Here is a 46,923-nt window from a genome sequence, read left to right as displayed (position 1 = left end):
CGCAGGCAGCAGCGGCAGATACGAAACGCGCTGCTCAGCCTCGCGGGCAATGCCCTGCAGCAGCGTCTCGAAATGGCCGAGCAGGCGGGTGATGGTTTCGGCATTGAAGAGATCGGTGTTGTACTCCGCCCAGGCATGCAGGCCGTCCTGACCCTCGGCCATGGTGAGCGTGAGATCATACTTCGCCGTCGTTGCTGCTGTCTCCAGGGGGCTGAGCGTGAGGCCGGGCAGTTCGAGCTTTTGCATCGGCGCATTTTGCAGGATGAAGGCGACCTGAAACAGCGGGGAGCGGCTGAGGTCGCGCACCGGCTGCAGCTCCTCCACCAGTTTCTCGAAGGGCAAATCCTGATGGGCATAAGCGCCGAGGCAGCGCTCGCGCACCTGCCGCAGCAATTCGCGGAAGGTGGGATTGCCGGAGAAGTCGGCGCGCAGCACCAGCGTGTTGACGAAGAAGCCGATGAGATTTTCGGTTTCGGCGCGGGTGCGGTTGGCGATCGGCGAGCCGACGAGAATGTCCGGCTGGCCGGTGTAGCGGTGCAGCAAAGTCTGAAACGCCGCCAGCAGGGTCATGAACAGCGTCACGCCCTCGCGCTGACTGAGTGTCTGCAGGCTGTGCAGCAGCTCCGGCGCGAACGTCACCTTTTCGACGGCACCGTGGAAAGTTTGCAGCGGGGGCCGCGGCCGGTCGGTGGGCAGTTCCAAAACTTCGGTGTGTCCGGCCAACTGTTCCTTCCAGAAGGCCAGTTGCTTTTGTAAAACTTCACCGCTGAGCCACTGCCGCTGCCACGCGGCGTAGTCGGCATACTGAATCGGCAGTTCGGGCAGGCCGGGTTCTTTGCCGGCGAGTGCGGCGGTGTAAGTCTGCGCGACCTCCCGCACCAGCACGCCCATCGACCAGCCGTCGGCGATGATGTGATGCAGGGTGAGCAGCAGCACATGCTCTTCGGCGGCAAGGCGCAGCAGGCGGGCGCGCAGCAGCGGACCGTGAACGAGATCGAAGGGTTGCAGCGCCTCTTCCCGCGACAGGCGCAGCACCTCCGCGGCGCGCGCGCTTTCCGGCCAATTTTCCAAAGCGATCAAGGGCAGACGGAACTGCAGCGTCGGTGCAATCACCTGCACCGGCCGGCCATCGCGGCTGGCAAACGTGGTGCGCAAAGATTCGTGACGCGCAATGACCCGCTGCAGGCTTTTCTCCAGCGCCGCCGTGTCGAGCCGGCCATGCAGACGCAGCGCCACGGGAATGTTGTAGAACGCGGCACCGGGTTGGAGCTGATCCAAAAACCACAGCCGCTGTTGCGCGAAGGAGAGCGGCAGCTCGCCACTGCGCGCAACCGGTTGCAAAGGCGGAGCCGCGACGGTGGCCGCTGCGTCGTTGCGCAAGCGGTCGATTTCCACAGCGAGCGCGGCAAGAGTGCGCAACTCGAAGAGCCGTCGAATCGGCAATTCGACATGAAAGGCCTCGCGGATGCGGGAGACCAGTTGCGTGGCCAGCAGCGAGTGGCCGCCGAGTTCGAAGAAACTGTCATGCCCGCCCACGCGCGGCACACGCAGCAGGCTTTGCCACAGCGTCGCCAGCAATTCCTCCGTGACGGTGCGCGGCGCGAGAAATTCCTTGTCCGAGACCAGACGGCTTCCCTCCGGCGCCGGCAGACGGCGGCGGTCGATCTTGCCGTTGGGCAGCAGCGGCATGCTCTCCAGTGCCACAAAAGCCGCGGGCACCATATAGCCGGGCAGATGGGTTTGCAGGAAATTCTGCAGCTCGCCGGGATGGAGGGCATGGCCGGCCTGCGGCACGAGATAAGCCACCAACTGGCGCTCATTGGGAGCCTCTGCGCGCGCCACCACCACCGCCTCGCGCACCGCCGGATGTTGCTTCAAACACGCCTCGATTTCGCCCGGCTCAATGCGGAAGCCGCGCACTTTCACCTGCTGATCGAGGCGGCCGAGAAATTCGAGCCGGCCGTCGGGCCGCCAGCGCGCGAGATCGCCGGATTTGTAGAGTCGCGCGCCCAGCTCCCGGCTGAAGGGATGGGGAATGAATTTCTCCGCCGTCAAATCCGGACGATTGAGATAGCCGCGCGCCACTCCGGCGCCGCCGATGTGCAGCTCGCCCGGCACGCCGATGGGCACCGGCCGCAAGCGGGCATCCAGCACATAAAGCTGGACATTGGCAAAGGGCCGGCCGATCGGCACGGTGTCGCGGTCTGCTTCCCGGCCCTCGACCAGTTGCCAGCAGGCGGCAATGGTGCCCTCGGTGGGACCATAGGCATTGAACAACTGCCGGCCGGCGGACCAGCGTGCGGCAAGCTCCCAGGTGCAGGGTTCGCCCGCGGAAATCACCGTGCGAAGAGCCGGGAGATTCTCATGGGACAGCATTGCCAGCACCGAGGGCGGCAGCGTGACCGCGCTGAGATGTTGCTCCTGCAGGCAGCGATGCAAATCGGTGAGTGACATCAACGTCTCCTGCCGGGTCACATAGAGCAGACCGCCGCTCAACAAAGCGCAAAAAATTTCCGAAACTGCGGCATCGAAGCTGAGCGAGGCAAATTGCAACACCCGGCTCTTTTCATCGAATCCCCAATCCCGGATTTGGGCCTGCACCAAATTGTGCAAACCGCGATGGTGCAACAACACCCCTTTGGGCCGGCCGGTGGAACCGGAGGTGTAGATCACATAGGCCAAATTCCCGGGATGGGTGGCATTGCTCAAATTCGTTGCCGGCTGCCGGGCGATCTTTTCCCATTCTGCCTCGAGGCCAATCACCTGCGCTGTGGTGGCCGGCAGCTTTTCCGCCAGATGTTTTTGCGTCAGCAACACCGCCGGCCGGGCATCCGCCAGCATGAACTTCACCCGTTCGGCCGGATAGTTGGGATCGATGGGCACGAAGGCGCCACCGGCTTTGAGAATGCCGAGCATGGCGATTACCATCTCCAGCGAACGCTCGAAGCACAAGGCCACCAACGTTTCGGGGCCGACACCGAGCTGGCGCAAATGGCGGGCGAGCTGATTGGCGCGCTGGTTGAGCTCACGATACGTCAGCCGCGCCCCCTCGAATTCCACCGCCACCGCCCCGGGATGTTTTTCGACTTCGCATTCGAACCATTGGTGAATGCATTGGTCAATGCGACTGTCTGCCGCGGTGTCGTTCCATTCGATCAGCAGACGATGCGTTTCCGGTGGCGTGAGCAGCGGCAGGCGGGAGATTGGTTGCCGCGGATCGGCAGCCATGCCGTGCAGCAGCATCTGCACATGCCCCAGCAGGCGCTGAATCGTGTCGCGGTCGAAGCGGCGTGCGTCATAGGCAAGCTCCAGTGCCATCGGCCGCCGCGGACCGGAGACAAAGGTGAGCGGGTAGTTGGTGCGCTCGAAGGAACGGATGTCCTGAATCGCCAGGCCGCCGTCTTCGCGCCGGCGGGCGAGCGCGGTGTCGGCGGGATAATTTTCGAAGACCAAAATACTGTCGAACAGCGGGGTGCCGGCCGGCACCTCGCTCCAGCTTTGCACCTGCACCAGCGGGCTGTATTCGAATTGCCGCATTTCCGCGGCGTGATGTTGAATCTGCCCGAGCAGCGCCAGCACCGGGGGATCGGAAGCCAGTCGCACGCGCAGCGGCAGGGTATTGATGAAGAGCCCCACCATGTTTTCCACGCCGGCGATCTCTGTCGGCCGGCCGGAAACCGTCGTGCCGAAGACGATGTCGGCTTCACCGCTGTAACGATGCAACACCAGCGCCCACGCGGCCTGCAGCAGAGTGTTCAGCGTGAGCTGATGCTGCCGGGCGAGCGCCTGCAGTTGCCGGGAAAGCTCGTCGGACAGCAACAAGCTCTCCTTGCGATAGTCGCTCTCCCCGTTCATGGCAGCGGTCGGGCGGGCACGATCCACCACCAGCGGGGTGGGCGCGGTGAAGCCCTGCAGGGTGTGACGCCAGAATTTCCCGGCCGCGGACAAATCCTGTTGATTGAGCCAGGTGATGTAGTCACGAAAGGGCCGCGCCGGTGGCAAGATGGCGGTGCGACCGCTTCGCAGCGCCTCGTAAAAAGTGAGCACCTCTTTGAAAAGAATCGGCATCGACCAGCCGTCGAACAGGAGATGGTGGTGCGTCCACACCAGTTTGTAGACTTCGGTGTCGAGGCGCAGCAGCGTGAGGCGCATCAGGGGCGCGCGGGCGAGATCGAACCCGCGGCCGCGATCGGCCTGCAAAAAAGCTTCGAACTGCGCGCTTTGTTGCGCGGCCGGCAGGTCGCGCCAGTCAAGCTGGGTGAAGGGCACGGGCAGGCGGCGATGCACGACTTGCATCGGCTTTTCCGTGCTTTTCCAGGCAAAGGCGGTGCGCAAAACCGGCTGGCGATCCATCACCTGTTGCCACGCCTGCACGAAGGCGGTGGGGTGCAGATCGCCGAGCAGGGTGCAACTCAACTGTTCGATGTACACCCCGCTCTCCGGCGCATACAGGCTGTGAAACAGCATGCCGTGCTGCATCGGGGAGAGAGGATAAACGGCTTCAAGATCCAGCTTGCTCATGAGGGGGTCGCTGATTTTTGCAAATTAAAAAGCTTGCCACTCGAATCCCACTGCCGGTGACCGGCTCAGGCCGGTTGCAAGGTAAAATGATCGGCATGTTTCTTATATTTCTTTTCAAATGCCGCCTGCTGCGCGGGCGTCAACAGGTCTTTCCAGGCCATTTTCTGTCCCTTGCGAAGGAAACTGCCCGGCATCATGCCATTCTCCCACAGCAGCTCCACCGCGTGATCGAATTTGATTTCGTGCTGCTTCATGAAGGCAAAGCTGCAGCGTTCGAGGATCCCCGGCCATCTTTCCGGGGCGATGGTCAAACCGCAAAAGTCGGCAATCCTGCGCAGGTTGCCCTCCAAATCGGCGAGCAGATCTTCATATCGCAGCCAGAGCACGTTGGGCTGGTGTTTCTGGGTTGCCCAGCCGGCAACGTGTTTGAACCAGGAGCCATATTGCACCCGGCCGCGCAGGAACAAGTCGAAAAACGCGGAAAAGTCGCCGTGAAAATGCAGATGCGACTTGTAAAAATGATAGTAGGAGACGGCGACGTCGCGGCCGTCGCGCACCAGATAAATGTACCTGCCGGCGCCCCGGGGGATTGTCCACCACAAATGGCGCCAGAAGAGATGGGTTTTGAAAATGCGCGGTGCAGGCAGGGCTTCCACGTTTTTGCCGGTCTGCCCCAGGCGCTCGAACCACGGAATGCATTGCGCGATGTGCGGAATATTCATGTCGCCGTCCGTGGTGAGCTGATAGAGCATCATCTGCAGCCAGGTGGTGCCGGAGCGCGGATAGGTGACCAGAAAGATGTCCGTCGGTCGCGGCACATACTCGACATAGCGCAGCCGCAGCCAGTTGATCAGCAAGGCCAAATGGGAGAGCAGCCCGGCCAGCATGGTTGGCAGCAGGCCGAGCCCGCGCAGCAGCAGTGCCAGAATCCGGCGCAGTGGCCGGTCGTTTGGTTTCCTCAATTTTTGTTGCCTCGATACGCGGACGAAAAGACGGGCAAGAAACGACTTTCATGGCGCAAGCAGGCAGGGTGCCTGCGCTGCACGATTTTCGCAGTCCTGATCGTTTTGCGGGCGTGATCCCACCGCACGGTCATGGCGGCATGCGAATTTGTCAACCGCAAAGCCGCGCGGCACGCCAGTCGTGTATTTCTTTGCGTAAATGGCGTCCCGGCGGTTCAAAAAAATTTCGCGGGCGGGATGGTTTTCAGAAGTAGAAAAATCCCGCTGCGTCACGTTGTGGTCACTTCCGCCAGCACGCGGTCGAGTTCTTCCTGACTCAGGCCGGCTTCGGCAAAATCCGAGGGCGTATAGCCGCCGGTCACACCGCTGCGGCACTGCTGCACCAGCAGGCGCAGCTCTGCGACATACTCGTGTGCCAGCTTTTCGATAGTGCGGCGTGCGAACTGCCGCGGGTTGAATTTCCACTGCAGGTGCAGTTGCTGTTGTCGCACGCCGGCACTGAGATCGAGCGCATGGGTCATGTGATTGTGTGCGGCGCGTTCCGGGCCGTGGGATTCCGGCGCCACCGCCAGCATCCCATCCGGCGGCAGCACGTGATCGAACTGGCCGAGATAATTGAAAATGACCGGCGCCGGCGGCACCTCGCGCAGCAGACTGCGGTTGTCAGACAGGTAGCGCAGCAGGCCCCAGCCCACGCCGCCCTGCGGCACGCGGCGCATCTGCTCCTTGATCGTTTTCAGCGCGTCAACGAATGCGAGAGTGTTGCCCAAATCCAGCGCCAGCGGATGAATGCTGGTGAACCAGCCGACGGTGCGGGAGAGATCGACGTCATCGAACAACGGCTCGCGGCCGTGGCCTTCATAATCGATCAGCAGCGTGCGGCGGCCGGTCCAGCGCGCCAGGACGCGCGCCAGCGCTGTGAGCAGCGCTTCGTCGATGCGGGTATGGAAAGCCGCCGGTACTTCCTGCAGCAACGCGCTGGTTTCTTCCGCGGGCAGCGTCACCATCACAGTCCCGGCGGCAGCCTCGCTCTGTCCCGCACTGGTGAAATCAAGCGGCAGCTCCGGCATGCACAGCTCGCACTGCGCCCGCCAAAAGTCGAGCTGTTGTTGCAGGGTGGCGGACTGCGCCAGCGTGACCAGCCGTTGTGCCCAATATTGAAAGGACGTCGTCTTCGGCGGCAACTGCACCGGCCGGCCTTCGCTGAGCTGGCGATAAGCCGTGAGAAAATCCTCCAGCAGAATGCGCCATGACACGCCGTCGATGACGAGATGATGCACGATGATCAGCAACCGGCCGGGGGCCTCGGCTCCCCGATCGAAGTAAGCCACGCGCAACAACGGGCCGTGGATGAGGTCGAGACTCGCCTGCAAGTCCGCCGCCTTGTTTTCAATGAACACCCGTTGTGCTTCCGGCGTCAGCGCGGAGAGATCCCAAAAGGTGAAGGGATTTGCCCTCTCGCTGTCGGCGTTATGCTGCTGCCAGCCGCTGTCCGCGTGCGTGAAACGCAGACGCAGGGCATCATGATGTTCGACGAGCCGGTGCACCGCCTGCGCGAGCCATTGCGGCGCCAGCCGCTGCCGCACCTCCAGCAGGATCGACTGATTCCAGTGATGCGGCGCGGCGAAGTTTTGTTCGAAGAACCAGCGTTGAATCGGCGTGAGCGGCACCGGCCCGCTGATCGTGCCCTGCTCGGCGTGAATCGTGGTCGTGACCGCCGCCTCACACAACGGCGCGAGTCCGGCAATGGTGGGGTTCTGGAACAACTGCCGCGGGGTCAGAGGCAAACCGGCCTGGCGGGCGCGCGCGATGACTTGAATACTCAAAATCGAGTCACCGCCCAGTTCGAAGAAATTGTCGTGCACGCCGATTTGCTTGACGCCCAAAACCTGCTGCCAGATTTCCGCCAGCCGGGCCTCCACCTCATTGCGCGGAGCCACCCAACCCTCCGCCAACTCCGGCCGCTCATCGGTCGGTGCCGGCAAATTGCGACGGTCGATTTTGCCATTGGGCAGCCGCGGCAGCGCCGGCAGCGTCACGAACACCGCCGGCACCATGTATTCCGGCAATCTTTCCTTCAAGAACTGTCGCAGATCGCCCACCGCCGGCTCGGTTTCTCCGGCGGGGACGACATAGGCCACCAAACGCTTGCTGCCGGCGGCACCATCGGTGCCGGTCTCCTCGCGCACGAGCACGACGGCTTCCTGCACCGCCGGATGCTGCGAGAGTGTCGCTTCGATCTCGCCCAGCTCGATGCGAAAACCGCGCAGCTTGACTTGATCGTCGATGCGGCCCAGGAACTCGAGGCGGCCATCCGGCAGCCAGCGCACCACGTCACCGGTTTTGTACAGCCGGCTGCCCGGCTCCGAGCTGAAGGGGTCGGGAATGAATTTCGCCGCGGTCAAATCCGGCCGGTTGAAATAACCGCGCGCCAGATCGGCACCGCCGATGTGCAGCTCTCCCGGCACGCCGATGGGCAGCGGTTGCAACGCCGCATCCAGCACGTAATGCCGGACATTGACGATCGGCCGGCCAATGTTCGGCGGCTGACCGGCATGCACCCGCGCGATGGTGGAATCCACCGTGCACTCGGTGGGACCGTACATGTTGTAAACCGCCGTGGCTTTCGCCTGCGCCAGCGTATTCCAGGTGGCGGCGTCGATGGCCTCGCCGCCGGGCAGCATGATCGCCGGCAGGCCCTCGCTCTCCAGCAAACCGGCATTCAGCAGCAGCTTGAGTTGTGACGGCACACAATCGAACACATCGAGACGATGCTGGCGCAACCACAGCAGCAGCGCCTCGCCATCCAGCCGCACCTCCTGCGGAATGATGTGCAGGGCGTGACCACGCAGCAACAGGACGAGCTGCTGCACCGAGGCATCGAACGGCAGGGGCGCATTGAGACTGGCGCGCAGCGGCCGCGTGGGATGATGCGCATAGATGGCATGCTCCAAACCCGCCAGCAAATTGAGCACGCCGCGATGGCGAATCATCACGCCCTTGGGCCGGCCGGTTGAGCCGGAAGTGTAGATCACGTAGGCGGGATGCTCGGGCGTGAGCCGGCACTCAGGATTGCTTTCCGCCGCGCGCGCGATCACCGGCCAGTCGCGATCCAGACAAACAGCCTGCAGACCGGCCGGAGCTTCCGCGATTTGTGCCTCTTTGGGCAGCTTGCGCAGCAGCCCCTCCTGCGTGACCAACACCGGCGCTTTGGCATCCTGCAGAATGAGGGCCAGACGCTCGGCAGGATAACCGGGATCGAGCGGCACATAGGCCGCCCCGGCTTTGAGAATGCCCACCAAGCCGACGATCATCTCAACCGAGCGCTCCAAACACAGACCAACGAGGGTCTCGGGGCCGGCGCCGAGTTTTTGCAGGTAATGCGCGAGTTGATTGGCGCGCCGGTTGAGTTCGCCATAGGTAATCCGGTCATTCTCATACACCACTGCCGTGGCCCCGGGCGTGGCGGCCGCCTGGGCAGCGAACAGTTCCGGAAAGCAGGCTTCGGGCAGCGGCACGCTGGCAGTTGTGCTCCATTCTTCCAGCACCAACCGGCGTTCCGCGGCCGGCAGCAGCGGCAATTGCGAAAGGCGCATGTCCGGAGTCGTGACCGCGGCAGCCAGCAGCGTTTGGAAATGGGCGATCATGCGCTGAATGGTGGGCACTTCGAAGAGATCGGCATTGTATTCGATCGCCCCTTTCAAGCGGTCCTCGCGCTCGACGATCTCCAGAGTCAAATCGAATTTGGCGGTGCCGGTGTCCAAAACCAGCGGCTGGAGCTTCAGCCTGCCGGTGTCGATGGTTTGCCAGACGGCGCGATGGTGGGCGAACATCACCTGAAACAGCGGCGTGTGGCTCATGTCGCGCTGCGGCTGCAATTCATCCACCAACTTTTCGAAGGGCACATCGGGATGGGCATAGGCGTCGAGCGCCACCTGCCGCACGCGCGCCAGCAGCTCGTGAAAAGTGGGATCGCCGGACAAATCGCTGCGCAGCACCAGCGTGTTGACGAACAGGCCGATGAGCGGCTCGATCTCGCTGCGGTTGCGGTTGGCGACCGGCGTGCCGACGGCGATGTCGGTTTGCCGGGTGTAGCGGTGCAACAGCGTCTGCAGGGCGGCGAGCAAAATCATGAAGGTGGTCACGTTCTCGCGCCGGCTCAGCGCATGCAGGCGGTCGAAAGGCTCACCCGCAATTTCGAAGGCCAGCCGGCCGCCGCGATGGCTTTGCACCGCCGGTCGCGGATGGTCGGCAGGCAGCTCCAGCAGGGCGGGCACGCCGGCAAGCTGGCGTTTCCAGTAATGCAACTGGGTTTCCAGCACACCGCTGGCGAGCCACTGCCGCTGCCAGTGGGCATAATCGAGATACTGAATCGGCAGCTCGGGCAGGGGCGAAGGCTGGCCCGCTGCGAACGCCGGATAGAGCGCGGCCATTTCGCGATTGAACACATTCACCGACCAGCCATCGGCGACGATGTGATGCATGGTCAGCACCAACACGTGTTCCTGCTCATCGAGCTGCAGCAGCAGGCCGCGCAACAGCGGCGCGCTCGTGAGCTGGAAGGGCCGGCGCGCCTCCTCGCTGGCGAGTGCCTGCACCCGGGCCTCGCGCTCGGAGACGGGCAGGTGGCGGAGATCATGCCTGCTCACCGGCACCGTGACGCTGCCGGCCGGTGCGATCTCGAGTTTGGGTTTGCCCTCGACCGTGTGAAAAGCGGTGCGCAAAATTTCATGGCGCCGCAAAATCTCGTTCAAGCTCGCCAGCAGGGCGGCTTCCTGCAATTCTCCCAGCAGGCGCACCGCGGCAATGACATTGTAAAACGGGTTATTCGGCTCGAGTTGATCCAAAAACCACAGCCGTTGTTGGGCAAACGAGAGGGGCAACTCGCCGGTGCGCGGGATCGGTTGCAGGCCGGTCAACTCCTGCCGCGCCGTGCCGCGGCCTGCGCTCTCCTCGCGGGCATAGCCCAGGCGTGCCGCCAGCTCCCAGCTTATGGAACTCAAAAAGTCCTGTGTGTGAAATTTCCGCCAGCGGTCGGTGACGCTGGTGTCGATGGTTTTGCGCAGGTAGAATTTGAAATCGCCCACCATTTGCGAATCCGCCTTTACCGGGTCGGTCATGCGTTTGCCCTCATAGGGTTTGAGCATGTCCGGGTGAAACTCCAGGCCGAGGAAGGCGCAGAGTTTTTCCATTTCGGCGCGCGGGTCGGCCAGCACCTCTTCAAACTTGAGGCGAAACTGGCGCTGGGGCGGGATCGTTGCGAGAAAGTCCAAAATATTCCGATGGCAGACGATCCAGATCAACTCGGCCAGCTCGCGGCGGGTGAACGGATGCGGATAGCGGAAAAAGTTTTGATCGAGCTTGGCTTCGATGAAGGAGTAAATCGTGGCGTAGGGATGGCGCACGAGATGCAGGTAAAGCGGCTCGTCGAAATCGCTCTCCGCGCGCCGCAGAATTTCAGGGTCGAGGGCGTAGCTCGGGGTTTTATCCACCAGCAGACGGTCGCCGAGCCACGTTTGCAGCAGGCCGTAGAATTCCTTGACGCTGAGATTTTGGCGTTCATATTCCGCCATCAGGTGCCCGGCGGTTGCGGCGTCGCAGTTTTTGAGTTCCATCACCGCGCGCACCGTGGCCTCCAGCCACAACTCATAGGTTTGCGACAGCGCCTGCCGGCGTTCCTGCAGCGTGTTGAAGGAGAGCAGTTCGAGCTCGGGCGGCGAAAACAGCCTGGGATGGCCGGCGAGCATGACGCGCAGCAAGGTGGAGCCGGAACGCGGGGGCGAGAGCAGGAAGATGGCCGGGCGATTTTTGGGAATGCGGCCGCCCGCGGTCGTGTCCCGGCGCGGCAACGGAGGGATCAACGCCTGAAATCGGGCCACGGTGGCGGCATCGATCCGGCCATCGCCGGCAGGTGCGACGATTTGTGCCTCGAGTTTGGCCCTCAGGCTTTCGACCGTTCCGCTGCCCCATTTTTGCGCCACGATTTCGGGATAATATTCCGCGAGATAAAGCGCCATTTCGGCCACGGTCGGCACGTGAAAAACAGCGCGCACCGGAAAGGTTTCGCCCAACACCTCCTGCACGCGATTGACCAGCACCGCCGAGCGGATCGAGTCCCCGCCGATTTCGAAGAAATTATCATAGACGCCGACCTTCTCAACGCCCAACACGTCCTGCCACACCTGGGCGAGAAAACGCTCCAACGCGGTGCGCGGGGCGACATAGGCCTTTTCCTGCTCCGGCCGGCTGCGATCCGGTGCCGGCAGGGCGCGGCGGTCGATCTTGCCGCTGGCCGTCAGGGGAAAGGCGGGCAGCGTCACGAACCATGCGGGGATCATGTACTCCGGCAGGCGGTCGCGCAGAAAATGACGCAATTCACTGACGCTCGGCTCTGCCGGCACAGCAGCAGTAAGATAGGCCACCAGTTGTTTGCCACCACCAGTCTCGTCACGTGCCAGCACCACCGCCTCGCGCACCGCGGGATGCTGGCGCAGCACCGCTTCGATTTCCTCCAGCTCGATGCGAAAACCGCGCAGTTTGACTTGATGATCGAGGCGGCCCAGAAACTCAAGGCGGCCATCGGGGAGATAGCGCGCCAGATCACCGCTCTTGTAAAGCCGCGCACCCGGCTCGTCACTGAAAGGATGGGGAATGAATTTTTCCGCGGTCAAGTCCGGCCGGTTGAGATAGCCGCGCGCCACGCCCGCGCCGCCAATGTGCAGCTCACCGGGCACGCCGATGGGCACCGGTTGCAGCCGCGCATCCAACAGATAGATTTGCACATTTTGAAACGGCCGGCCGAGGGGAACGCTGAGGGTGCCTTCGATTTTTTCTCCCGCCGGCTCCCACGAGGCGGCAATCGTCGTTTCCGTGGGGCCATAGCCGTTGAAAAATTTCCGGCCCGGCGACCAGCGCGCCGCCACCTCCCACGGGCAGCTTTCCCCGGCGGAAATGATGGTATGCAGCTCCGGCAGGCCTTGGTTGGACAGCACGGCGAGCAGGGAGGGCGGCAGCGTGACGGTGTTGATGTGGTTTTCCTGCAGACAGCGGTGCAGGTCTGCTGCCGCGGTGATAATTTCACGGCGGGCCAGTACCAGCGTGCCGCCATTGAGCAGGGTTCCGAAAATTTCCGAAATCGCGGCGTCGAAGCTGAACGAGGCAAATTGCAGTACGCGGCTGTGCGGTCCCAGCCCCCAATCCTGTTTCTGACTCTGCATGAAATTGTTCAAGCCGCGATGCGGCACCAGCACGCCCTTGGGCCGGCCGGTTGAACCGGAGGTGTAAATCACGTAGGCAAGGTTCTCCGGCCGCGCGCCGCCGGAAAAATTCACCGCCGGCTGCCCGGCCTTTTGTTCCCACCCCTCATCGAGGAAGAGCTTCGGGATCGTGGTCGCGGGCAGCTTTTCTGCCAATGCTGATTGTGTCAACAACACCGCCGGCCGGCAATCCGCGAGCATGAAGGAGATGCGCTCCGCCGGGTAGGCCGGGTCAATGGGCACGAAAGCACCGCCGGCTTTGAGCACCGTGAGCATCGCCACCACCATTTCCACCGATCGTTCGAAGCAAAGCGCCACCAACACCTCCGGCCCGACCCCCAGTTCGTGCAGCCGGCGGGCGAGTTGATTGGCGCGCTGATTCAGTTCGGCATAAGTGAGCGACACGCCTTCGAACGTTACCGCAATGGCCGCGGGCGTTTTATCAACCTGCGCTTCGAAGAGATGATGGCTGCACACCCCGGCGGGATAGTCCGCCTTGGTGGCGTTCCACGCCTGCAGCATTTGCCGTTTCTGTGCTTCGGTCAGCAGCGGCAGGGCGGTGATGGGCAGGCCGGGGTCGGCGATGATGCCGTGCAGCAGCATGTGAAAATGTTTCGCCATCCGCGCCACCGTTGCCGCGAGGAAGAGATCGGTGTTGTACTCGAAGATGCCGCGCCAGCCGTTGGGCCCCTGCTCGACAATCAGCGTCAAATCGAATTTGGCGGTGCCGGTTTCGGCATCCATGATCGACAGGCGCAAATCCGGCAGCTCGAGGCGCTGCAACGGATCGCTTTGCAGCACGAACATCACTTGAAACAGCGGCGAGTGGCTGAGATGTCGTTCGAGCTGCAACTCGTCGATCAGCATCTCGAAGGGCAAATCCTGATGGGCATAAGCGCCGAGCGCGGTTTCGCGCACCCGCCGCAGCAACTCCCGGAAGGGCGGGTCGTCGGTGAGACGCGGAACGCGCAGGGCAAACGTGTTGACAAAGAAGCCGATCAGTCCCTCGGTCTCGGCGCGGTTGCGATTGGCAATGGGGGTGCCGATGCAAAAGTCGTCCTGGTTCGAATAGCGATACAGCAGGGTGTAAAACGCCGCCAGCAGGGTCATGAACAGCGTGCCGTTTTCCTGCCGGCTGAGTTCGCCGAGTGCTGCCAGCAATTCCGTGGGCAGCTCGAAGGCGTAATGCGCGCCGTGGAAGGTTTGCACTGCCGGTCGCGGCCGGTCGGTGGGCAGCGACAACAGTTGCGGCACCCCGGCGAGCTGTTTTTTCCAATAATCGAGCTGCCGCGCGCGCACCTCACCGGTGAGCCAGCCACGCTGCCACGCGGCGTAGTCGGCATATTGAATCGGCAGGTCGGGCAGCCGCAGCGGGCGGCCGGCGAGGCCGGCTTGATAGGCCGTCGCGACTTCACGGATCAACACGCCGATCGACCAGCCATCGGCGACGATGTGATGAATCGTCAGCAGCAGGAGGTGGTCCCGCTCAGCGAGTTTGAGCAGACCGGCGCGCAGCAGCGGCCCGTGATTCAGGGCGAAGGGTTTTTGCGCCTCGTGCTGGATGAGCCGCCTCGCCTCGGCTTCACGCTCTCCGGCGGGCAAATGCTCGAGGCTGGTTACCGGCATGGCCAGCGGCTGCACCGGTGCAAGGCGCTGCACCGGCCGGCCTTTTTCGGTGACAAAAAAGGCGCGCAAGACTTCATGCCGGCGCACGACTTCCTGCAGCGCCTGCACCAGCACCGGCACGTGCAGGGAGCCCTCCAGCCGTACCGCCGCGGCGATGTTGTAAAAAGGGCTTCCCGGTTCGAGCTGATCGAGAAACCACAACCGCATCTGCGCGAACGACATGGGAAACTCATCGCGGTTGGGGCGGCGGGGAATCCCGGCCGGCTTCGGCGCTTTTTCGCCTTCGCGCTGCAGACGCTTCAACAGCAGCTCGCGCTTTTCCGGAGAGAGCTCGGCGAGGCGTTTGGAAAGGTCACTCATCGCAGTTTTATCTAATAAAAAATTATACCACGTTTCCAGACCAGCTCGAAACTTCAGCCCTTCGGCCAGCTTCCCGGCGAAGGACTTGCCACGAAAAGGCCGTCGCACCGGCTTCCAGCCTGCAGGCAGGATGCCTGCGCTCCAGCATTTTCGTGATACCTGAATTTTGCCCCCGGATTGATCCCCTCCGCGAACAACGCCGCTTTGATCGCGACGCCCAACCACCCAAGGGGTGGTGCATAAAAATTAGCTCATCCGACTCAAGCGTACATGGCCACATGACTGTTCTTTGCATCTGATGAACTCCGATAGGAGTGAGATGGTTATAGCTAAGTTCGCCTAAATGAAACCCCATCGGGGTGACATGTGTATCGTGCATCCTCATTGATCTCATCTTGAATTGAATGCAAACGCCGTTACATGTCACTCCTAAAGGAGTTTGAAGCTGGAGGTGTTGACAATTACTATAAACATTTCACCCCTAGCGGGGTTGGGCCGTTCGCTATCAAGTTAGGGCAAGTGGATCTCAGCAGAGAAGGCACGGAACTGATTTTGCGATTCTTTTCATCTTGTTGTCGCAAAATGTACGCAAAATTCGGATGATCCTAAAAATTTTGCCGGCAAACGTGCGATCAACTCCGGCAGGAGTGAACTGTTTTTAGTGAAGCGGCAGATCGCATTTCTCAAAACTCCGTCAGGAGTGACCTGCGTGATTCTCCTAAAAAAGCCGCGTCAGATCATGAGAAATGCTACAGGGCACTCCTAACGGAGTTCAAAGACAAGCCAGATGCCCCTGTCTACAAACAGTTCACTCCTGACGGAGTTATGTGAACACGCCATTTCTCCCGGGCAACAGCAAGCCCGCATGCAAAATTCAGGTCGTAACACAGCTCTTCATAAAGCAAATCGTGCTTTGTCCCCATTATCCGGCTCCAATTTTAAAGCCGACAGCTTCACAAGCCTCCCACGAAAGAAGAACTGCCACGAAAGAAACAGCCAAAAACATTTCCGCGGGATTTCATTTTCGTGGGCGAAAATTTTTTTCACACCAGCGAACTCTCCTCTTCCTGCAACAATTTCTGCACTTCCTCATCGCTCAGTTGGTCGAGATCAGCCAGCATTTTCTCCAGCTTGTCGCGGTCTTCCTGACCGGCCTGCGCCTCGGCGAGGGCCAGTGCCAGCCCCTCCACGGTGGGGGTCTCGAAGATCCTGCGCAACGGCACTTCCACCTGAAAAATCTCCCGCACTTGTGACATCACCTGTGTCGCCAGCAGCGAATGGCCGCCCAGCTCGAAGAAATTGTCATGGATGCCAACCCGCTCGAGGTGCAACACTTCCGCCACCAGTGCCGCGAGCACGCTTTCCGTCGGCGTGCGCGGGGCAACATAAGCGGACTCCAGCTCCGGCCGTGACTCGTCCGGCGCCGGCAGGCTGCGCAGATCCACCTTGCCACCGGGCGTTTGCGGAAACTCGTCCAGCGCCACGAACGCGGCGGGGATCATGTACTCCGGCAGCCGGCTTTTGAGATAGTGCCGCAGCTCGCTCACTGTCGGCCGGTCTTGCGACGCGGCAACGAAATAAGCCACCAGCCGCTTGTCACCCGGCCGGTCCTCGCGCGCCAGCACCACCGCCTGCCGCACCGCCGGATGCCGGCGCAACACCGCTTCGATCTCACCCAATTCGATGCGGAAGCCGCGAATCTTCACTTGATGATCGCGGCGGCCGAGGAACTCGATGGTGCCGTCTGGCCGCCAGCGCGCCAAATCACCGGTTTTGTACAGGCGGGCGCCGGCGTGTGTCGCAAATGGATCCGGGACGAAGCGCTCGGCGGTCAAATCCGGCCGGCGCAAATAGCCGCGCGCCACGCCCGCGCCGCCGAGATGCAATTCGCCCGGTATGCCAACCGGCACCAGCCCGCCGGTGCGATCCAAAATGTAAGCCCTGCGACCAGACAGCAAGCGTCCAATCGGCACGCGCCGCCCGCCGCTCCCGCCGGCAAACTCAGGAGGCACTTCAAAAGCCGTGGCCGTGATGGTGGTCTCGGTGGGGCCGTAGGCATTCAACAAGCGCACGTGCTTGAGCGGCGTTCTTTGCCAAAGCCGCAGCGTGGCCGCCGGCATTTCATCGCCGCCGATGATCACCAGCCGCAGATTGGTGGCGGACACCTTCCCGGGCGCTTCGCTCCAGTGTTGCGCGAGTTCCTGCCAATAGGCGGTGGGCAGGTTGATGACGGTCAACCCGTGGGCGGCGACTTTCTGGTGAAATTCCGCCGGCGTCCACAGGGTGGCATCGCGCAGCACCAGTTGCGCACCAGCCAGCAACGCCGGCAGCATCTGTTCGAGGGAGGCATCGAAATTGAGCGCGGCAAATTGCAGCACGCGGTCCGCAGGTGTCAGCTCGTAGTATTCCCGCATGCACAGACAATGTTTGGCGAGCGTGCCGTGTGAAACAAGCACGCCTTTCGGCCGGCCGGTTGAGCCGGAGGTGTAGATGACGTAGGCGGCCTGTCCATCGTGCACGGCCGTTGGCGGTGTGTCGTCCCGCTCGCGGCTGAGGGCCTGCCATGCCGCATCCAGCGGCAGCACCGTGGCATTTTCCAGCGGCGGCAGGGTCGCGACCAAATCCGGTTGCGTGAGCACGACAGCGGCGCGGGCATCCTTGAGCATGAAGGTCAGCCGGTCGCGCGGATACGCCGGATCCAGCGGCAGGTAGACGCCGCCCGCCTTGAGTATGCCGAGCAACCCGATGACTGCCTCCGGCGAACGTTCGAGATACAGCCCGACGATGACTTCCGGGCCGACGCCCGACTTTCTCAAAAGATGGGCGAGCTGGTTGGCGCGCCGGTTCAACTCCGCATAGCTGAGCTGCCGCTCACCGCACACCACGGCGATGGCATCCGGGGTGCGGGCCGCCTGCTCGGCAATCCGGTGATGAATCGGAGGCATGCTCTCCGCCACGGGTTGATCCGGCTGCCATTCGACGAGAAGCTGGCGGCGTTCGTCCGCTGTCAACAGCGGCAACTGCGACAGGCGGGCACCGGGGTTGGCCACGATGCCCTCCAGCAGGGTGCGGAAATGGCCCAGCAGCCGTTGCATGGTCGCCGCGTCGAACAGGTCGGTGGCATACTCCAGTTTGCCGCGCAGGCCGTTGTTCTCCTCCATCGAAAGCAGCAGATCGAATTTGACCGTGTGGCTGTCCACCTCCTGGACGTTGATTCGCAAGCCGGGAAGCTGCAGGTCGGGAAAGGCGGCGTTTTGAAAGGTGAACATCACTTGAAAGAGCGGACTGCGGCTCATGTCGCGCTCGGGCTGCAGTTCTTCCACCAGCCTCTCGAACGGCAGGTCCTGATGTTCAAAGGCGCCCAGGGCGGTTTCGCGTACCCGCTGCAGCACCTCGCTAAAAGTCGGATCGCCGGAGAGATCGCTGCGCAGCGCCAGCGTGTTGACGAAGAAGCCGATGAGCTCCTCGGTTTCGGCGCGGTTGCGGTTGGCCACCGGCGTGCCGACGCAAATATCCTGCTGGCCGCTGTAGCGGCACAGCAAAACCTTGAAAGCCGCCAGCAGGCACATGAACAGCGTCACGCCCTGCTGCTGGCACAGGTCTTTGAGCTGCTCATGCAGCAATTGCGGCAACTCGAACCGGAGGGTGGCGCCGTTGAAGGATTGCACCGCCGGCCGTGGCCGGTCGGTGGGCAACTCCAGCACCGGCGGGGTCGGTCCGAGACGCTGTTTCCAATAGGCCAGGAGATTCTCCAGGGTTGTGCCCTGCAGCCGGTCGCGCTGCCAAAGGGCGAAGTCGGCATATTGAATGCGCAACGGCGGCAGCGGCGAGGGACGGCCGCTGCGGAAAGCGGTGTAGAGGGCGCTCATTTCCCGGATCAACACCGCCATCGACCAGCCGTCGGCGATGATGTGATGCATGCCGAGCAGCAGCAGGTGCTCCGCGGGTTGCAGCCGCAGCAGGGTGGCGCGCAGCAGCGGGCCGCGGGCGAGATCGTAGGGTTGCCCCGCCTCTGCTGCCGCGAGGCGTTCCGCTTCTGCGCGGCGGCTGTTTGCGTCGAGCTGCTGCAGATCGATGACCGGCAGTTCGAGTGACCGCGTGTCCGCGATGATTTGCACCGGCTGGCCGTTGCGGCGGTCGAAAGTGGTGCGCAGAATCTCGTGGCGCCGGATGATTTCGTTCAGGCTCGCCGACAGGGCGGCGGTGTCCAACCCGCCCTGCAGATGAATGGCGTAGGCAATGTTGTAAAAGGCGCTGCCGGGGTTGAGTTGATCGAGAAACCACAGCCGTTGCTGGGAGAAGGAAAGCGGCAGCACGTCCGTCTTGTGCCGGCGCGGGATGGGCGCGAGTGCGGAAAAATTCACGCCCTGCTGCGCAAAGAGTTTCTCCAACAACTGGCGTTTCTCCGGCGGCAGGCCGGCGATTTGTGCCGCGAGCGCGGCGAGATCACTGCGCGTGTGCGTGTTCATGCTCCTGTTCCCTCCGTGCCAACTCCTGTGTTTTTTTGCAACCAGAGAATTTTGTAGGCGGAGATGCCGAGTTTCATGTTGTCATAGGGCTTTGAGCCGGGGACCGCGAGAAAATCGCCGAGCAGGTCCTGCTCCCCGGCGCCGGCCTGTTGAAAAGCCGCCAGCCGTGCAGCGGCGGTCTCATCGCAGGCGCGCAGGACATTGCCGGTGATGTCCTGATTGCGGGTGATCGCGAAGCCCATCTGCGCGAGCCATGTTTCGGCGGCCTGCCATTGTTTGAGAGTCAGCAGATCGGCATAAAGAAACCAGCCGCCGGGCTTGAGCACGCGAAACACTTCCGCATAGAAATCGCGGCGGTTGGGATAATTGTGCGAGGACTCGACATTGGTGACGCAATCGAAGGCCGCCGCCGCCAGCGGCAGTTTTTCGGCATCAGCCTGCAGAAAATGGCTGCGCCGCGGATCGCCGTTTTTCTGACAAAAGCGCACCGCGCCGCCGGACAAGTCCATGCCCGTGACGCGGGCGGGTGAAAAGTAGCGCAACAGGGTTTGCACCATGCCGCCGCGACCGCAGCCGATGTCGAGAACCGCGGCGCCGGTGAGATCCCGTTCGCCGATGACTTCCAGCATCAGCTTGAGGGAGTGGCGATTGGGATAATGCCGCGGCACCGCGATGGTCGAGTATTCCGGACTGCCGTCGGGCGCGTAGCCATAATTCAGAAAGGCGGCGGCGCTGCCGAACAGCGAGGCATCGAGCTGCCGGTTGATGGCATCATAAAATTTCCGGGTGACGCTTTTGATTGTCTCGCTCTGCGGATGCGGCTGATGCCAGGCGGTTTCGGACTGGTCTTCCGCGGCACGTCGAAAAAATTCCCGCACGCTTTCCCGCACTTCGGCCAGTTCCTCCGCCGCCGGCGTGTTGCCGCTGGCGGATTGGTCGTCGGGAAGGGGCAGACCCTTTTCCCGCAGCAGCCGCTCGAACAGCGCGCGTTTTTCCGGCGGCAACTCCGCGATGCGGCCGGCAAGCTGATTGATCGCAGTCTCCATTTTCTTCTTTTACCCTCACGGCGCCATGGTATATGAGCCGGGAAAAACATCATGACGGCGACGATTTTTAGAACACAGATTTTCGCAGACGAACGCAGATACAAAAAACAGTGTTTCTCAACGTTCAGCGGCTTCACAACGCCGCGTTGTTGTAATGCAGGCTTGCAGGCAGGAGGCCTGCGCTACGATTTGCTTTCAGCTTCCAGACGGCAGGCAGGCAGGATGCCTGCGCTACGATTTGCTTTCGGCTTCCAGACGGCAGGCAGGAGGCCTGCGCTACGGTGTAGCTTTCTCCCGGCCCAGCATCGCCGCGACTTCCTCCGGCGAGAGTTTTTCCACCAGCGCCAGCATCTCGGCGATCTTGTTGACCTCCTCCTCCCCGGTCTTTCTCGCCTCGGCAATGACGGCCGCCACCGCCGCCGGCGTGGGGTCTTCAAACAAGCGGCGCAACGGCAACTCCACCTGAAAGGTGCTGCGGAGCTGCGAGGCAAGCTGCGTCCCCAGCAGCGAATTGCCGCCCAGTTCGAAGAAATTGTCGTGCCGGCCAATCCCCGCGATGCCCAGCAACTTTTCCCACAGCTCGACGATTTGCTGCTCCAGCTCATTGGCCGGGGCCACGTAGGCGGTGGGCAGATTCGGTCGCGCATGCCGTGTTGCGGCCGCGCCCTCGGCCGCCGGCTTTTGCTCCCGGCGTGTGGCGCTGATCCAGCGTTCGAGCCGGGCGTCGAGATCGGCAGTGGACACTACGATCTGCGCCAGCCCCGGCGTGGCCAAAATGCGCTGGAACACCGCGACGCCCTCGGCGGGCGTGATGCCCAGCTCCACCGCCTGACTGCCGAGACCGGTGGGCGCCGTCTCGCCGAAATCCCAGCCGTCCCAGTTGACGCTGATCCACTGCCGCTGGCCGGCGCGCTGTTGCTGCTGCGCAAACGCATCGAGATAGAGATTGGCGGCAGCATAGGCCGCGAACCCCAGGCCGCCAAGCTGGCTGGCGAGCGAGGATTGCAGCACGACGAAATCCAATTCCCGGCCGCTCAGCAAGCGCTGGAGCACGCGCGTGCCCTCGACTTTGGCGCGCCATTGCTCTTCCACCTCCGCCGGCGTAAGTTCGGCGAGGGTGCGGAAGGTTGCCGCGCCCACCTTGCCGGCGGCGTGAATCACCCCGTGCAGCGCGCCGAAGCGCGCCTCGGCCTGAGTCAGCGCCTGCCGCATCTCCGCCTCATTGGCGACGTCGGCCTGCACCACCAACACTTCGGCGCCTTTGCCCTCCAGCGCCAGCAGCCTTTGCATTTTGGCCGTGTCGCCGTTGCGCGACGGCTCACGCAGCCATGCCGGCCACTGCGCTTTTTCCGGGAAGGCGCTGCGCTCGACGAGCACCAGTTTCGCGCGCACGGCTTCGGCGAGATATTCCGCGAAGGTCAGGCCGATGCGCCCCAGGCCGCCGGTGATGAGATAAACGCCGTGCTCGCGCAGTCGCGGCGGCGTGGCATTTTCCAGGGGCAGCGGCTCGAAGCTCTGCACCCAGCGATGTCCGCCGCGGTAGGCAATCACCGTGGCGGGGTTGTCGCCGGCAAATTCCTGCAACAAGCTGTGGCAAATCGCTGCCGGCCATGCGCCGTTGACGGGGATCACATCGATGCTGCGGCAGACAAAATTGGGAAACTCCTGCGGGATGACCCGGCACAGGCCGGTCAGCGTGGCCTGCGCCGGTTGCAAGTTCTCTTCGCCGGTTACCTCCTGCGCCTGCGCGGTGACCGCGCCGATTTGCAGCGCGGCAGCAGGCAGGTGTTTGGCCAGCGCCTGCGTCAGCAACAGCAGGCTGTCGAAGCCGCGTTCTTTGGCGGCGCGGTAATCACCCGCCTGATCGCGGCCGTCGATACTCCACAAGTGCAGGATGACTTGCGGCGTCTGATGCCGCGCCACCAACTCATCGAGCAGGCGTTCATAATCTGCGCGGAGCAGGGGCGTAATCGTGAAACTGCCGTCGTCGCGGCGGGCGAACTGCCGTCCGATTTTCACCAGCGTGACGGTTTGCCGGCGTTGCTGCAACTCCTCCGTCAAAGCCGCGGCCAGACCGCTGTCATCGGCAAAGAGCAACCAATGCTGCGGCGCTGCCATGGCGGTGGCGCCGGCCTGGTCGCGGCGGCGCCACGAGGGCAGATAGAACCACCCGGCAAGGTTCGTCTTTTTTTGCAAGTCTTTCGCAATCGCCGGTGCCGACCGCGCGCTGCCCGTCTCCAGCCAGTAACGCTGGCGCTCGAAGGGGTAAGTGGGCAGCGGCACCCGCCGGCGTTGCTCGTGTTTGTAAAAACCGGTCCAGTCGATCGGCACACCGGCGAGCCACAGCCGGCCGAGCGTGGTCAGCAAAAATGCCATGTCCGACTGCTGCTCCTGCGGATGGCGCAGGGACGACAGAATGACGCGACCCACGGTGTTGGGTTGCCGCTTCACCAGCGCACTCAAGGTTTGTCCCGGTCCGACTTCGAGAAAGACGCGGCTGCTGTCTTGCAAAAGTTCCTGCACGCCGTCGCCAAAGCGGACGGTGTGGCGGAGATGCTGCGCCCAGTAAGCCGGATCCGTTGCCTCGCCGGCGGTGATCCACGTGCCGGTGAGGTTGGAGAGGAAGGGCAGCTTGGGCGGTTGCCGTTTGACTTTTTTCACCTCGGCAGTGAATGCCGGCAGAATCGCCTCCATCATTTCCGAATGGAAGGCGTGCGAGGTGTGCAGCCGGCGGCATTCGATCCCCTTTTCGGCGAGTTTCGCCTGCAAGTCGGCGATCGCTGCCACCGTGCCGGAAACGACACAATTGGCCGGCGCATTGACGGCGGCCAGCGCCAGCCCGCCGTCGAGCAACGGCCGCAGCTTGTTTTCCTCCAGTGGCACGCTCAACATCGCGCCGCCGGGCAGACTTTGCATCAAGCGGCCGCGACTGGCCACCAGCGTCAGCGCCTCTTCCAGCGTGAACACGCCGGCGAGGCAGGCCGCGACGTATTCGCCGATGCTGTGGCCGATCATGGCCTGCGGCGTCACGCCCCATTCCTGCCACAATTTGGCCAGCGCATATTCGATCACAAACAGCGCCGACTGGGTGAGAAACGTCTGCTGCAGTTGTGCGGCGGCCTGTTCGGTCTTCTCCGCCGGCGGATAAAGCAGACGCCGCAGATCGACATCCAAAAGCGGCCGGAGAAAGTCGGCGCAGAAATCGAGACAGTCACGAAAGCCGGCCTCCTGCTGGTAGAGCTCCAACCCCATGTTGACGTACTGCGCGCCCTGGCCGCTGAACATGAACACGATCGGCGGCGGGCTTTGCTCTTTCGCAAACGCGGCGCCCAGCAAACGTTTGGGGTCGCGTTGCTCCAAAATCGTCAGGGCGTCGTCGCGCGAGCCGGCCACCAGCATGCGGCGGTGCGTGAAGCGCTTGCGGCCGGTTTGCAGCGTGTAAGCGACGTCGGGCAGCGGCAGCCCGGGATGCGCGCGCAGATGCCGGGCGAGCTGGTCCGTCATCGTTTCCAGCGCCTGCGGCGAGCGTGCCGAGAGCAGCACGAGTTGCCACGGCCGGGAGGCCGCCGCGCGGCGGACCGCCGGCGCTTCCTCGAGAATGACGTGGGCGTTGGTGCCGCCGATGCCGAACGAGCTGACGCCGGCGCGGCGCGGCGAGCCATTGCTCGGCCATTCGCGCAATTCCGCGTTGACGAAGAAGGGACTGTTGGTGAAATCGATCTGCGGATTGGGCCGCTCGAAATGCCGGCTGGGCGGAATCTCACGATGCGCGAGCGCCAGCACCGTCTTGATCAGCCCGGCAATACCGGCGGCGGCATCGAGATGGCCGACATTGCTCTTGACCGCGCCCAACGCGCAGAAATGTTTCGCCGCGGTTTTTTCACGGAACACGCGCGTCAGTGCCGCGATTTCGATGGGATCGCCCAGCGGCGTGCCGGTGCCATGCGTTTCAATATAGCCGATGCTGGCGGGATCGACATTCGCCACGGCCAGCGCGGTGGCGATCACCTCGGCCTGGCCGTCGACGCTCGGCGCGGTGTAGCCGACTTTGAGGGAGCCGTCATTGTTGAGCGCCGTGCCCTTGATCACGGCATGAATCGTATCGCCATCGGCGAGTGCCTCTTCCAGGCGTTTGAGCAAAACCGTGCCGACGCCGTTGCCCGGCACCGTGCCCTGCGCTTTGGCGTCGAAGGCGCGGCAATGGCCGTCGGGCGAGAGAATCATGCCCTCCTGATAGAGATAGCCACTCTCCTGCGGCAGGCTGATGGTGACACCGCCCGCCAGCGCCATGTCACATTGATAGCTCAGCAGGCTCTGGCACGCCAGCACCACCGCCACCAGCGAAGTGGAGCAGGCGGTTTGCACCGCCAGGCTCGGCCCTTTGAGATTGAGTTTGTAGGAAACGCGCGTGGCGAGAAAATCCTTGTCGTTGCCGATGGCGAGCTGATAGCCCTCCGCGGGATCGAGGGCGCCGCCGCGCGTCATCACATAGGAAAGCAGGTAGGCATTCATGCCCACGCCGCCAAACACGCCGATCAAGCCCGGATAGTTTTCGGGATTGTAGCCGGCCTGCTCGATGGTCTCCCATGCGCATTCCAGAAACAGACGGTGCTGCGGATCGAGCAACTCGGCCTCGCGGGGGAGGAAGCCGAAGAAACCGGCGTCGAACAGATCCACCCCGCTGAGAATGCCGCGGGCGCGCACATAGTTGGGCTGGCGATAGAGCGCGGCCGGAACACCGGCAGCCTGCAATTCTTCGTCGGTGAAGAAGGAGATCGACTCGACGCCATCGCGCAGATTGCGCCAAAACTCTTCGAGATTGTTTGCGCCCGGAAAGCGACCCGCCATGCCGATGATGGCGATTTCCATGCCGCTCGCCTGCGGATTTTTTGCCTCACTCATCACACTTTTCTCCCGGCGGGCACCGGCCGGCGTTGCGCCTGCTGCCGTTGCCGCTCCAAAGCCTCACGTTGCCGCGCGGCGCGTTCCCCGGTTTTTTGCAGGGTCGGCTGTTCCTCGCGCGCCTGGCTGAGATGACCGGCGAGCGCGGTGATCGTCGGAAAGCGGAAGAGATCGACCACCGAAACCTCCCGGCCGAAGACTTCCTTGATTTTGAGCTGAAGCTGAATCAGGTTGAGCGAATGCCCGCCCATTTCGAAAAAGTTGTCGTTGACGCCCACCGCCGGCACGTGCAGCACGTTTTGCCAGAGCTCGGCCAGGGTGCGCTCGGCCTCGTTGCGCGGCAGCGCCGGTCCCCCGGTGCCTGCCGTGCGCTCGATCTCGGGCAAGGCGCGGCGGTCGATCTTGCCACTGGGTGTCAGCGGCATGGCATCGAGACGGATGAACGCCGCAGGCACCATGTAGTCGGGGAAATACTCCTGCAAATAGCTTTTCAATTCTGCCGGCGTCAAGGGCGCCGCCGTCTCCGCAGTGCCGTTTTGCCGCGCGGTATAATAGGCCACGAGTTGCTGCCGCTCCGGCCGTGCTTTGATGACAGCCTGCTCGACCGCCGGATGATTGCGCAGCACAGTTTCGATTTCCTCCAGTTCGATGCGGAAGCCGCGAATCTTGACCTGATAATCCACGCGGCCGAGGAATTCGAGACGGCCGTCCGGCAAATACCGCGCAAGATCGCCGGTTTTGTAGAGCCGGCGGCCCGGTTCGCTGCTGAACGGATGCGGGAGAAATTTCTCCGCGGTCAAATCCGGCCGCCGGTGATAGCCGCGCGCCAGGCCCATCCCGCCGATGTGCAGCTCACCCGGCACGCCCACCGGCACCGGGTTCAACTGCCGGTCGAGCAGGTAGATTTCGAAGTTGTCGATCGGGCGGCCGATGGGAACGTTGCCGCTCTCCGGCACGGTTTCGACTTCATGGCAGGCGGTGCACACCGTGGCCTCCGTGGGGCCGTAGGCATTGATGAAGTGCCGGCCCGCCGACCAGCGCGCCGCCACTTCGCGGTTGCAGGCCTCGCCGGCGGAAATCACCGTGCGCAGCGCCGGCAGATCCTCCGCCGGCAAAATCGCCAGCAGCGAGGGCGGCAGGGTGAGATTGGTGATCTGCTCGTCGCGCAATTGCTGCAGAATCGTCAGGGGCGACAGCAGCGTTTCCGCCGCGGTGAGATGCAGCGCCGCGCCCACCGCCAGCGTCGCCAGCATCTCCTGCACGCAGGCATCGAAACTGAAGGAGGCAAACTGCAACACGCGGCAGCCCGCGTCGAGGTAATAGCGCCGGCTGGTGGCACGGATCATGTTCGCCACACTGCGCTGCGTCAGCATGACGCCCTTGGGCCGGCCGGTGGAGCCGGAGGTGTAGATGAGATACGCGAGGTTCTCCGGCGACAGGGCCGTCACCGGATTGGTTGCCGGCAGCGTCATCAACTCCGCCGCCAGATCATCGAGGCAGAGCATTTCACAGCAGCGGCCGTTGCGCTGCGCCGACACGCCGGCAAATTTTTGCGCCAGCCGGCTGTCGGTCAACAGCACCGTCGCGCCGGAATCCGCCAGCATGAAGTTGAGACGTTCTTCGGGATGGCCGGCATCCATCGGCACATAGGCGCCGCCGGCCTTCAAGACCGCCAGCACTGCCGTCACCATCTCGGGCGAGCGCTCAAGGCAAATCGCCACGCGCGACTCCGGCCGCACACCGTGCTGCTCGAGCAGATGCGCAAGCTGATTGGCGCGGCGGTTGAGCTCGCCGTAGGTCAAACGCTGTTCTCCCAAAACCACGGCCGTTGCGTCGGGCGCCGCCGCAGCCTGCTTTTCGAACAGGCGGTGGGCGAACCAGTCCCCGCCCTCCCTCGCTTCGCCGTCGCGCCGCGTGTCGTTCCACTCCACCAGCAGTTTGCGTTCTTCTTCCGGGGGCAGCAGCGCCAGGCGTGCAATCGACTGCGCCGGTTCGGCCACAAGGCTGCGCAGCAGGGTTTCAAAATGCTGGATGAAACGGTCGATGGTTTCCGCTTCGAAGAGATCGCGATTGTAGTAAAGCGAGGCGCTCAAACCATTGGTGGCTTCGGCCATCATCAAGGTCAAATCGAAGGGCGTGACTTTGAGGTCGGCGGTGAGCGGCTCGAAGGTGAGGCCGCCGAGTGTGATCAACCCGCCGCTGCCGCCGGCAAAAGCCGCCTTGCTTTGCGCTTCGAGCAGATGTGCCTTTTGATAGACGAACATCACCTGAAACACGGGGGAGCGGCCGGGATCCCGCGCCGGCTGCAGCTTCTCCACCAAATGCGCAAAGGGGAAATCCTGATGATCGAACATTTCCAGCACGTTGTCGCGCACCTGCGCGAGCAAGTGCGTGAAAGCCGGCCGGCCCGCGAGATTGGAACGCAGCACCACCGGGTTGACGAAGTAACCGACAATGCCGGCCAGCTCCGGCGTGCTGCGGCCGGTGGTGGGCGAGGCCACGATCAAATCTTCCTGCCCGGAGTAGCGATACAGCAGCACGTTGAAGGCGGCGAGCAGCGTCATGTAGAGCGTCGCACCATGCCGATCACCGAGCGCTTTGAGCTGCGCGGTGAGCGCTTCATCCAGCGTGAAGAACCGGGTGCCGCCGCGATATGTGAGCACCGGCGGTCGCGGCCGGTCGGTGGGCAGATCGAGCACCGGCAGCTCGCCCGCCAGCTTGTGGCGCCAATACTGCCACAGGCGTTCGCCCTCGGCACCGGCGAGCATTTGCTCCTGCCAGCGCACGAAGTCGGTGTATTGCAGCGGCAGCGGCGGCAGGACGGCATTGGGGTCGGCATACAACTCGCCCAGCTCTTTCATGATGATGGTCTGCGACCAGAGATCATTGATGATGTGATGGCTGACCAGCAACAGCAGGTCGCGGCCGGGGCCGCGGCGGAACAAGTGGGCGCGCAACAGCGGGCCGCGCTCGAGGTGGAAGCGATGATGCATTTCCTCGTCGAGGCGCTGCCGGAGTTGTTCCTCACTCCACGCAGCCGCCTGTTCGGTGTGGAAACAGGCCTCTGCTTGCGGATGAATGCGCTGCCAGGGCTCGCCCTCGCGCAGGAAGAAGGTGGTGCGCAGGGCGGCATGGCGATCCACCAGCTTCTGGAAGGCGGCGGCGAGTTTCGCGTCATCGACTTCATGTTCCAGCCGGCCGAAAAAGACGAGATTGGGCACGCTTTCGGGCGCGAGTTGATGCTGGAACCACAGAGCGCGCTGGCTGGGCGACAGGCGCGACTCGGTCACCGGCGTGACAGCGGCTTGCATCACCGGCGCCGGTGCGGCTGCCGGGGCCGGCGCGGCGAGTTGCGCCAGCAGTTGCGCGGCCAGCTCACTGATGCTGGGACCTTGCAGCAGGGTGGCGATCGGCAGCGGCATTTTGAGGTCGGCGTCGAGGGTGTTTTTCAGCTCGATGGCCATCAGCGAGTCCAGCCCCATGGCATTGAGCGGCTGCTGCCGGGAGATTTTCGTGACCGGCACGCCGCGCACGCGGGCAATCTGACCCTGCAAGTAGGCTGCGAGCATTTCGCGACGCTGCGCCGGTTCGGCGGCCAGCAGTTGCTCACGGGTGAGCCGTCCTTTCCTGCCGCGTCGATCATCGCCAACCTCGATGCGCTCCGCAAGAAATCCGGCGAACATCGGCGGTACGTTATCGGCGGCATAAAGCGCCAGCAGTTGTTTCCAATCAATCGCAGCGACCATCACCTGCGCGGGACTTGCATCCCCGCTGGTGGTTTTGGGACGCAGCAAAAGGTCGAACAACTGCATGCCGATCTCCGGCGTAATCGAGTTCACACCTTTCACTTCCAGACGGCCACCGCGATCGGGCCGTGCCGCCAGGCCGACTTGCGACCACGGGCCCCAGTTGATCGACAGGGCGGGCAGTCCCAGGCCGCGGCGGTGATGAGCCAGGGCATCCATGAACGCGTTGGCCGCCGCGTAATTGCTCTGGCCGGGAGAACCGAATACCGAGGCCAGCGAGGAGAACATGATGAAAAAGTCCAGGGGGATATGCCGGGTCAAACAATGGAGATGCCAGGCGCCCAGCACTTTCGGCCGCATTACGCGGTTGAATCGTTCCGCATTCAATTGCAGCAGAACGCCGTCGTCGAGAACGCCGGCGGCGTGGACAATGCCTTTCAAGGGCGGCATCTTGCGGGTGATTTCGTCAATGACCCCGGCGATTTGATCTTCCTCGGCAACATCGGCCTGGCTCAGCACCACTTCGGCGCCGGCTTGCCGCAACAGATCGAGATGTCGCTGCGCCTCCTCGGAAGCGCCCTTTCGCCCCACGAGAACAAGGTGCCTTGCGCCCTTGTTTACAAGCCATTGCGCTGCGAGCAAACCAAGAGCACCCAGACCACCTGTAATCAGATAAGTGCCGTCAAACAAGGCGGAAGCCCGCTCACGTGCCACCGTGGTTTCCTGCCCGGCATGCTCCGGCATCGACAGTACGATCTTGCCGATGTTCTTCCGTTGCGCCATGAAGCGAAACGCATCGACCGCTTCCACAATGGGAAAAACCCGCAGGGGGAGAGGCCTGAGGCGGCCCTGTTTCATCAGTTCCATCACCTCGTCCAGCAAGCGGCGCATCAGCCCAGAACGCTCCCGGCACAGCCGGTCGATGTCAATGGCAAAATAGGACAGATTCTTGCGAAACGGGTACAGGTCGAGCTGCCGGTTTTGATAGATATCGACCTTGCCGATTTCCAGGAAGCGGCCATAGGGGGCCAGGGTCAACAAGCTGCGGGCAATGGCTTCTCCCGGAAGGGAATTGAGGACCACATCGACTCCCTGACCGTTGGTCAGATGCAAAATCTCGTCGGCAAAATCCAGGGAGCGTGAGCTCATGATATGCTCGAGGCCCAACGACTCCAGAAAGGCCCGCTTTTCGGGGCTGCCTGCTGTGGCAAAAATCTCGGCCCCGATCATTTGCGCGATTTGTACCGCCGCCAAGCCCACGCCACCTGCTGCCGCGTGAATCAATACCCGCTCACCCTTGCGGAGTCTGGCGAGGTGGTGCAGCGCATAGTATGCCGTCAGGAAGGCGATGGGGATGGTTGCCGCTTCCTCGTAACTAAATTTCGCCGGCTTCGGCAAAACGAGAGTCGCTGGCGTTGTCACGTATTTGCTGAAGCATGCGGGCGCCACGGCCAGCACCTCGTCGCCGACCCCCAAGTCGTGCACGCCCTCGCCCACCGCCACGATTTTTCCGGCACATTCGGCGCCGAAGGGGATGGTGCCCTGAATATTCACGCCCAGTGCATTCATCACATTGGCGAAGTTGAGGCCGGCCGCATGCACTTGAATTTCAACTTCTCCGCGCTCGGGCTGGCGACGCGGTCGTGGCTGCAATTGGAGGCCATCGAGAGTGCCGGCGGTCGACCTCACCAGTTCGAAGGACGGGGTCGCAGGCAGATTCAGTTGGCCGGCGCGCTCCGCAGCCAACGCCTCCTTTTGCAGCGCTTCGTTGGTACTGCGAATCAACCTTGCCACATATCGCCGGTTTTGCCGAAAGGCAACCTGCTCCTCCCGGGTTGGCGGCCACAGTTCGTCGAAAACATTCTGTCCGTCATGTGCCGATGCCGAAGGATCGAGATCGATGAGCGCACTCTGCAGTTCGGGATGCTCGCGGGCGAGGGCCCGGCCCAGACCCCACAGCGGCGCTGGCATGACCGCAACCGGCGTGTTTTCCGTTCCCACGCATTGCGCACCGCGCGTGACCAGCCACAACCGCGGTGATGAGGGCCAGCCGGCATCGGCCAACGCTTGCAGCAAGTGCCGGACACTGCCGGTGATCAGTGAAGCAACCGCAGCAATGTCGGTGGCAGCGACGTCGAGACTCCACAGATGCACGATGCCGCGGCATGGCGAGGAAGTCGGATGCACCGCTTCCTGCAGAAGCCGGCGGAAGTCCTCCGGGCGATTGGGATCGAGGGTGAAGTGGTGGCGATCGGCGGCTTGCCAATTCGCACCCGCCGTCACCACAACACAGCGCGCGCCATGGCTCTCCAACAGGCCGGCCAGTGCTTGCGCCACCCCCGTGGTGTCTGCCAAGATTAGCCATGTTTCCGCGGAGCGCGGCGCAGGCTTGGGCGGTGTCACTTCCGCCGGCTGCCATTGCAGCTCGTAGAGCCAGTCCGCGAGTTTCTCCTTTTCCGCGCCGCCGACCCGCTGAATGCCGAGCTGGAAGATTTCGGCCAGCACTCGGCCGTCTTCATCGAGCAGGCGAATGTCGCACGTCAGCGAATCCGGGTGGTCGACCGGATGCAGCACGGCGTGGCTGAACAAGCGCGGCCCGGGGCGGCGATAAAAGCGCAGCTCGCCGACACTCACCGGCAGGTAGGTGGCGTGGTCGTCGGCGCCGTTGCCGGCAACGGGCACGGCCGCGGAAACGATTTGAAAGCAGGCATCAAACAACGCGGGATGCAAATGGCAGGAGGCCGCTTCCTTTTCCAAACCCGGCGCGAGAAAGATTTTGCCCAGCGCTTCGCCCTCCCGCCGCCAGATTTCCTCGACGCCTTGAAAAGTCGGGCCAAGCTGCAAGCCGCGCCGGCGCAGACGGAGAAAATGCGTCTCACCCGAAACGCGCTCGCTGCAACGCGCCAGAATTTCCTTTATGGCAATCTCAGCCGGAATTTTTTCCGCCTCCTTCTTTTGGCCGTTGCCGATGGTGCCCATGCTGTGCAGGGTCCACGGCAATTGCTGTTGCTCGCCGCCCTCTTGCAGAGAATGCGCGCCGCGGTACGGTTGGCTGAAAATTTGGAAAACGGCCAGACCCGGTTTGGTTGGTGAGACGATCACCTGAACGGCTCGCGCTTCGTTCTCCGGCAAGATCAGCGCCTCGTGGAAAGAAACATTTTGCAGCACCAGTGATTCGTCTCCGAACGCCTCGCTGGCCGCTTCGAGCGCCATTTCGAGATGCGCAGTGGCCGGTACGACGATGGAACCTCGCACACGGTGGTCGGCGAGGAAGGGAACCTCTGCCACCTGCAATTCTCTCTCCCAAAGATGCTTGCCGGGAAGCAGCGGAGAATTGCGGTGCGAGCCGATCAGCGGATGCCGGCCGTTGCCCGCGACCCGCTCGCCGGCGCGACGAGGACGATCGGATTGCTCCCACTCGATTTCCAGCCAATGCCGTTCATGCTGCCACGGAATGGCAGGCAAGGAGACGTGCTTGCCGGGAACGGAGTAAAATGCCGGCCACGCCACGGGATGGCCCGCCGCGAACAAACTGCCGAGCGAGGCGTACATGACGCCACGCTCCTCCTCTTCCCGGCGGAGCGAAGGCAGCGCCACGCCTTCCTTGCCAAAAAGATTCAGCACACTGCGAATCGCGCCGGAAAGAATGGGATGTGGATTGATCTCCACAAAAAGCGTGTGATCGTTTTGCACCAATTGTTCGATCGCCGCGGCGAACAGCACCGGCTGTCTGAGGTTCCTGCCCCAATAGTCAGCGTCAAACTGCGTTCCGGCCAGCAACTGGCCGGTCACGGTCGAATAAATCGGCACGGCTGACTCCCGCGGCTGCAGGTCACGGAGCGTTTCGACCAACTCCTGCCGCAGCGGCTCCACCTGCGGATTGTGCGCGGCAACATCGACGCGCAACACCCGGCAGAAAATCCCCCGGCGTCCGAGCGTGGCGAGCACTTTTGCCAGCGCCTGCGGATCACCGGATAACACGGTGGATTTGGGACCGGCGTGCACCGCCACCGCCAGCCGGTCTTCGTAACCCTGCAAAACCTGCCGCGCCTCTTCGAGGGAAAGCTCCACCGCAGCCATCGCGCCCTTGCCGGCATTGCGCTTGAGCAGCCGGCTGCGGTGATAGATCACGGCCACGGCCTCTTCCAAACTGAGAACGCCGGCGACATGCGCCGCCGCCACTTCGCCCATGCTGTGGCCGACCACCGCCTCAGGATGCACGCCCCACGAGCGCCACAGCGCGGCCAACGCGACTTGCACCGCAAACAACGCCGGCTGAATGATGTCGATTTCATTGATGCGGGAGCTGGCCTCTTCCGCCTGCAACTCCGCGAGCAGCGACCAGTCCGCATGTTTGCGCAAGAGCTGATCACACTCTGTGATTTTCGCGCGAAAGACCGGCTCCTGCTCCAGCAGCTCGCGGCCCATGGCCCACCATTGCGCCCCTTGACCGGGGAAGACAAACACCAGCCGGCCTGCGCCGCCCGCGGGTTTGCGTCCGGTGGCAATCGCCGGGCGGGACTCCTCCCGCAGGAAAGCCTCCAATAGTTCGGTCAATTCTTCCTTGGAATGAGTGACCAAAGCCAGGCGATAATCGCGGTGGGTTCGTCGCACACTCGCGGTGTAACAAATATCGCGCAGAGGCAAGGCGGCGCCTTTGCCGGCAAGGAAGGCTTGATACGCGCGCGCCAGATCCTTGAGCGCCTCCGGGCTGTGAGCAGAAAGTGGCAACAAGTATGGCCGGCGGCCTTCGGTTTCGACTGGGGTGATCGCAGCAGACTGGGGATACTCTTCGACGACGAGGTGAGAATTGGTGCCGCCAAAACCGAAGGAGCTGACGCCTGCGATCAAGGGCTCGTTCTCCTGCGGCCAGGGTCCCGGCTTGTCCTGCACGAACACCGGCAGTTGCGCGAAGGGGATCAGGGGATTCGGTTCTTTGAAATGCAAACTGGGCGGCAACCAACGATGCTCGAGAGCCAGCACGACCTTGATCAAACCGGCGACACCGGCCGCCGCCTCGAGATGGCCGATGTTGGTTTTCACCGAGCCAATGGCGCATTTGCGGCCTGCCGGGCGTTCGATGGCAAGCACAGCAGCCAGCGCCTGCACTTCGATGGGATCGCCGAGATTGGTGCCGGTGCCGTGGGCTTCGACATATTGCACGCGGCCAGGTGCAATGCCGCTGCGCGCATAGGCCGCGCGAATCACCGCCTCCTGCGCGAGACGATTGGGCGCCATCAGGCCATTGCTGCGGCCATCACTGTTGACGGCGCTGCCGCGAATCAGGGCATAGATGTGATCGCCGTCGGCGAGCGCTTTGGACAACGGTTTGAGAATCACCACGCCGGCGCCCTCGCCGCGTACATAACCATTGGCGCGGGCATCGAAGGTTTTGCAGCGGCCGTCGGGCGCCATCACACCGGCCTGTGAAAAATTGATGGCAATCTCCGGCACAAGAATGAGATTCACACCGCCGGCAATCGCCGCCTCGCATTCGCCGTGGCGCAGGCTCTCACAGGCATAATGCACCGCCACCAAGGAAGAAGAGCAGGCGGTATCCACTGCCAGACTCGGCCCGTGGGCATCGAGCAAATAGGACAGGCGGTTGGCGGCGATGCTGAGCGCGTTGCCGGTGCCGGAATAGGCGTTGATGTGCAGCGTATCGCCCGCACTCAGGCGGGAATAGTCATTGGTGCTGATACCGATGAACACACCGGTTTGACTGCCGGCGATTTTTTCCGCGGTCAGGCCGGCATCCTCCAGCGCCTCCCAGGTGACTTCCAGCAAAAGGCGCTGCTGCGGATCCATCTGCGCCGCTTCGCGCGGCGAGATGCCGAAAAACTGATGATCGAATTGATCGACATGGTCAATGAAGCCGCCCCAACGTGTGACCATTTTCCCGGGCACGCCGGGAGTGGGATCGTAGTACGCCTCGCTGTTCCAGCGGTCGGGCGGCACCTCGCGGATGGCATCCACGCCGTTGCGCAGCAACTCCCAAAATTCCCCGAGATTCCCGGCGCCGGGAAAACGGCAACCCAGGCCGACAATGGCAATGGGCTCCTCGCTTGTGCTTTTGCTGGTGGTGACGGGCGGCGCCGCGATGGGTTTGGGCGCCTCACCCGCGAGATGATTGGCCAACTGCTCGATGGTGGGATATTCCCACGCCAGCGTCGGTGAAACCGGCCGGCCCAGCCAGGCGGCGAGGTCGCCGGTCAGGCTCACCGTCTGCGCCGAATCCAGACCAAAGCTGGCAAAGTTTTGGCGCGGATCGATGGCCGGCGCGGGCAAATGCAGCAGCTCGGCAAGATGCGCCACCAGCCAGGATTTGATCGCCGCGGCATTTGCCGAAGCGGCACTGATCACGACGGGCGCAGGAGTCGTCTCGCTGGCAACGACGGCCGCAGTCTCCACCGGCGGCAACGGCTCGCCGGTGCTGCGCCATTCCGTCACCAATTCCAAAGTGCCGGAGAGAAAAGCCTGCTTGGTGGGGCGGCGTTGAATCTTGCCGCTGGAGGTTTTGGGAATCGAGCGCGGTTTGATCAGCGCGATGGCATAAACCTGCAGCTCATGCGCCTCCGCCACCGCGCGCCGGATGGCATGGATAACGGCATCGAGATCCAGCTTTTTGCTCTGCCGGACTTCCTGCACAATCACGAGGCGCTCTTCGCCCTCGGCCTCCATCGAGAAAGCCGCGCCGCAACCCGGACGCAAGGCGGGATGGCAGCGCTCGACCGTCAGTTCGATGTCCTGAGGATAATGATTGCGGCCGCGGATGATGATCAAATCCTTCAACCGCCCGGCGACGAACAGCTCACCGTGATGCAGACAGCCCAGGTCGCCGGTACGCATAAAGGGGCCTTCGCCACTATCGGCGAGGCAAGCTTGGAAAGTCTCCTGCGTGGCTTTGGGATTGTTCCAATAACCGCGTGCGATGCTCGGGCCGGCGACCCAAATCTCGCCGATCTCGCCGGGGCCACAGGGCATCAGCGTATCAGGATTGACGATGACGATCTTCTCGTCGAGCAGCGCCTGACCGCATCCCACCAGCTCGACTTTTTCCGGCGTATCCGCGCCGGCTTCACGGAAACGATTGTGCGCCAGCGCCTGTTTGTCGATCGTGCGAATGATCGGCGGCTCGGCCTGGCGGCCGCCGGAGACAATCAGCGTCGCCTCGGCCAGGCCGTAGCAGGGATAGAAAGCCTGGCGGCGAAAACCGCAGGCCGCAAAGGTTTGGGTGAACTGCTCGATGGTTTCGGCGCGTACCGGCTCGGCGCCGCTGAAGGCCACCGTCCACCGGCTGAGATCGAGTTGCGCTTTTTGCTCGGCGCTCACTTTGCGAACACACAAATCATAGGCGAAATTCGGCCCGCCGCTGATTACGGGACGATCCTTGACGCGTGAGATAGCCTTCAACCAGCGCAGCGGCCATTGCAGAAAGGCCAGCGGCGACATGAGCGTGACATGGCAGCCGACGTAAAGCGGCTGCAGCACACCGCCGATCAGGCCCATGTCGTGATACATCGGCAACCAAATCACACCTTCACATTCGGGTGTCATCCCGAAGCCATGACAGATGAGCGCAGAGTTGTGGAGCAGGTTGGCATGGGAAACCATCACCCCCTTGGGCGTGCCGGTGGAGCCGGAAGTGTATTGCAAAAAGGCCAGCGTGTCGGACGCCAGCTTTGGTTCCCACCAGCGATTCTCCCAACCCGCCTCGAGATTATCCGTGGTGAGCCAATTCAGCGCCGCCAAACCCGGGGCGGATCCGACACTCCGCCGGCCCGGCACAAAAAACTCGACAGCTCGGCGGAACACCGGCATTTTGCCGGCCAGCGTTTCCAGGCGATTCTGCCATTTGAGCAGATGTGACATCGCCAGTATGGAGGAAGTGGTGAGAACCACGGCAGGCTGCGCGTCTTCGACGATCGCCTGCAGCCGCGGCAGGGAACGATTGAGGCGGGAGGGATCCGGCGGGTAAGCCGGCACGGCGATGATGCCGGCGTAAAGGCAGCCCATGAAGCCGGCGATGTAGTCCAGACCCGGAGGGTAGAGCAGCAGAGCCCGCTCGCCGGGCTTGGTCAGACTTTGCAGCAGCCCGGCTATCGCGCGTGCCCGGCGGTCCAACTCAGCGTAGGTCAGGTGAGAAGCTTGCTCATCGCCGTCTTCCAAAAACGTATAGATTCGCTCTTCTGCCTGATGCAAAGCCCGCTGGCGCAACAGTTCAACCAAGCTGACAGGTTGCTGATTCAACTCAAAAAAACGATTCGCATGCGTGCTCATGGCCGACCCTTGCCCTTCCTGTGGAGAGAAGTGAACCTCCGCTGTTCGACTCTCTCTGGACCCACACCATCCCTTGCGGAAATCAAATCAGCTATGCAAAGTCAAACTGCTCGGGCATTTTTGCATACCAACCTGTTGCAGGAGTGCCCAAGGAACACGGTTAGACACCATGCGAAATCCCGGGGTACTTAGTGACCGATTGGCAAGCGGGCTGGAAGCTGGGATTTCAGCCAACTGCGGGCGGTCATTGTGTGCTAATCGGGCACTCCCCTAACGATATTGTTTCATTTGCTTACCGCATAAAATCCTCCGAATCATTGCTCCCACCTGCGCTGCTCAGTCGTGTCGTAACATCGCTGGCATGGGAATTGTCAATGGGAATTGCGCGAATCTGCTGGCATGATATGGTCTTTATGTCTTGAGCTGAAAAAAATGTGAACAGGCAGACCCGACAGGGCATGACCTGATATTCACAGCAATGCAAGAAGCCCCGTTGGGAACACGCCGTTTCGGGCAAAAAACCCCCATCGGAAGTTTCCACACCCGCGGACATGTCTGGCCAGACGTGGTTAGGGAGTGGGGCTTCTGCTTTTGACTCGGCAACAGGGAAAGAACAATAAAAAAACAAAGGGACGGCGCAGTTTCAGCGAAAACCCCGCCACCCGTTAAAATTGCAGGACTTCAGGATAGTGAGTGCGGCGAGCTTCTCTACCGCGATCGAACGCACATCTCCGTTGCAAACCTCGCAGAGTGCAGTTTTAATTTGATTGTGGAGAAATGATTGATTGGAATGGAGATATGCTCATACCGTAATTGTTTCCCTAGCTGACGGAGCAATGGCTGATACAATACGTCAATGAGCACATCCTGTACGGCGGATAATCAAGGAGGGCGAGTGGAGGAAAGATTTTCACAGCCCAGTGGAAAGACCGTCCTCCATGCCACCTACCCAAAGATTTCACCTTGAAACTCGTCACGGCCTCCGGCCGCCCTGCATTGAACTACTGCGTACCAGAACACCAAACAACCACCAGGAAAAAGCAAAAGTAGAGTGAGTCAACCACCCATCTGTCCTACATTTGACCTTTCCTCATGGCCAGCCATTGATTTTTCTTACCCTCACAATCCTCTCCCTCCCTTTTTCATTCCATCCTTCTTTCTTTTTATTAAGAGTAAATTGTGCAAGGGTAAGCACCGTTTTTCGCAGAAATCACAACCCTTGGGCTGCGATCTCTCTCTCCCCTCTCCATGAGTGCAGGTTGCGCGTACAGCGGCACTCTACCGAACCTCTGCTCTGTCACCACCTTCACTGCGACCGGTTGTCTTCTCCAACCGATGCGTCGTGGCGTCTTCGTAAAAATTATGGCACTTGCGTAATATATAAAAATCGCTTTGTGAGTCAACCGTTTTCTTTTGCCCGCCTCATTGTTGCTTTCTCAGGCTCCCGGGATTGGTGATCGAGCCGCCTCAACGGGCCGTTCTGAGAGAGAGCCGGCGTGGCATTCTGATCGTTGCATGTTAACATGTTTCCTTTGTCAGCCGATCAAGCTGCGAAAAAGATTGTGTTAAAAAACGCTTCCCGGACCTCATCGCAGGCTGGCACGGACACAGCCAAAACCTTGGGAGTTTGGCGGCTCTGATTCATCAAAGCGCCAGGACGGGCAAGCAACCATCTGAATTTTGCATGGGTCATGGTGCGCTTTGAGCCTGCGATTGCAATCGCAGGCTCAAAGCGCAAGTTGGCCAAGGCCGGCTTATTACCCGATTGGTGGGCAGCCGCCTTCAGGCGGTTTCAGCTTTACGCATGAGAATTTATTCTCAGGTGAAAGGTGGCAAAAATGAGGATGCAAAATGCAGGAACCATACCCCGGCTTGAGCGCAGGAGCTGCATTCCGCGGGCGTGCTGCCACAAGCGATTCCCGCTGCGTTCGTACTCTGCATGCAACAAAAAGCAAAATCCTGGGCTGATCCATGTCGAGGCAGGTGAAGTTTCGGGAGTCACACGTCAGCAGGGCAGCCCCGGCAATGAAGCAAGTGGCAAGTCGTGGAACAAAAATCAGGCAGGGCAAAACCAACCGTGCTCGCAGGCGGTGAGGATTCTATCGTGGACAGGGGCATTCCGGGATCATGGCCAGACATCGTCATTCCAGCAATAGGCGGTTTGCGAACTTGCCATCTCTGTCTCCGGCTGAAAATTAAAAAGGGAATCACGTGGATTCCCTTTTTGAATGACTTTGGCTTGGTTGCGGGGGGAGGATTTGAACCTCCGACCTTTGGGTTATGAGCCCAACGAGCTACCAGACTGCTCCACCCCGCGATTTTTTACGGACGACCGGCAATATAGAAGATTCAGCCTAAAAAGCAAGCTATTTCTTGGCATGCTTGCAAGGGTTGGCTTCACGCCATGCCGTCATGCCACCTTCGTTTTGCCGCGGCCAACCGCCGGTCATTGGTCTTCCCTGCCGGCGGGGGGGACACAACTTTTGTGGCAAGAATACCGGCGGTTTGTCATGCTGACCACGCACCCAAATCGCGTGGTCAACGTGACATTTCTCTTCCACTTGTCTCCACGGGATCGCTCCCTGCTTTCTCCGCGAAAGAACGACATGACAATTCGCAAAGTGACAAAGGTGATGGTATAGATATGCAGGCCGTGATCGAAGAGAAGCATGCCTGGACGTAGGTTGAAGGTCTGACTGAAGGTTACGGCGGGGTATTTCCGCAAAAACGGTGTGCGCCAGTTAGATTTAGGATGAATCGCTCTTGGCCTCGCGCTTGTTGTGAGCCGCACGCAAAGCCGCGGCCAGCCTCGGCCCTCCCTGGCTCTGGGCGTCGGGTCGGGCGTTTAGGACGAAAACTTGGTCGTTCCTCCTTGGGCTGAAGAGCCGCTTCATTCCCCCTCAATCTGGCGATGATCCCTCTGACCCACGATCTGCATCACCGGCCTGCATCGCGTCAACCGAGCTTTAGAAAGGTGAGTCCATGGAAGTCGCAAAAGTTTTGGACGACAAATATGAGATAATCTACGAGATCAAACGCGGCGGATTCGGCGTCATCTATTACGGCCGTGACCGCCTGTTTGACAAGCCGGTCGCGATCAAGGCTATTCCGCCGGAGTTGATCGGCGAGGCCAGATACATCGACATTTTCCAGGCAGAGTCGCTGGCAATTGCGCGCCTCAATCATCGCAATATCGTGCGCATCTATGACATCCGGCGCGGCGAGGGCGGCCAGTTCTACATCATCATGGAATATGTCGATGGCATCGATCTGGGCAAACTCATCCGCGCCAGCCGCAAAGAGCCGGCGCTGTTGCCGCCCTATCTCGCCGCCTACATCGTGGCGGAGATTTGCGCCGGCCTGGACTATGCCCACACCCGGCGGGACCCGGACACCCACCAGCCCCTGCATCTCGTGCATCAGGACATTTCGCCTGGGAATATCATGCTGAACCGTCTGGGCGAAGTGAAAATCATCGATTTTGGTCTGGCCGGCGCACGCCGCCATCAGGCTGACAACCACCGCAAGAATGAAGTGGTGGTGCAGGGCAAACTGACCTATCTGGCGCCGGAGCAGGTGAATGGCAGCGGCAGCCTGGATCAACGCGCGGATTTGTTCTCCCTGGGCGTGGTCTTCTATGAAGCGCTCACCGGCCAGCGGCTGTTCAAGGAGCAGGATGCCGAGACCATGATCCGGCATCTGCGCAACGGCGAGTGGGATCTCTCCCTGCTGGCGGAAAATCGTGTGCCGGCTGCCTTGATCAAAATTGTCGAGAAGGCGATTCAGCGCGAGCCGAGTCAGCGGTTTCAATCGGCCAACCAAATGTACATGGAGCTGATGAGCTATCTCTCGCAGCATGCGCCCGCATTGGACTATGCCATGGAACTGGCGAACGCGGTGGCGCGGGTCGCACCGGCACAAGAATCGCGTGCCGCTTCTGGCGCCGACAGCGAGTCCGGCCGGTTGGGCGGCTTTGCGGGCTTTGAAGAGATGCCGGCTGCCGACCCGCACGCGGGGGAAGCCACAACCCTGAACGATGTGTTTACGGCAGAAGGCGGCGACGACCGGGGTTTTGAAGCGACGCCCAGGAATCGTTCCACCGCGCAGCAGCCGCGCAGCAGCAACACAGCACAGGACGAGTTCGAATGGCGCAGCGGCACAACCCAGCGGGATTTCCCCGAGGAGCTCGAGCTCACGCCCGAGCCCGAGGATGTTGAGCAACGTGCCAAAGGCGGCAGTGAACCGCAGGATGTTGCCTTTTACAAGGTCATCGCCGAGGAGGAAGAGGAAGAGGAAGTCCGCACCATTATCGATGTGATTCGCCTGTCGGCACGCTCACACAAGAAGACGATTTTCCTGAGCGTCGGGGGTGTGCTGGCAGCATTCCTGTTGTTTACGCTGGTGGACACCTTCACGCGCTGGACGGCATGGGGCGCCTCGATTTACGACTTTCTCTTTCCGCCGGCCATCCGGCTGGTTTCCTTTCCACCGAATGCCCAGGTCTATCTCGACGACCGCCTGCTGCCGAAAACCACGCCGCTGGCGATCGAGAAGATTTCACCGGGGGTGCACAAGCTGACCCTCACCCTGCCCCGCTTCGAGCCGATCACGCGCTCCATTCAAGTGGCGCCACAAGGCCGCGCCTCAATCATCGGGGAGGGCCCGCGCGATCAGAATCTGCCGTATGTTTTCCGCTTCAAGACCGTTCTGGAGATTTCTTCGAAGCCGGAGGGTGCCGAGGTCTACTTGAACAATGTCAAGTATACCCAGCTCACGCCCTGCCGGGTGGTGTGGGAGGTGGGCGATCCGCTGGAAATCGAGATGCGCAAAGAGGGTCTCTCGCCGCTGCGCGGCTTCACGCTCAACACGCTGGAGGGCATCGAGACCATCACGGACCGGCGGCTTTGGCGTTTTCAACGCATTGAAGAACAGCGCGAACACTACGCGCTGGAAGGCATCTTTGCCAAGGCCATCACCATCACCTCGGTTCCCGATCATGCCGAAATTTACGTCAATGACGGCACCAGCCCGATGGGCATGACCGGCTACAGCAGCGAACTGCTGCTGGCCACCGGCAGCCACACCATCACCCTGCAGAAGCCCGGCTTTCTGCCCAAGTCCTTCAGCATTACGGTTGACGCCAACACGCCTTCGACCTACCACGAGGTCTTGTCGCGCGTGGTGCGCATCTTTGCCAAAGACGGCTCCGATCCCGGCGACAATGACATCGGGGCGCGCGTGGTGGAGTTGATCTCCGGCGGGCAGCGTGTGCGCACCCGCTCCACCACGCCATGCGAGTTGACGCTGCTGCCCTACACCTACACCGCCATTCTGTCCAAGGAAGGTTATCAGGATTACACCCTGACCATCCCGCCCACCGGCAACATCGCAATTGCCCGCATGGAAGGTGAGCGGATCGAGGTGGAAGTGGTGGTGCAGGATGAACAAACCGAGGCCCCCTTGAGCGGCGTGCAGATCAGTTATCAACCGCTGACGCAGCCCAATGCCGTGCCCGCCTTTTTCGGCCAGACCGAGGAGAATGGCACGGCGGTCAACAAGCTGGCGCCGGGGCAATACCGTTTTCGTGTCAAAAAGTTCGGCTATCGGCTGGCGGTGAAGGAGCTGAAAGTGAGCGCCACGAACAAGCGCCTGGTGTTCAAACTGCAGTCGGTTTCATGATTGCGTTAAGGGATTAATGTCACAGCCTTCCATGGGAAGGGAGAAGAGATCATGCCCAAGCTGGTTCTGAAAAAAAAGGCGGAGGTGTTGGCGGAATTTCAATTGAAAGGTGCCAACACCGTTTTCACGGTTGGCTCCCAGGCCGGCAACGATGTGGTCATCGCCGACCGGCAGGTTTCGATGAACCATCTGCACATTGAGCGCCAGGGCAACCGGTACTTTGTGCGCGATCTGAAAAGTGCTTTCGGCACCCAGGTGAACAACCGCCGCATCCACGACCGCACGGAAATTCATGACGGCGATGTGATTCAAATCGGCGATCATACGCTGGTCTTTCGCAATCCCCTGGAGGCAGCAGAGGCGCCGGCTGGTGACCGGGCCGGTCGCAACCCGGCGAATGATTTTTGGAGCGACGTCAAAGACGCGGTGATCGACGTGATGCAGGGCGAGGCCACCAGCCCCGGCGAACCTGCAGCCGAGCCGCGCTTCTTCGATATTAACGAGCCCAGTGATCAGGATCGCATCAAACGACTGGAGGAGACCGAGGAGTTCAAAGCCGACAGTCTGAAGAAGGAACTCTCCGAGGTGCTGGAGCAAGTCTCTGCCGAGGAGGAGAAAGACGGCTTTCAAGCCGGCCGCGAGGTCGAGAAGTCGCCCTACTACCTGCTGGCGATTTACGGCCCGTATTTGGGCAAGCGCTATCAGGTCAATTTCGGCGAAACCCGCATCGGTCGCGACAGCCGGCTGAACGATATCGTGATCCGCGAGAATCGCAAAGGCGAGGTGGATCCCAGCATCTCACGCCGCCATGCCACCATCACCTATCGCGACAACAAATTCTACCTGAGCGACAAGCGCAGCAAAAGCCGCACGTATTTGAATCAGGACATGCTCAGCGAAACCGATGAGTGGCTGATCACACCCGGCGATGAGATCGAAATTGTGAGCGACCAGCAGAGCACGATTTTCCGCTTTGTCGCCGAGGGCAACTGGGATTTTTCCTTTCCCCGGCGTGCCGGCGCCTGGTGGCTGCGCTATCGCTCCCTGGCGATGAATGTCGGGGCTGGTGTGTTGACCGCCATCGCACTGGTTATCGGCGTGCTGGCGTGGCAGGCGCGCGCCATTATCACGCACACGCCCAATCCGCTGCAGATGCAAAGCAAGATTTTCACCAAAATCGACCTGACCGACCTGGAAAAAAATACCCTCAAGCTGTCCAAATCGGACCTGGGCATACCGCCCAAACCGTTGCTGGCGCATGTCAATGCCGACAAATACATCGATTTGGTGGTCACCAAAGGCAACGGCACGCTGGTGACCATTGACGGCCACAGCCGGCGCCGGCTCTGGCAATCCAGCGGCATCGTGCTGGATCACAGTTTCCCCGCCACCGCCGCCGACTTGAACGATGACGGCAATGATGATCTCGTCGCGCTGACCGCCGACGCGCATCTGGTGGCCATCGACGGCCTGTATGGCGCGGAGATTTGGACCAGCCCCTTCTTCGAATCCAAAATCATCGGACCGCCGGTGGTCGGTCGTTTCGATCGCAATGACAGTCCGGATGTGGCGGTGATGAGCACGGATGGCAAACTCGAGATCGGCTATGCCCGCATCTTTAAGCCCGAGTGGGTGGAGGTGAAAATGGGGCTGGTGACGCAGGCGCCGCTGTCCACCGCGGATTTGAACAAGGACGGCTGTGACGAAATTCTGATCGGCACCGATCGCGGGCTGGTGCTGATCTTCGATGGCGCCGAACGCCGCCTGGCCGGCACAGTCGACATCAATCTCAGTCTCAACAAACTGAAGGGCAGCTACAACGAAGACAATCAAATCCGTCATCCGGTGGGGGTTGCCGACCTCAACGGCGACCAGCGCCCGGATCTGGTGGTTTCCAGCATTCAGGGCAACCTGGTCTCCCTCGACATTTCGGAGCGGACGCCGGAGGGCAAAATCAAAGCACGGGAATTGTGGTGGAGCACGCTGGCACCCGCCGGCATGCCGGTGACCGACTTCAATTATCCATTCACTTTGGGGGATGTGGATGGTGATGGCCGCAGCGACGTGGTGGTGGTGGGTGCGGACAGCTCGCTGGTGGCGTTTTCCGGCGCCGGCCGCGAGGGCCGGCAGCAAACGAGTTTGTGGCGGGTCAGCAGTGGTTCGATTCTTCATTTGCCGGCGCTGTTCGACTTCAACAAGGATCGCCACACCGATGTCGTACTGGTGGAGCAATTGGGCATCATCAAGGTTCTCGATGGCCGGAATGGCAGCACGCTGTGGGCGGAACACAAGGCGCTCAAGCATCCCGCCGACATGCCGTTGCTGGGCGATGTCGGCGCCAACAATACCATGGACATTCTGGTGCTCAACTATGACGGGACGGTGAACGATTTTCGCAGCAACCGCCGCGTGGCTGCCGGCACCATCGTCTGGGGCCAGCGCTATGCCGATGCCAGCAATCGCGCCGCCGTCACTTATGTCGAACGCACCACCGGCCCCTATGATGCCATGCTGCTCTTCAGTGCCGCCGTCATTGTGCTGGCGAATCTCGGCAATTTCCTGCTGCGCCAGCAGCGGCGCAAATTTGCCAGGAGCTGAAACCGAGGTCACGAGGCATGTCATGGAAATATTGATGGCGGCTGCCACCGATCGCGGCACAGTACGGGAAAGCAACGAGGATTTCTTCTACTATTCCAGGAAGAAGAACCTCATCATCGTGTGCGACGGCATGGGCGGACATAAAGCCGGCGAAACCGCCAGCCGCGTGGCCGGGGAAACCATGCGTGACATCTTCCTTTACCCCGACCTCGCGGAAATCGCGCGCCTGGGGCAGGACATCACCGACCGCCTGCCGGTGCTGGCCCTGCGACTGGTGTTGGGCGCGCGCCTGGCCAACCGCCGCCTCTACCTGATGGCCGAACAGGATCCCTCGCTGCGCGGCATGGGCACCACGCTCGCCGCCATGGCCTTCTCCGATCATTCCGCCTGTGTGGTGCATGTTGGTGACAGCCGCATCTACCGCCTGACGCGCGAGAAGATTCAAGCGCTCACCGAGGATCACAGTTGGATCAATGAACTGTTGCAGGACCGTGACATCAGCGCGGAGCAGGCGCATCATTTCCGCAAGAAAAACGTCCTGACGCGCGCGCTCGGCACCCATCCCTCGGTCAAGATCGACGTGCAATGGTTTCCGCTCACCTCCAACACCACCTTCCTGCTGTGCACCGACGGCTTGCACAACGCTCTGCCGGAGCAGGAGATTCTCAAAGCGCTCGCGCCGCGCGACGATTCCGGCCTGCAGAAGTGCCTGGAGCAACTGGTGCAGCACGCCAAAGAGGTCAATGGTTCCGATAACATCACCGCGGCCGCCGCGCGCGTGCGCAAAGTGTCGAACAAGGCCTCGCCCTGGGGGGAAGCCAAAATGACCATCCCCAATGAGCCGGCCAAGCTCATGCCGCTGGAGGACCGCTTCATCAAGAAACAGTATCGCCATGCCGAAGTGCCGCACGCCTCGCCGCAACGGCGAATGCGTTCGCCGCGGCGCTTGCTGGTGGCGGGCGTGTTGCTCCTGCTCCTGGCGGCCTCGGGTTTTGGCGTGATGCGTTCGTTTTTCAACCATCACGGCGAGGCCGACGCTTCGGGCGAAAGCGGCGGGGAAACCCATGCCGGGCTGCTGCCGGCGAGTGATTCCAATACCCGCGACGGCATTACCGTGGTGCAGCTCGACAGCAGCCTGTTTGACCTGCCCGCGCAACCGTCCGCTCCCGGCACAGCGGCAGACGCGGAGGCGCAGACAACAGCGCCCGGCAAAAATGCCGAGAGCGATTCCCTGCGAGCACAGGCAACCGCAGCGACGGCAGGCGCCGGCGACTCCTACCCGCTGCCGGCCGCCGAGACGGCTGCGACCGAAGAGACGCCGAATGCTTTTCCCAATGTCATCGAGCGCAGGGATGAAAACAGCCTCACGGCACAAACCACCAGCCTGGTGCCGCAAGCCGGCGGCCGCATCTATCTGCCCGGCTTGAACCGGCCGCGCTACAACGGTGCGCTGCTGTTTGTCAATGAGACGTTGATCG

10 protein-coding genes and 1 tRNA gene (1 of these 11 cut by a window edge) are annotated in these 46,923 nt (G+C 61.9%); 3 read left to right on the top strand and 8 right to left on the bottom strand.

Translation table 11 applies throughout. The annotated features are described in order from the left end of the window. The 8 genes from ONB52_17885 to ONB52_17850 form a co-directional block, all read right to left on the bottom strand. The coding region (locus ONB52_17885) for an amino acid adenylation domain-containing protein (GenBank protein ID MDZ7418005.1) at positions 1-4,521 on the bottom strand (4,521 nt) is incomplete at its 3' end. A gap of 65 nt (positions 4,522-4,586) precedes the next feature. Next, positions 4,587-5,483 (bottom strand): sulfotransferase domain-containing protein, encoded by an 897-nt coding sequence (locus ONB52_17880; GenBank protein MDZ7418004.1) that lies wholly within the window; start codon positions 5,481-5,483, stop codon positions 4,587-4,589. Positions 5,484-5,752: 269 nt separating this feature from the next. Next, positions 5,753-14,725 carry an amino acid adenylation domain-containing protein gene (locus ONB52_17875; protein MDZ7418003.1) on the bottom strand — a complete coding sequence of 2,991 codons (8,973 nt, stop codon included), beginning with the start codon at positions 14,723-14,725 and terminating at the stop codon, positions 5,753-5,755. Positions 14,726-15,768: 1,043 nt separating this feature from the next. After that, positions 15,769-19,194 carry an amino acid adenylation domain-containing protein gene (locus ONB52_17870; protein MDZ7418002.1) on the bottom strand — a complete coding sequence of 1,142 codons (3,426 nt, stop codon included), beginning with the start codon at positions 19,192-19,194 and terminating at the stop codon, positions 15,769-15,771. Continuing rightward, positions 19,191-20,240 carry a class I SAM-dependent methyltransferase gene (locus ONB52_17865; protein ID MDZ7418001.1) on the bottom strand — a complete coding sequence of 350 codons (1,050 nt, stop codon included), beginning with the start codon at positions 20,238-20,240 and terminating at the stop codon, positions 19,191-19,193. Before ONB52_17865 ends, ONB52_17870 begins: the two co-directional genes overlap by 4 nt. A gap of 276 nt (positions 20,241-20,516) precedes the next feature. After that, positions 20,517-25,142 carry an SDR family NAD(P)-dependent oxidoreductase gene (locus tag ONB52_17860; protein ID MDZ7418000.1) on the bottom strand — a complete coding sequence of 1,542 codons (4,626 nt, stop codon included), beginning with the start codon at positions 25,140-25,142 and terminating at the stop codon, positions 20,517-20,519. After that, positions 25,142-37,168 (bottom strand): amino acid adenylation domain-containing protein, encoded by a 12,027-nt coding sequence (locus ONB52_17855; GenBank protein ID MDZ7417999.1) that lies wholly within the window; start codon positions 37,166-37,168, stop codon positions 25,142-25,144. The genes ONB52_17860 and ONB52_17855 overlap by 1 nt, the downstream gene beginning before the upstream one ends. Before the next feature lie 2,240 nt (positions 37,169-39,408). Next, positions 39,409-39,485, bottom strand: a tRNA-Met gene (locus ONB52_17850). Between the two features lie 665 nt (positions 39,486-40,150). Here ONB52_17850 and ONB52_17845 point away from each other — a divergent pair. The 3 genes in view from ONB52_17845 to ONB52_17835 are tightly spaced (at most 51 nt apart) and all read left to right on the top strand, a layout consistent with a single transcriptional unit that may run on beyond the window. Further along, entirely contained in the window at positions 40,151-42,847 is a 2,697-nt protein-coding gene (locus ONB52_17845) for a PEGA domain-containing protein (GenBank protein MDZ7417998.1), read from the top strand. 51 nt (positions 42,848-42,898) lie between these two features. After that, on the top strand, positions 42,899-45,445 hold the full coding sequence (locus ONB52_17840) for an FHA domain-containing protein (GenBank protein ID MDZ7417997.1): 2,547 nt from the start codon (positions 42,899-42,901) through the stop codon (positions 45,443-45,445). A gap of 22 nt (positions 45,446-45,467) precedes the next feature. Then, positions 45,468-46,923: the 5' portion of a protein phosphatase 2C domain-containing protein gene (locus tag ONB52_17835; protein ID MDZ7417996.1), read on the top strand. Its footprint extends 158 nt past the window's final position; 1,456 of the gene's 1,614 nt are visible here — the first part of the coding sequence; the start codon lies at positions 45,468-45,470; the stop codon falls past the right edge of the window.

It is taken from the genome of candidate division KSB1 bacterium, from assembly GCA_034506255.1.
Lineage (GTDB): Bacteria > Zhuqueibacterota > Zhuqueibacteria > Zhuqueibacterales > Zhuqueibacteraceae > Coneutiohabitans > Coneutiohabitans thermophilus.
The sequence above is the reverse complement of the archived record's forward strand: the minus strand, read 5'-3'. Positions and strand labels throughout refer to the sequence as shown.

Excerpts from the sequence above, each read along its gene's own strand:
- ONB52_17875 (MDZ7418003.1), bottom strand. The coding sequence starts at position 14,725 with ATGAGTGACCTTTCCAAACGCCTCGCCGAGCTCTCTCCGGAAAAGCGC.
- ONB52_17870 (MDZ7418002.1), bottom strand. The coding sequence starts at position 19,194 with ATGAACACGCACACGCGCAGTGATCTCGCCGCGCTCGCGGCACAAATC.
- ONB52_17865 (MDZ7418001.1), bottom strand. The coding sequence starts at position 20,240 with ATGGAGACTGCGATCAATCAGCTTGCCGGCCGCATCGCGGAGTTGCCG.
- ONB52_17860 (MDZ7418000.1), bottom strand. The coding sequence starts at position 25,142 with ATGAGTGAGGCAAAAAATCCGCAGGCGAGCGGCATGGAAATCGCCATC.
- ONB52_17855 (MDZ7417999.1), bottom strand. The coding sequence starts at position 37,168 with ATGAGCACGCATGCGAATCGTTTTTTTGAGTTGAATCAGCAACCTGTC.
- ONB52_17845 (MDZ7417998.1), top strand. The coding sequence starts at position 40,151 with ATGGAAGTCGCAAAAGTTTTGGACGACAAATATGAGATAATCTACGAG.
- ONB52_17840 (MDZ7417997.1), top strand. The coding sequence starts at position 42,899 with ATGCCCAAGCTGGTTCTGAAAAAAAAGGCGGAGGTGTTGGCGGAATTT.